Origin of the sequence: Rhodococcus sp. NPDC127527, assembly GCF_042672245.1 — a bacterium.
Classification (GTDB): Bacteria; Actinomycetota; Actinomycetes; order Mycobacteriales; family Mycobacteriaceae; genus Rhodococcus_G.
In genome coordinates, this window is the sequence record NZ_JBHXVP010000023.1 from 1 (window position 1) to 49,746 (window position 49,746).

Consider the following 49,746-nt stretch of genomic DNA (forward strand, 5'->3'; position numbering starts at 1 on the left):
GATCACGTACTGCACCTGCTCCGGCGCGACACCCGCCTTGTCGAGGGCACCCCTGATCGCGATGCCGCCGAGATCGGACCCGGAGAAGTCCTTCAACGATCCGAGGAGCCTGCCCACGGGGGTGCGGGCTCCGGCGACGATGACAGAACTGGTGGACTCAGACATTGATCTCCCTCGATTCGTTCACGATGACGGCGGTATCGACGACCAGTTCGGTCGCCGTCGCGGCCCTGACGTCCTCGGCGGTCACCCCGGGAGCGAGCTCGCGAAGGATCAACTTCTCGCCGTCGACGTCGATGACGGCCAAGTTCGTGATGATGCGGTGCACCACCGCACGCCCAGTCAGCGGCAACGTGCATCGATCGACGATCTTCGCGTCGCCGTCACGGTCGGTGTGTTCCATGACCACGATGACCCGCCGGGCACCGTGTACCAGATCCATGGCGCCACCCATGCCCTTGACCATCTTGCCGGGCACCATCCAGTTGGCGAGGTCCCCACTGCGGGAGACCTGCATGCCACCGAGAACCGCGGTGTCGATGTGTCCACCGCGAATCATCCCGAACGACAACGCCGAATCGAAGAACGCCGCACCAGGATTGACGGTCACCGTTTCCTTTCCCGCGTTGATCAGGTCCGGATCGACCCGGTCCTCGGTGGGGTACGGTCCGGTGCCGAGGATGCCGTTCTCCGAGTGCAGGACCACCTTGACCCCGTCGGACAGGTAGTTCGGGATCAGGGTCGGCAGACCGATTCCCAGGTTGACGTACTCGCCGTCGACCATCTCCGCGGCGGCGCGCTGCGCCATCTGCTCACGTGACCAACTCATGCCGACACCGTCCGCTTCTCGATTCGCTTGTCCTGCTGCCCCGTGTGCACGATGCGCTGGACGAACACCCCGGGCACGTGCACCTGTGCGGGATCGATCTCGCCCGGCTCGACCAGCTTCTCGACCTGCGCGACGGTGACCCGGCCCGCCATCGCGGCCAGCGGGTTGAAGTTCATCGCGGTCTTGCTGAACACCAGATTGCCCTCGGTGTCGCCGATCTCGGCGTGCACCAGCGCGTAGTCGGCGACGATCGACTCCTCGAGCACGTATGTCTTGCCGCGGATCACACGGGTCTCCTTCGGCGGGGAGGCGATGGCGACGGAACCGTCTACGTTGTAGCGCCAGGGCAGTCCGCCCTCGCTGATCGGCGTGCCCACTCCGGCGGGAGTGAAGAAGGCCGGGATCCCGGCCCCACCGGCACGCAGCCGCTCGGCGAGGGTCCCCTGCGGGGTCAGCTCCACCTCGAGCTCCCCCGACAAGTACTGGCGCGCGAACTCCTTGTTCTCCCCGACATAGGACGCGGTGACCCGCCGAATCCGTCCTGCGGAGAGCAGGATTCCGAGACCGAAGTCATCGACCCCGCAGTTGTTGGAGTACACCTCGAGGCCGCCGACACCGCGCTCGGCGAGTGCGCCGATCAGGTCGGAGGGGATGCCGCACAGGCCGAATCCGCCCACGGCGAGGGTGGACCCGTCGGCGACGTCGGAGACCGCGTCGGCCGCGCTCGCCCAGACCTTGCTCATCGATTCCCTCCGTTCTCGGTGGCGGTCCCGGCGGCGCCGGACCGCCGCACGATTGCCTCGGCGTGCCGGAGGACCGGGGCGTCCACCATCTTTCCCTCGAACGCGAAGACTCCACGCTGGTCCGACACCGCAGCGAGAACCCTTTGCGCCCAATTGATCTCGTCCTCGCTCGGCTCGTACGCCGCCCCGATCACCGCGACCTGGCTCGGATGGATCGCCACCTTCGCGTCGAACCCGACCGCTACCGCGTCGTCGGCCTCGGCCCGCAGCCCGTCCAGGTCCCCGATGTCCAGGTACACCGAATCCAGCGCGAAGAGTCCGTGCGCCTTGGCCGCGAGCAGCGACACGGACCGGACGTGCCGGGCGACGTCGCGGTACGAACCGTCCTCGTGCCGGCTGGAGTTGCCGCCCAGCGCCGCGACGAGGTCCTCCGCTCCCCACATCACCCCGATCGCGTTGGCGACCTCGGCCGATTCGGCCACACTGAGCGCACCTGCCGGCGACTCGATCAGCGCGATCACCTCACGGGGCGCCAGGGAGCGCACCTGCTCGGCCGATTCGCACTTGGGCAGCATCACTCGCGGGTACCGCGTCCGCGACAGCGCGGCCAGGTCGAGGGCCTGGTCCTCGGTCCCCGCCGCGTTGATCCGCACCACCGTGCGTTCCGGGTCCAGCGGGTTGTCCACCAGTGCGCGTCGCGCCGCATCCTTGTCCGCTGGACCGACACCGTCCTCGAGGTCGAGGATGACGACGTCCGCCACCGCCGCCGCCTTCGCGTAACGCTCCGGCCGATCCGCCGGGCAGAACAGCCAGGCAGGCCCGGGCGGTGTCCACAGAGCGGGGCCTGCGGAACGGTCGGGAGATGAGGTCTCCACGTCATTCCTCCGTCGGGTCGGGGCGCTTGCGCACCAACGTCTTCCGGACTGCGGTCGCGACGACGTCGCCGTGCTGGTTGCGTCCGGTGTGAGCGAAGGTCACGATGCCCTCACCCGGACGGCTCTTCGACTCGCGCTTGTCGGTGATCACGGTCTCCGCGTACAGCGTGTCCCCGTGGAAGAGCGGCTTCGGAAAGGCGATCTCGGAGAATCCGAGATTGCCCACGATCGTGCCCTGGGTGAGCTGTGTGACCGAGAGCCCGACCAGGGTGGAGAGCGTGAACATCGAGTTCACCAGCCGCGCGTTGAACGGCGGCAGCGCGTCGCTGAACGCGGCGTCGAGGTGCAACGCCTGGGTGTTCATCGTCAGCGTGGTGAACAGAACGTTGTCGGCCTCGGTGACGGTGCGGCCGGGGCGGTGTTCGTAGACGACGCCGGTCTCGAACTCCTCGAACCAGAGTCCCCGTTGGACAACCCTTCTGGCGGGTTCGGTCCTATCCCCCGTCGCTTCGCTCGCCCCGCCGGTGGTCACAGCCCCGCCTCACGAGCGATGAGCATCAGCTGCACCTCGGTGGTGCCCTCGCCGATCTCGAGGATCTTGCTGTCCCGGTAGTGGCGGGCCACCGGGTACTCGTTCATGAAGCCGTAGCCGCCGAAGATCTGCGTGGCGTCGCGCGCGTTGTCCATCGCCGCCTCGCTGGCGACCAGCTTGGCGATGGAGGCCTGCTTCTTGAAGGGCTTGCCCGCCAACATGAGCGCGGCGGCGTCGTAATAGGCGGTGCGGGCGACGTGCGCACGCACCTCCATCCGGGCAATCTTGAAAGCGATGGCCTGGTTGGCGCCGATCGGCTTGCCGAACGCCTCGCGCTCCTTGGCGTACTTCACCGATTCGTCGACGCAGCCCTGGGCGGCGCCCACGCTCAGTGCGGCGATGGCGATCCGTCCCTCGTCGAGGATGCGCAGGAAGTTGGCGTAGCCGCGGCCGCGCTCGCCCAGCAGGTTCTCCCGGGGCACGCGCACGTCCTGGAACGTCAGCGGGTGCGTGTCCGAGGCGTTCCAGCCGACCTTGTTGTAGGCGGGTTCGGCCGTGAATCCCGGTGTGCTGGTGGGCACCAGGATGGTGGAGATCTCCTTCTTGCCACCCTCCTTCACCCCGGTGACGGCGGTGACGGTGACCAGCTTGGTGATGTCGGTGCCGGAGTTGGTGATGAACTGCTTGTTGCCGTTGATCACCCAGTCCTCGCCGTCCTCACGGGCGGTGGTCCGGGTGCCGCCGGCGTCGCTGCCCGCGCCGGGTTCGGTCAAGCCGAAGGCCGCCAACGACTTTCCGCTCGTCAGCTGCGGCAGCCACTCCTGCTTCTGCGCCTCGTTGCCGAAGCGGTAGATCGGCATCGCACCGAGTGAGACGCCCGCCTCGAGGGTGATGGCCACCGACTGGTCGACCTTGCCCAGTTCCTCGAGCGCCAGGCAGAGCGCGAAGTAGTCGCCGCCCTGCCCGCCGTACTCCTCGGGGAACGGCAATCCGAACAGGCCGAGGTCGGCCATGCCTGCGACGACCTCGTACGGGAAGGTGTGGTTCGCGTCGTGCTCGGCGGCGACCGGCGCGACGACGCTCTGCGCGAAGTCCCGAACGGCCTTCGCCAGCTGCTGGTACTCGTCGGGCAGCTCTCCGGTGGACAGGTACTCGGTCATGACGCGGCGTCCTTCGTCTCGGTCTCGATGGTGGTTTCGGTGGGTACGACTCGGGCCAGCAGTTGGTCGACCTTCACCTGGTCGCCCGCTGCGACCAGGAGTTCGACGGTGCCGTCGATCGGCGAGGTCAGGGAGTGCTCCATCTTCATCGCCTCGACGACCACGACGGTCGCGCCCGCGGTGACGGTCGCGCCGGACTCGACACCGACGGCGATGACGGCTCCGGGCATCGGACTGGTCAGTTCGGCCTCACCGGCGTGCGCGTCACCGACACGGACGTTGACCTCGGCGACCTCCCGGACCATCGCGATGCCCGACGGGGACGCCAGCCACAGGTGCCCGTCGTGCTCGGCGACCCGGTACGTCTCGTGCCGGCCGTCCAGGGTCATGCGCAGTTCGTCGCCGGTCAACGAGGCGGTCAGGCAGCGAGATTCGCCGTCCTCGAGCGCCACTGTCGCCGACTCCGGCCGTCCGGTGATCCGAACGTGCTCGGCACGCGTCGCGGTCGCGAGCCGGAGGCTCGTCGGCACGGCGCCACCGACCCGCCATCCGTTCGGCACGGCCCACGGGTCCGCCGCGGCTCGCGGCCACCCCGTCAGCCAGCGGTAGGTGCCTGCCGCGACCACCTGGGCGTCGGTCGGCTCGGGCGCCACGAAGTGCTCGAGGCGGCGATCGAGCAGTCCCGTGTCGAGATTGCCCGCCATCACGTCCGGATCGGCGAGCAGGAACCGCACGAAGTCGATGTTCGTGACGACACCGAGCACCGCGGTGTCGGCGAGCGCCCGGTCCAGGCCGCGTAGTGCCGCGTCGCGAGTGGCTGCGTGCACGATCACCTTGGACAGCATCGGGTCGTAGTCGCTGCCGACGACCGTTCCGATGCGCAGGCCGGAGTCGACGCGCACACCGGGACCGGTCGGCTCGGCGAGGTCCACCACGGTGCCGCCGGTCGGCAGGAACCCGCGGGCGGGGTCCTCCGCATATACCCGGGCCTCGATCGCGTGCCCGGTCATCGTGATGTCGTCCTGGGCGAGGGTGAGCTTCTCTCCCGCCGCGACCCGGACCTGCCACTCGACCAGGTCGACACCGGTGACCATCTCGGTGACCGGGTGCTCGACCTGCAGGCGGGTGTTCATCTCCATGAAGAAGAACTCGTCGGGTCGGTCCGCGGAGACGATGAACTCCACGGTGCCGGCGCCGGAGTAGTCGACGCTGCGGGCGGTGTTGCAGGCCGCCTCACCGATCCGGGCCCGGGTCTGCGCGTCGAGCAGCGGCGAGGGCGCTTCCTCGATCACCTTCTGGTGGCGGCGCTGCAGGCTGCACTCGCGCTCACCGAGGTGGACCACGTTGCCGTGATTGTCGGCGAGAATCTGCACCTCGATGTGCCTGGGCCGCAACACGAACCGCTCCAGGAACAGGGTGTCGTCGCCGAACGCCGACGCCGCCTCGCGGCGCGCACTGAGGAGCGCGTCGGCCAGCTTGCCGGGTTCCTCGACCAGGCGCATGCCCTTGCCCCCGCCGCCTGCGGACGGCTTCACCAGCACCGGGTAGCCGATGTCCTCGGCGGCGGCGATCAGTTCGTCGTCGGTCAGCCCGGGCCGGGCGATCCCGGGTACCACCGGCACCTCGAACGCCGCGACCGCGTTCTTGGCGGTGATCTTGTCGCCCATCACCTCGATGGCGCGGGCGGACGGTCCGAGGAAGGCGATGCCTGCGGCCTCGAGCGCGGCCGCGAACTCCGCGTTCTCGGACAGGAATCCGTAGCCGGGATGCACTGCCTGGGCGCCGGTGCGCCGCGCCGCGTCGACGACCTTGCCGATGTCGAGATAGCTCTCGCGCGCGGCGGCGGGACCGAGCAGCACCGCGGCGTCGGCCTCACGAACGTGCCGGGCACCGGCATCCGCCTCGCTGTAGACGGCGACCGAGCGGATGCCCATCGCGCGCAGGGTGCGGATGACGCGGACCGCGATCTCACCGCGGTTCGCGACCAGGACCGTGTCGAACAGTGTCGAAGTCATCTCACTCACATCCGGAAGACGCCGTAGGAGACCGGCTCGATCGGCGCCTGCGCGCACACCGAAAGTGCCAGTCCGAGAACAGTTCTGGTATCGGCGGGATCGATGATTCCATCGTCCCACAGTCGGGCGGTCGAATAGTAGGGGTTGCCCTGGGTCTCGTACTGGGCACGAATCTCGTCCGGGTCGTTGCCGGAACCGACGGCGCCGAGCACCTGGGCGGCCTGCTCACCGCCCATCACCGAGATGCGGGCGTTGGGCCACATCCACAGGAAGCGGGGCGAGTACGCACGGCCGCACATCGAGTAGTTGCCCGCGCCGTACGAACCGCCGATCACGACCGTCAGCTTCGGCACCCGCGCACAGGCCACCGCGGTCACCATCTTCGCGCCGTGCTTGGCGATGCCGCCGGCCTCGTAGTCGCGGCCGACCATGAAGCCGGCGATGTTCTGCAGGAACACCAGCGGGACGCTGCGCTTGTCGCACAACTCGATGAAGTGCGCCCCCTTCATCGCGGACTCGGCGAACAGCACGCCGTTGTTGGCGACGATGCCGACGGGATGCCCGTGAATGTGCGCGAAACCGGTGACCAGGGTCTTGCCGTACTCGGCCTTGAACTCCTGGAACTCGCCACCGTCGACGAGCCGGGTGATCACCTCGTGCACGTCGTACGGGGTGCGCGGGTCCGTGGGGACGACGTCGTACAGCTCGGCCTGGTCGGCGACCGGATCCACCGTCTCCCGCACGTCCCACGGTCGCTCGGTGCGCGGGCCGAGGGTGGCGACGATGTTCCGCACGATCCGGAGCGCGTCCTGGTCGTCCTCGGCCAGGTGGTCGGTGACGCCGGAGACCTTCGAGTGCAGGTCGCCGCCGCCCAACTCCTCGGCCGTGACGACCTCACCGGTCGCCGCCTTCACCAGGGGCGGACCGCCCAGGAAGATGGTGCCCTGGTTGCGCACGATCACGGCCTCGTCGCTCATCGCGGGCACGTACGCGCCGCCTGCGGTACACGAACCCATCACCGATGCGATCTGCGCAATTCCCTTGGCGCTCATGGTCGCCTGGTTGTAGAAGATCCTGCCGAAGTGCTCGCGGTCCGGGAACACCTCGTCCTGCCGGGGCAGGAAGGCGCCACCGGAGTCGACGAGGTAGACGCATGGCAGGTTGTTCTGCAGCGCGATCTCCTGCGCCCGCAGGTGCTTCTTGACGGTCATCGGGTAGTAGGTGCCACCCTTGACCGTCGCGTCGTTGGCGACGATCACGCATTCGCGGCCGGAGACGCGTCCGATGCCGGCGATCATGCCCGCCCCCGGGCACTCGTCGTCGTAGAGACCGTTCGCCGCGAGCGGGGAGAATTCGAGGAACGGGCTGCCCGGGTCGAGCAGCGTGTCCACCCGGTCCCGCGGGAGCAACTTGCCGCGGTCGACGTGCCGTTGCCGCGACTTCTCGCTGCCGCCGAGCGCGGCCGTGGCCAGCCGCTCGCGCAGCTCGCCGACCAGGCGCGTGTGCTCGGCCCTGTTGCGATCCCCGTCGAAGGTCATACCGCCGCTCCGTCTGCTAGGTCGATGCCATTCGGTTAATCACCGATAACCGAATCTAAGATAACTATGATTAACTGAGTTGTCCAGATCCTTTGACGGAGGGAGGTGTCGACGTGGCATCCGAGAACCAGACCGCACGCAGCCGCGCGAAGGCCGACCGGCGCAGGCAACTGCTGCAGGCCGCGGCGCGACTGATCGCCGAACGCGGGTTCGTCGGGGTCCGACTCGAGGACCTGGGGTCCGCGGTCGGGATCAGTGGGCCCGCCGTCTACCGGTACTTCCCCAACAAGGAGGCACTGCTCGTCGAACTGCTCGTCGACATCAGTCGCCGCCTGCTCGACGGGGGCACGGCGGTGGCCGAGGCGGCGCAGTCACCGGAGGACGCGCTCGCCGGCCTCGTCGAGTTCCACCTCGACTTCGCCCTCGGCGAGCCCGACCTCATCCGGGTCCAGGACCGCGACCTCGAGTCCCTGCCACCCGCGGAGCGTCGTCAGGTACGCCAGTTCCAGCGGCGGTACGTCGAGGTCTGGGTGCAGGTCCTGCAGAAGGTCGACCCGGTACTCGAGGAAGCGGACGCCCGGATCAAGGCGCACGCGACGTTCGGACTGATCAACTCGACACCGCACTCCGCGAGCCGCACCTCGGCCACCCGCACGCGCACGATCCTGCGACAGATGACGGTCGCAGCGTTGGCCCCGGGGGCGGCATGACTGTCGCGAAGTCCGTTGCCCTGTTCGCCGTCGCGGCGGTGTTCGAGATCGGCGGTGCCTGGCTCGTGTGGCAGGGCGTCCGCGAGCACCGCGGCTGGCTCTGGGTCGGCCTGGGGATCGTGGCCCTCGGCGCCTACGGCTTCGTCGCCACCCTCCAGCCAGACGCGAACTTCGGCCGGATCCTCGCCGCGTATGGCGGGGTCTTCGTCGCCGGCTCGCTGGTCTGGGGCATGGCCCTCGACGGCTTCCGCCCGGACCGTTGGGACGTCGCGGGCGCGCTGCTCTGCCTTGTCGGGGTCGCGGTCATCATGTACGCGCCGCGCTGACGATCGCGCTCACGTCCGGGGCTCGACCCGCGCCGACGCGATTGCGAGCCCCAGTGCCGTGGCCGCGGCGAGCCACAGCCCGGTCAGCCCGATCCACCGGTGCACGGCGGCGCCCGCGACCACACCGAGCACCAACCCGAGCCACAGCACCGCGAATCGCACCCACGCCCAGCGGGGACCGCCCGTCAACGCCCCGCCGATGCCCTGGCCCAGTTTCACCAGCGTCCCGGTCATGTACGTCAGACTGATCGAGGCCTGCGCGCTCCCCTCGAAGACCGTGTTCTCCACCCCCATCGCGAGCACCAGCGCGGTGACGATCACCTGCGTCGGCGCGAACGGATGCACCACCGCCGCGAACGCCAGCAGCACCGCAACCAGTCCCAGGACCGTGGGCCCGCGACGACTCGCCGCCCGGTGCCCGAGCAGGGACCCGAGCACGACACCCAGAACGAACAGCGCGATCACCGCGGCGCCCACCTCGGCCGGATGCCATCCGCCGCCGACGGCCGCGACCGCGGCTCGGGTCGAGTTGCCGCTCATGAAGGAGACGAAGAATCCGCCGAGGACGATGAACCCCATCGCGTCCACGTATCCGGCGAGCGCGGCGAGCAGGACGGCCATCGTGGCGGTGGCTCGACCGGCGTTGGCGATCACCATGGCCTCCTCGCGTCGACCTCATTCCAACACATGAGGTCCGCGCCCGGCGGGTCCTGCTGGACCGGCCGGTGTGGTCGGCGTTCGACCGAAAAACGACCCTCCCGGTGGGATACTTCCCCTGTGTCCGCGGCAAGGGAGCATTCGGGTTCTCGACTCGTGCTGCTGGTGCTCGCCTCCGGGCAGTTCCTCATGACGCTCGACAGTTCGGTGATGAACGTGTCCATGGCCACCGTCGCCGCGGACGTGGGTACCACCATCACCGGAATCCAGACGGCGATCACGTTGTACACCCTGGTGATGGCCACCTTGATGATCACCGGCGGCAAGGTGGGCGCCATCCTGGGCCGCCGACGCGCCTTCGGATTGGGTCTGGTCGTCTACGGAGCGGGCTCGCTGACGACGGCGCTGGCACCCGATCTCACGGTGCTGCTGCTCGGTTGGTCTCTGCTCGAGGGAATCGGGGCGGCCCTGATCATGCCGGCGATCGTGTCGCTGGTCGCAGCGAACTTCCCGCCCGAGCGCCGGACCGCCGCGTACGGTCTGGTGGCCGCGGCAGGTGCGATGGCCGTAGCCGTCGGCCCGCTCCTCGGCGGTGCGGTCACCACCTTCGCGTCCTGGCGGTATGTCTTCGCCGGCGAGGTCGTGATCGTCGCGGCCATCCTGGCGGTGCTGCGCAAGGTGCAGGACGTTCCGCCGTCACGAGTGCGACTCGACCTGGTGGGGTCGGGCCTGTCGGTGTTGGGGCTGGGCGCACTGGTGTACGGGGTGCTGCGCTCGAGCGAGTGGGGGTGGGTGCTGCCCAAGCCCGAAGGGCCGCAACTGATGGGACTGTCGCCCGTCATCTGGCTGCTGCTGGCCGGGCTGATCGTGATGTACGGGTTCCTGCGCTGGGAGACGTACCTGGCGAACGCGGACCGGCAACCGCTGCTCGACCCCGCGCTCCTGCGCAACCGCCAGCTCTCGGGCGGACTCTCGATGTTCTTCGCACAGTTCCTCGTTCAGGCCGGCGTCTTCTTCTCGGTTCCGCTCTTCCTGTCCGTGGTACTCGAACTCAGTGCCGTAGAGACCGGCCTGCGGATCCTGCCGCTGTCGATCGCCCTCGTCCTGGCCGCCGCGGGTATCCCCAAGTTCCTGCCGCACGCGAATCCGCGCCGCGTGGTCCGGCTCGGACTCGGGTCGATGATCGTCGGGATCCTGATCCTGGTCGCAGGCATGTCCCCCGGCAGCGACGCCGCGGTCGTCATGGTCCCCATGCTGTTCATGGGTCTCGGGCTGGGCGCGCTGTCCTCGCAGCTCGGCGCCGTCACGGTGTCCGCCGTGCCGGACTCGCAGAGCGCCGAGGTGGGCGGGCTGCAGAACACCGCAACCAATCTCGGTGCGTCACTCGGCACGGCGCTGATCGGCTCGGTGATGATCGCCACCCTGACCACGTCGGTCATCGCCGGTATCGAGAACAACCCGGCCGTGCCCGTCTCGGTGCAGCAGCAGGCCTCCACCGAACTGGCCGGCGGGGTTCCGTTCCTGTCGACCACCCAGTTGCAGGACGCGCTGGAGTCCGCGGGCGTGACCGGCACTGCCGCCGACGCCGTGGTCGACGTCAACGCAGATGCGCGGCTCGACGCGCTCCGGGTAGCACTCGCGCTGACCGCCCTACTCGCCGTCGCGGCGCTGTTCGCCACCGGCCGGGTGCCCGCCAGGGCGGTGGGTTCGCCGGTACGAGAAGATCATTCGCTGACCGAGGACACTGCCGCGGGCTGAGATCCCGTCGCCAGGGCGCGCAAGCGCACCCAGTCGAGAGTCGGTTTCGGAGTCCGCACCCCCGGCCGATGAAGAGGCACACGCACCCGCAGGGCTCCCGGCCTGATCGCACAGTGCACGGGCGTCCGGATCATCAGCGACTCGCCGTCGACCCCGACAGATATCTCGTCCGCGTCGGCGTCCACGACCACCGCACGGACGGACTGCTGGGTGAGACCGCGTTGCCGCGAGCGGTTGAGCAGTCCCACTGCCTGGCGTGTGCTGTCCACCGAGATCGTCACCACACCCAGGTTTCCGGCATCCAGGCTCGTCCGTCTGCCCAGCCCGGCCAAATCGTTGGTGCGGTACGGGCCGTTGCTCACGAGCACGGCCTGCGGTCCCGCCACGGTGATCCCGGCGGCTCGCACGACCAGTCGAGCGCCCCGGTGGCCCTTGATCAGGTCGGGCAGCATGCGCAGCACCGTCCGGGTCTTGTCGTTCCGGTATGCCGGACTCTGCACCACCTCGGCGTAGACACCGAAGGACGCGTTGTTGACGAATGTGCGCCCGTTCAACGAGCCGAGGTCCACCCGAAGTTCGACCCCCTCGCGCAACGCGTCCAGGCACGTCGCGGGGTCGTCACGGTCGAGGCCGAGATCCAGCGCGAAATGGTTGCGGGTCCCCGCGCTGATCACCAGGAATGGGAGATCGTGCTCGGCCGCCACCGCGGCCACCAGCGCCTGGGTTCCGTCGCCGCCTGCGACACCGAGCAGGTCGGCGCCGCGGTCCACCGCCGCACGCGCGAGCGCCGTGACGTCGACCTCGCCCGGCCCTTCCAGCAGTGCGACCTCCGCGCCCAGCGCTCGAGCCTTGCGCTCGAGATCGAACTTCTCCACCTTGCCGCCACCCGAGTGCGGGTTCATCACCAGGAACGGGTGTCGTGGCTGCGGGGCGGACCGCTCGGGTGTCCCTTCGAGTCGACTGTCCGCGAGCGCGATACGAGCACACATGACGGCGAGCGCGAAGACCCCCAGCGAGACCAGGACGACCCACAGCAGCTGTGCCCGCACGAACAGGACCACCACGACGATCGGGCTGAGGACCGCCACCGCGAGTGCGATCCAGCGGAGCGCGCCGCGGCTGGTCAGGAACAGGTACAGCGCGGCAACGGTCACCGCCGCGCCGCCGACCCCAGCCACGAGCAGTGCGATCGCGGCGAGTACTCCCGCCACCACCACCGGAAGCGCGGCCGCGCAGAACGCGGCCGCGAAAGCGGACCGGGCCCACCACCGGCGAGCCGCGCTGCCGGGTATCGGCGGTGAGCCCGGGTCGTTGTTCATGTGCTGCCCCCAAGGCGTACATGTGGTGGACGGGGATTCTCCGGTGCCGTGTCACAAGCCGAGACGTGCCTCGACCCTGCCTGCGGCTATGGCCTCGAGCAACACCGCGTGGTCTCGGGCATTCTGGTCGGCATAGGTCTCCGCGAACTCTGCGATGGCGTGGTCGAATTCGGTGTCCGAGCCGAGGTATGCGGCGATCGCCACCCGGTCACCGGAACGAGCGTGCGCGTAGGCCAGTGCCCGCCCGCACAGGCGTCCGTACAACGCCATCGCGGTCGGTGCCATCGTGTCGATCACCGCGGAGCCCTTGCCGTCACGCAACTGGCGCAGGTAGAAGTCGCGCCGAACACCGTCGGCACCTGGTCCCTGCTGCCAGCCGAGGAAGATGTCGCTGGCCGCCTGCATCAGGCGCTGCCCCTCCACGACGCGTTCGCCCTCGTTCGAGAACGACGGACCCTCCAGATGTCCGGCCAGCACCGACGGCTGGGCCTCCTTCGCCTGGAGGAAGAGCGGGTCGTCCTGGTCGACACCTCGAAACAGGAGGATCCAGGCCCTGGTGCCGACGCTACCCACCCCGACCACCTTGCGCGCGGCCTGCACGAGTTCGAAACGATCGAACAGGACCCGCCGATTGGCCTGTAGCGTCTGCCGGTACTCCGCGAGCCGGTGTCGGAGCTCCGCGTAGAGCAGCTTGACGTCGGCGTCCGGGAAGACCTCCTCGATGGGCATGACCAACGGAGGGAAGCTGTTGATTCGCCGCCTGCCCTCCACGACCGCGGTCAGTTTGGCCAACGCCTGGACGCTGTCGCGGTGCGACGACTTCTCGAGCGCCTTCCGGATCCGCTTGCTCGTCGAGGTGTCGAGTTCGTCCCGTAGCTCGGCGAGTTCCGCCGTGGGCTCGATGTGCGAATACCAGACCGCGAGGGTTCCCCGCTCCGCCTGTCGCGCCATGATCTCGCGGTACTCGGCGATGCACGCGAGGGTGACCCGTGCGCGTTGCTTGTCGGCGAACCCGTTTTCCCGCCCGGCAACCGCGAGGCTGCCGGCCAGGCGCTTGACGTCCCATTCGAACGGACCCGGGTAGGTCTCGTCGAAATCGTTGATGTCGAACGCCACCTTGCGCTCCGGCGTGGCGTAGAGGCCGAAATTGCCCATGTGCGCATCCCCGCACAGGTGCGTGCGCAGACCCGTACCGGGTGCGTGGGACAGATCGTCGGCCATGATCCGCGCGCCACCCCGATAGAACGCGAACGCGGTGCTGGCCATCCGCCCGTACCGCACGGGAACGAGCTGCGGGACACGGGTCGCTGCCTGCAGCTCGAGCAGGTCGAGCACCGCCCGCTGGCGCGCGCCGTCGTGCTCCGCCAGTGCCGCGAAGGGCACCGCGCGTCGCGCAGCGCGGCCGCGTTCGGCGCGGTCGACCCGGGTGAGCGGATCGGTCATGTCACTCGACGGGTCGTCAGCCGACCTCGTCGGGCTTCCAGGTCGACACCGCCCAGATGACGACGATGTCGAGCGCGATGATCAGCACAGACCACCACGGGTAGTACGGGAGCCAGAGGAAGTTGGCGATCAGCGACAGCGCCGCGAGACCGATCGCACAGATTCGGGCCCAGCTCGCCCCCGTGAAGAGCGCAAGTCCGACGAGCACGATCAGCGCGCCGAGCACGATGTGAATCCAGCCCCAGGACGTGAGGTCGAACTTGTAGGTGTACGAGACACCGACGACGAACACGTCGTCCTTCGCCACCGCGGCTATTCCCTGCAACACCTGGAGCACGCCGACGGTCACCAGCAGTATCGCCGCGCCGATCGAGGTGCCGGCCGCGACCTGACTCTTGACGGACGAATTGTTTTCCGACATCTCCGGTCTCCCTTCGTGGAACACCATGACGATTCACTTCGATTCTCCGCCTGTCGGGGCGATTTGGTGGGCGAACGCGTGCACGGAATTGCCGGGTGTTGCGCGAAGAAAGCCCAGTGAGACGGGGCCGGACCGAACTATGCTCGACAATGATCGACGGAACCTCGTCGGCTCCACGGGACCGCGGAACCGCCGGACTCGAGCCGGATGCGTCGCCACTGGAATCGGTTGCCCGCGCCCGCGCTGCAGTGGTGCCGCCGACCGCGCAGCCTGCGCCAGGCACTCCCACCGGCCCCAGAGAGGTTCCCCATGACCGACGACATCGCATTCGAAGACATCGGGCCGATCGACTATCTCGTCATCGAGTTTCCCGCCGACCGGAGCCCGGACGGTTCCGCGCTGCCACTGCTGCTCGACCTGGTGGATCGAGGCGTGGTGCGGGTTCTGGACCTGGCGTTCGTCCGCAAGCTGGCCGACGGCTCGGTCGTCGGGGTCGACATCTCCGACCTCGGATTCGAGGGTGACATCGAGGTGTCCGTGTTCGCCGAGGCCTCCTCGGGCCTGCTCGACAGCGCAGACCTCGACGAGGCGGCCGCCATCCTCGAGCCGGGTTGCTCGGCAGCCGTTCTCGTCTACGAGAACCACTGGGCGGCGCCGTTCGCCGCGGCGCTCCGACACAGTGGCGCCCAGCTCGTGGCCTCGGGCCGTATCCCCGTCCAGGGCATCCTCGCATCGCTCGATGCGCTCGAAACCCAACCGTGAACCAAGGAGGCCATCATGCCCGGACTTCTCCGCGGGGTTGCCCGCACCGCCGCGATCGCCGGAACCGCGACCGCCGTCTCCAACCGGGTGTCCCGCCGCCAGGGGCAGCGGTGGGCGTCGCAGGAGCAGGCGGCACAACCTGCGCCGCAGTCCCCACCACCTCAGCCCCAGCCCGTGAACGCGGCACCGGAGCCCGGCACCTCGGGGATGGACCGCATCACCGCCTTGAAAGAACTCGGCGAGCTCCACGCCAGCGGCGTGCTCGACGACGACGAATTCAGGGCGGAGAAGGCCCGGATTCTGGAGCAGTGAGTCCACGCTGACGCGCGCACCCCGCGCCCTCGAGCGAGGGTCGCGGGGTGCGCTCGGCACTCAGTCGCCGGACAGTCAGGCGTGAACGATCACGCCGCGAATGTTCTTGCCGTCCCGCAGGTCCTGGTATCCCTGGTTGACGTCCTCGAGTCGGTACTGCGTGGTGACCAGTTCGTCGAGCTTCAGCTGACCCGCATCGTAGAGCCGCAGCAGCTTGACGATGTCGTACTGCGGGTTCATCGAGCCGAAGAGCGAGCCCTTGATGGTCTTCTGGTTGAGCGTCAGGTCGCAGCCCGACACGTGCACGGTGAGCTTCGCCGGATCGGCGAGGCCGGTGATGACGACCGTGCCGCCCTTGCCGATCACCGCGGTGGCGGCGGAGACGACCTCCTCGTCGACGGTGCCGACCAGGATCAGTGCGGCGTCCGCGCCCTGCCCCCAGGTGAGCTCGTTGACCTTCTCCGCGGCGCTCGCCGCATCCGCGAAGGCGTGCGTGGCGCCGAACTTCAGCGCCTGCTCCCGCTTCATCGCGACCGGGTCGACGACGACGACGTACTTGCAGCCCGCGCTGACGGCGCCCTGCACGGCATTGATGCCGAGGCCGCCGACCCCGTAGACGACGGCGGTGTCACCCGCGCGCAGGTTGCCCGCGTTGACCGCGGTTCCCCAACCCGACGGAACCCCGCAGCCGACCAGCACCGCGGTCTCGAGCGGCAGCCAGTCGTCGACCTTGACCACCGAGTGCTGCGAGATCGTCGCGCGCTCGGCGAAGGTGCCGAGCATGCACATCGCACCGAAATCGTTTCCCTTGGAATGGAATCGGAAGGTCCCGTCAGGCATGGAGCCCTCCAGGATGGTGGCTCCCATGTCGCACAGGTTCTGCCGACCGGTCGAGCAGTACCGGCAGGTTCCGCAGTTCGGGATGAAGCTGCACACCACGTGGTCACCGGGCTTGACCTTCGTGACACCCGGGCCGACCTCCTCGATGACCCCGGAGCCCTCGTGCCCGCCGACGATCGGGTAGCGCGGCGGGAGGTCCCCGTCGGTCAGGTGCAGGTCCGAATGGCACAGGCCGGCTGCGGTGTACTTGATCAGCACCTCACCCGGGCCCGGCCCGTCGAGTTCGAGTTCCATGATCTCGAAGGGCTTTCCGGCCTCGAGCAGGACTGCGGCGGTGGTCTTCATGTAATTCTCCTTCTGCGAACGGGCCGGTCAGAGTGCGACGTTGACGGACTTGGTGATGGTGTAGGCGTCGAGGCCGGCCGCACCGAGTTCGCGGCCCCAGCCGGACTGCTTGTAGCCGCCGAACGGCATGGCCGTGTCGAAGCCGTTGTACTGGTTGATCCAGACCGAGCCGGCCTTGAGCCGGCGCGCGGTCCGGTGCGCCTTGGAGACGTCTTTGGTCCAGATGCCGGCGGCGAGGCCGTAGATCGAGTCGTTCGCGGCCGCGGCGACGCCGGATTCGGCGTTGAACGGCATCGCGGCCACGACCGGACCGAAGATCTCCTCGCGCACGATGGAGAACTCCGGTTTGACGTCCACGAACACGGTCGGCTCGACGAAGTACCCGCTTTCGCCCCAGCGCTTGCCTCCGGTCAGTGCCCGCGCACCGTCGGCCAGGCCGGCGGCGAGGTAACCGGTCACCTTGTCGAACTGTTCCTGGGACACCAGCGGGCCGAGCTGGGTCGTCGGGTCGAGACCGGGCCCGATCTTCACCTGGCTCGCCGCATCCGCAACCGCCTGGGTGAAATCGTCGAAGATCGTGTCCTCCACGAACAGTCGGGTGCCGGCGACACAGCACTGACCGTGGTTGAACAGCCATGCATTGAGCGAACCCTCCACCGCGGCATCGAAGTCGGCGTCCGCGAAGACGATGTTCGGGCTCTTGCCGCCGAGTTCGAGCGAGACCTTCTTCAGGTTGCCCTTGGCCGCGTCGACAATCTTCTTGCCGACCTCGGTGGAGCCGGTGAACGCGATCTTGTCGACGTCCTCGTGCGCGGACAGCGCGGCGCCGGCATCACCGAATCCACTGACGATGTTCACGACGCCGGGCGGGAACCCGGCCTCCTGGAAGACCTCCCCGAGCAGCAGCGCCGTGAGCGGGGTCTGCTCGGCGGGCTTGAGGATCACGGTGTTGCCGGCGGCCAGCGCGGGCGCCAGCTTCCATGCGGCCATCAGCAGCGGGAAGTTCCACGGCACGATCAGACCGCAGACGCCGACCGGTTCGCGCAGCGTGTACGCGTGGAACTGGGCACCCGGCGCGAACGGCATCGACACGTTGACGGTGCTGCCCTCGATCTTGGTGGCCCAGCCCGCGTAGTAGCGGAATACGTCTGCGGCCCAGGCCACGTCGACGGCGGAGGCGATGCCGGCGGACTTGCCGTTGTCCAGGGCCTCGAGCTGACCGAACTCCTCGGCGCGCTCCGACAGGATGTCGCCGACCCGCCAGATCAGCCGCTCTCGTTCGTTGGGCTTCATCGACGCCCACGGTCCGTCGTCGAACGCCACCCGAGCCGCGCGCACCGCGCGGTCGACGTCCTCGGCCTGCCCGTGCGCAACCTCGGTGAGCGGATTACCGGTGGCCGGGTCGTAGGTCGGGAAGGTCCGTCCGGAGGCGGCCGCGGTCCACTCGCCTCCGATCAGAAGCTTCTTCGGACCCCCACTGAGAAAGGCCTGAACCCCTGCGGTGAGCGGAAAGTCGGCTATCGCTGTCATCGGAACTCCTTACGAGCTGACGGTGTGATGCACGCCATACTTCGCCCGTTTCGGATCCGCTAACTGTGCAAGGTTCGGACAGTGCCCGAACACCGTGTGACTCAGCATCCGCCGGACCGAACGACGGTTCGCCCGACCCGGTACGACGAGGCTCAGGTGGTGATCTCGAGTGCCCGGATACGGGCGTACAAGGTGCTGCGACTGATCCCGAGCTGCTCCGCGGCATGCACCTTGTTGCCGCCACATTCGGTGAGCGCGTCCACGATCGCCTGCCGTTCGGCGCGCTCCCGTCCGGCGAGTCTGGCGACTCGCCCGGGCGTCCGATACCGGTCGGGCAAGTCCGTCAACGTAATTCGCTTTCCTGCACACGATCGGGCCGCCTGGGTCAGTACCACCCGGAGCTCGGTGAGGTTCCCCGGCCACTGCGCCGCGGTCAGCGCGGTGAGCGCGGTCGCGGTGAGCCTCACCCCTGGCGCGATCTCGTCGAGCAGGGCCCCGGAAATCTCCGGGAACTCGGCACACCGCTGACGCAGCGGCGGCACGACCAGTTGTTCGGGGCACCGTGCAACCAACGCGGCGACGGGAGCGGCCAGGTCCGCCTCCGGCGAGCAGACGAGCACGATCCGGGAGTCGGCGACCGCGATCGCCTCCGACACCAGGGGATGCACGGATTCCGGCAGCAACTGGACGTGGTCGACGACGACGATCTCACCCGATCGCTGCAGACTCCTGGCCAGCTCGTGGGTCCAGGACTCGATGCCCTGCACAGCAATTCGGCTGGCGTCGTGGCGATACACGAACCGGGTCGCCGCGATGTCCTGCACGGCGGTGCTGCGTCCCGACCCGGGTTCACCGTAGACCACCAGGGCGTCGCAAGTATCGCGGAGCCGCTCGAGTTCCGCTCGGACTCGTTCAGCGGCAGGAGGATTCGTACGAGAGCCGCGGCGGCGAATCGGCGCGCCCTGCCGCTGCACCGGCTGCACGAGGAACAGCGTCCCTCCGTCGGTGCCCGCGATCCGATCGGCGCGCACCCGAGCGACTTCACCCGAGGCGAGTTCGAGTTGCACGGTGCGGGACTGGTCGGCCTTCAGGTCAGTCGCGAGTCCGCGCAGCGTCGCGTGGTCGGCCACGTCCAACAGGTCCAGTGCGGCCCTGTTGCTGAGCAGGATGTCCTCCCCGATCGCGGTGACCGCAACCTGCCGCTGGGGTGACACCCGCTGGAACGCGTCGACCAACCGCTGCTCCGAGGCCCTCGCACCCTCGAGCAGTCGCCGTTCGATGTCGGCGGCGGCCCGTTGCAGGAACGGCGCGAACAGCGAGTTCACCTGCGGAGCAATACATGTCATGTCGAGGATCCCCTCGACTCGATGGGTGACAGGGTGAATGATCGGATGCCCGTAGCAGCTCAGATCCTTGAACTGCTCGAGGTAGTGCTCCTCGCCGTTGATCACGATGCCTCGGCGCACCTCGAGCGGAGTCCCGATCGCGTTCGTCCCGGCCCGGTCCTCGCCGAACCGGGATCCGAGCAGCACCCCGAGGCGCTCCATCCGCCGTTCGACGGCACCGGTGTCGAAGACGCGCGCGACGATGCGGCAGTCCGGATCGGCGAGCAGCACGCACAGCTCGGTCCCCGCGATCTGCACACCGACCTCGTCCAGGACCGGTCTGGCGGCCCGCAGCAGTCGGCCGGACAGGTCGAGGTCCGCAGCCGGGGACGCGTCGAAGCCACGACCGGGATCGACACCGCTGAGCAGCGACCGCTTCCACGACATCGCGATCTCGGGGCGGACCGCCGCCCGCCCGTCTGCATCCCCGGTCGTCATCGCGCCTTCCGCCTATGCCCGACCGATCAGCTCGACCGACCTCTCGCGCATCTCGATCTTGCGGATCTTGCCGGTGACGGTCATCGGGAACTCGTCGACGACGTGGACGTATCGGGGGATCTTGTAGTGGGCGAGTTTCCCGGTGCAGAACGCGCGCACCGCTTCCGCGTCGAGGTCGACTGCGCCCTCACGCATCCGGATCCACACCATCAGTTCCTCGCCGTACTTGTCATCGGGGACACCGATCACCTGCGCGTCGAGGATGTCGGGGTGGGTGTAGAGGAACTCCTCGATCTCCCGGGGGTAGACGTTCTCCCCACCCCGGATCACCATGTCCTTGATCCGGCCGGTGATCGCGACATAGCCGTCTTCGTCCATCACCCCGATGTCTCCGGTGTGCATCCACCGCGCGGCGTCGATCGCCTCGGCAGTCTTGCCGGGATCGTTCCAGTACCCGAGCATCACCGAGTAGCCGCGCGTGCACAGCTCGCCGGATTGCCCGCGCGGCACGGTCAGTCCTGTCGCGGGGTCGACGATCTTGACCTCGAGGTGCGGTCCGACCCGCCCGACGGTGGAGACCCGCTGGTCGATGGTGTCGCCGGAGCGGGTCTGCAGCGACACCGGGGAGGTCTCGGTCATGCCGTAGCAGATCGACACCTCCGTCATCCCCATCCGCTCGATCACCTGCTTCATCACCTCGACCGGGCACGGCGAGCCGGCCATGATCCCGGTCCGCAGGCTGGACAGGTCGTAGCTGTCGAACTCCGGGTCCGCCAGCTCGGCGATGAACATCGTCGGCACCCCGTACAGGGACGTACACCGCTCCGCCTGCACCGCCTCGAGCGTGGCCGTCGGATCGAAGGCGGGCCCGGGGATCACCATGGTGGCGCCGTGGCTGGTGCACGCGAGGTTGCCCATCACCATGCCGAAGCAGTGATAGAACGGCACCGGGATGCACACCCGGTCCGCCTCGGTGTAGTGGCAGAGTTCGCCCACGAAGTACCCGTTGTTGAGGATGTTGTGGTGACTCAGGGTGGCACCCTTCGGAAATCCCGTTGTGCCCGATGTGTACTGGATGTTGATCGGCTCGTCCGCGGACAATCCCGCCTGCGCGGCGACGAGCGCGGCAGGATCGGCCGTCCGGGCGGCGACACCGTCGGCGGCCAGGGCCCGCCAGTCGTCGCTGCCGAGCAGGATGACCGATTCGAGGTCGGGGCACTGCGGCCGCACCGTCTCGATCATCGCCGCGTAGTCGGAGGTCTTGAAGCTCGCCGCGGAGACCAGCATCCGGATCCCGGCCTGCTCGAGCACGTACTGCAGCTCGTGCGAGCGATAGGCCGGGTTGATGTTGACCAGGATCGCGCCGATCTTGGCGGTGGCGTACTGGATCATCGTCCATTCCGGGCAGTTCGGCGCCCAGATACCCACCCGGTCCCCCTTGACCAGCCCCCTCGCCAGCAGCCCGGCGGCGAGCGCGTCGATCTCGGCCCGCAGCTCGGCGTAGGTCCATCGGCGACCGGACGCGTGGTCGACGAGCGCCTCTCGGTCGGCGTGCGCGGCCGCGGTCCGGTCGAAGTTGTCACCGATGGTGTCGCCCAACATCGGGGCATCCCAGACGCCGGAGGTGTAACTCGGCAGCGGCGTGGTCATAGCGCAATTCCTCTCCCGCGCCGGGTGCGGCGCCTGGCCCACGGGCGGGGCCCTGTGTGATTCGAACCTACCGAATGGCTGTGATGTACGACATAGTCCGCGGTGCGGGGCGTCCGTAACTGTGCAATGTCCGGACAGCCCCGCCCCGCGGCGCCTCAGAGCGCGTGATCCTTGGTCTCGACCAGCGCCTTCGTGCAGAAGAAGCTCAGCACGGCGAGCCCCGCGAGCATGAACCCGATGGCGATACTGCCGAACGAGGCCGCGAGCGGCGCGGCGATCAACGGCGGGACCGCCCCACCGAGCACGCCTGCCAGGTTGTAGCCCAGTCCGGCACCGGTGTAGCGGTACCTGGTCGCGAACATCTCGGGCAGCAACGCGCCGCACGGTCCGTACGCCACACCGAAGATGGCCAGGGTGCCGAACATGCCCAGCGCGAACGCCACCGGCGAGCCGGTGTCCAGGATCGGGAACAGCGCCAGCGCCCAGACCAGGGCCGCCACGCAGGACGCCATGATCACCTTGCGGCGGCCGATCCGGTCGGAGTACAGCGCGGAGGCGATGATCGCGATGCCGAAGACCACCGCCGACGCGATGCCGATCGCGAGCACGAACGGGCGGCTGAAGCCGAGTGTCTTGGTCCCGTAGCTGGTGAGGAACGCGGTGCCGAGGTAGAAGAAGGCGAACAGGGTGGCCAGCGCGCCGGCCGAGAGCAGGATCTCCTTGCTCTGGTACCGCCAGGCGTCGAGGAACGGCAGTCCCCGCGAGGTCTCGCCCGCCTGCTTCGCTTGGTTGGCGCGGAACACCGGTGTCTCCTCGATTGCGAGGCGCATGTACAGACCGATGCCCACCAGCACGGCGGAGAACAGGAACGGCACTCGCCAGCCCCAGTCGAGGAAGGTCTCGTTCGAGTCGCCGAGCACGGCACCGGTCACGAGGAAGGTGCCGCTGGAGAGGATGAATGCGATGGCGGGGCCGAGCTGCGGGAACATGGCATACAGGCCGCGCTTGCCCGGCGGCGCGTACTCGGCGGTCAACAGTGTCGCGCCCGCCCACTCGCCGCCGACCGCGAAGCCCTGCCCGAATCGCAGCAGTACCAGGATGATCGGGGCCGCGACGCCGATCGCGGTCGCGCTCGGCAGCAGTCCGATGAGCATGGTGGAGATGCCCATCAGCAGCAGCGTGGAGATCAGGGTCTTCTTGCGTCCGATCCGGTCGCCGTAGTGCCCGAAGAGCATCGCGCCGACCGGGCGCGCGATGAAGGCGACCGCGAAGGTCGCGAACGAAGCCACCGTGCCGGCGGTGGATCCGAGTGCCGGAAAGAACACCTTGGGAAAGACCAGCGCCGCGGCCGTCCCGTAGATGAAGAAGTCGTAGAACTCGATGGTGGTGCCGATACAACTCGCCACAGCCACTCGGCGAACGCTTGTCCGTGTCTGCGGAGTAGCGATCGCCGCGGCCTCGGCTGGCGACACTGTCGTCATCTGTCCCTCTCCTCGCGCCATGTGCGACGCCCGGACGGGCATCACCGACTACGAGGGAAGGTAGTGATGTGGCTCACTCCGCAACCACCCCCGAAAGGGGGGAGGAGTGACCCGGATCACCCAAACCTGTGCAGCAGGGCCATCGCGTCGAACGGGGCGTACCCCTTCACGTCGTTGTCGAAGTACACGAACACGTCCAGCCCCCTCGCGGTCCAGCCGCGGATCTTCGTGGCCCAGTTGTCCAGTGCCGCATCGGTGTAACCGCTCGCGTACAACTCGCGGTCACCGTGCAACCGGACGTAGACGAAGTCGGCAGTGGGGGTCTCGATCCGGGGGTATCTGCCGGCGGTGTCCGCCACGACGAGGGCGATGCCGTGCTCGCGGGCGAGCGCGGTCACCTCCGGCACGGCGAAGCTGGGGTGCCGGACCTCGATGGCGTGGCGCAGCGGCCGCTCGACATCGGTGGTGGTGAGAACCCGGTCGTCGGCAAGCTTGTCGTCGCGCCGCTGCGCGAGCAGGCCCGCCTCCGTCGTCGTCCTCGGCAACAGTGCGACGAAGGCGGCCAGGCGTTCCGCGTCGAACTGCAGGTTCGGCGGGAGCTGCCACAGGATCGGCCCGAGCTTCTCGCCCAACGCGAGCACGCCCGAGGCGAAGAAGTTCGCGAGCGCGGTGTCGACGTCGACCAGCCGCCTGACATGGGTGATGTAGCGACCGCCCTTGACCGCGAACAGGAAGCCGTCCGGTGTCTCGTCCCGCCACTTCGCGAAGCTGGACGGTCGTTGCAGTGCGTAGAACGACCCATTGATCTCGATCGACGTCAGATGGTCGGCGGCGTACGCCAATTCCTTCCGGTGCACCAGTCCCTCGGGGTAGAAGCCGCCGCGCCACGCCGGGTACACCCACCCGGAGATGCCCACGCGGACGTCCGCCATGTGCCGAAGTGTAGGTGGCCGCCGCCGCGGAGAGGCCCCGCACCTTGAACTCCAAGGGAGCCGGACCGACGATCACCCGTGACGGTCGGTCCGGCGTCGCGGCAGACCTAGCGGCCCGCGGCGCTGAGGATCTCCGTGCGCAGCTCCGACCACACCACCGCGTAGGCGTCGGCGTCCTCGACCGAGCCGGCGAGCAGTTCCTGGTAGCGCGCCAGGCGCGGCACGTAGGCGGAGACGTCGTCGAAGACGTCCGCCGCACGACGATCCAGCTCGGCGAGCTTGCCCGCATCGCCCGCCGCCTCGGCGAACTCGACGTCGAGGGGCTCGAACCGCTCGACCACCTCGGCGAAGAGGCCCTCGTCGATGGACACCCGCTCGGCGTCGAGCTGGTCCTCCAGCTCCTTCAGGCCCGGCTCGGTCAGCGCCACCGCGCCGTCGGCGCCTGCCTCGGCCCGGCCCGCCGCGATCAGGGCGTCGAGCGCGGCCTGCGCGGAGGCCTCCGCGACCCCGAGCTGCGCGGCCAGCACTGCCGCCGTCACGGCGCCCTTCAATCGCACCGTCTGCAGCAGGGCGAGCTCGTCGACGTTGCCGGCGAATGCCATGGGAGATCTCCTCGAAGAGTCGGATGCCGCCGGCCGGTCGCCGGGACGAGCTCAATCCAACTACACGAGCGTGTCCAGGAAGCCGCCGACCTCCGCCACGAACACCGCGTTGTCGTCGCCGGCCACCATGTGCCCGGCCGCCGAGACGTTGACCGCAGCGGCGTGCGGGATCAGGCCCAGCAGCTCGTCGACACCGTCCGTGCTCACGATGTCCGACCGCCCGCCGTGCACCAGCAGGGTGGGCACGGTGATGGCCCGGGCCGCGTCCACCATCCGGCCGTGTGAGGCGGTCGGGCTGTCCGCGAGGCTGCCGGGCCGGGTGAACGCCGGATCCCAGTGCCAGTACAACCGGCCGTTCGCGCGCTCGCGGACATTGCGGCGCAGCCCCTCGATGTTCGCCGGCCGCTCCCGGTGCGGCTGATACGCGGCCACCGCGTCCGCAACCTCCTCGAGGCTGGCGAACCCGTCGGGGTTGCCGCGCATGAACTCCGCGATCCGCGCGACCCCCTCCGGCTCCACCTTCGGGGTGATGTCGACGAGCACCAGGCCGCGGGTCAGCCCGGGCCCCTCCCCCTCGCCGATCAGTCCGGTCATCCCGCCGAGCGAGGCCCCGAACACCACCGGTTGGACACCGATCTGCTCGATCACCCCGCGCAGGTCACCGACCAGCGCGTCGATCCGGTAGTCGCCGTCGGGCGCCCAGTCGCTGTCGCCGTGACCGCGGGCGTCGAGCGTGTAGACGGTCCAGCCGGACCGCGCCAGATTCGACGCGGCCCGGGACCAGGAGTGCCTGGTCTGCCCGCCGCCGTGCAGCATCAGCACGGTGCCGCGCGCCTCCACGTCCGCGGCGCCGCGCCAGCGGTCTGCGGCGATCGTCCCGATGCCGCCGCGGAATTCGATGCTCTGCCGGTTCTGCGTCACGGATGACAACATAGGAAACCCGCTCCGCCCGCCGGCCGGGCACCCTCAGAAGACCGCGTCGACCTGGTCGGCGATCACCGTGCCGTCCGCGCGGTGGACCGGCGCCTTCGCCCCGTCCGCTGCGGTGAACGCGGTCGCCGAACATGGGTACGGCGCGTCGGCCCGGCCCTTCGGATCGAGGAACATCGGGTTCACCAACCACCGGCCGTCCGCGTTGTCGTAGGCGTTGCACATCAGCTCGGCGTTGTTGCGGTTGATCACCAACCGCCCGCCGGTGGCGTCGGACAGGAAGGTGACATCGGTGACGGAGTCGCCGGCCGCGAACACCTGCCGGCGCTCGGTGGGCAGCGGGTCGAACGCGGCGGGACCGCGCACCCCGAACACCACCTCGTTGACCTGACACCGCTTGCCGTCGATGTAGGGGATCACCGAGTCCTCGCCGTCCGGTACACCGCCGCACCCGACCAGGTGGCCGCTGAGCACGCCGTCCGCGACCACCGGCCGCACCCCCATCACCCGGTCGGGGGCGAGGCCGAGCTCGCGGGCCCACACCCGGACCACCGGCTCCGCGGAAGCCGAGATGATCCGAACGTCGAAACCGTTGGCGCGCAACGTCTTCACGAGGTCCGCGATCTGCGGATAGTAGCGCACATAGCCGTCCACCCGGGTGCTTCCGACGGTCTGTTCGGCCCCCTCGGGCGCGGCCAGGTTCTCCGCCCGAGCCGCCTCCGCGAAGGCAGCCACCTCCTGCTCGGAGTGCCCGGCCATCAGTTGCACTGCCCAGGCGTAGGCCGCCTTGGTCCGGCGGTGGTCGTAGCCCTGGAACGCCGGCCGGCCGGTGCGGGTCCGCTCGTCGAGCACCGCGACAATCTCGTCGGCGCAGCCCGTGTCGGTGCTCGTGGGCAGCGCCCGGCCCGGCGCGGTCTCGGTCCCGCAGGCGGCCGACAGGGCATCCGCTGCGGCCGGGGTCAGGAACCGGCTGGTGCTCGACCAGTTCGCGCCCGCCGGCTGGAGGATCTTGTCGTTCTTGATCATCCAGTAGGCGGTCGCGCTGCCGATGTCGTTCTTGACGACGGTGTTGTCCCAGTCGAACAGGGCGAGCGGGGCACCGGCAGCGACATCGCCGCCGCCCGAGCAGTCGCCCCGCTCCGCGATCAGCCGGTCGAGGGCTGCGCGATTGTCGCCGTACCACTGCAGCGCGGGATCCAGGCCGCCGCACTCACTCGCGGCCGCGGTGGGCGCGGCATCGTCGGTGGGGGTGTTCGCACCGCACCCGGTGACCAGCACGAGAGCGGCCGCGGCGGTACCGGCCCACATCGTGGCGCGGGCATGCGTCATCACCATGAATCACTCCTTGTTTCGCAGATGTGAGGCGCGCCCGGAGGCGCGGGCAACTCACTCGATGGTCAGGACCTCGCCCGAGGCCAGTGCGTCCGAACGCGAGGTGTCCTTCAGGTCCACCCCGGAGCGCCCCAGCCTGCGGGCCCCCGCGAGCAGCCCCGACACCACGTGCGCGGCCTGCTGGTACCCGAGCCCCTCGGGCGGGTGGATGTTGGAGATGCAGTTTCGGTCGGCGTCGGTACGGCCCGGCCTCGGCAGGTGGGTGAGGTAGATGCCGAGACTGTCGGCCACCGACAGTCCGGGACGCTCACCGATCAGGACGACGACCGTCGCGACTCCCAGCGCTTCTGCGATGTGGTCGCCGAGCGCCACCCTGGCCTCGGTCGCGATCACCGGCGGCGCCAGTGAGTACCGGTCCGCGAGCTCGCTCGTCAGCGCCGACAGCAGTGCGGCACCGTGGTCCGCCAGTGCCCGGGGCGAAAGGCCGTCCGCTAGGACGAATCCCACCTCGGCCCCGCTGTGGGGCACACCGGAGAGGTCGGCGGGCAGGCGCCCGAGATCGGGCCGGCGAAGGTACTCGGCACGGCTGGTGGCCCGGCTCGCCACCCGCGCGGCGACACCCAACCCGACCGCCTCGACCTGCCCGGCGAGCAGGTCGACGTCCAGCGGCTGGTGCACCGCATCGCGGGCCGCGGCATGCGCGGACCGGAACTCGAGGATCTGCTCGGTCGGCAGGGCGTCACCGGCCCGGCCGAGACCGATCCGAGACTGGGTGCTTCTCCTCAGCTCCGCCCAGAAGTCCTGCGGCGTCTCGTGATTCGGCTCGATGCTCACAGCGCCCCCGTCAGTGCACGCAGCGGCGAGGCCGCCGCATCCAGCGGCAGCACCCGGCCCCTCCCGTCGACCATGCCCAGTTTCTGCAGCCAGGCCTCGAACTCCGGAGCGGGCCGCAGCCCCAGCACCTGCCGCACGTACAGCGCGTCGTGGAAGCTCAGGCTCTGGTAGCCGAGCATCACGTCGTCGGCGCCGGGCACCGCGATCACGAACGCTGCCCCGGCCACCCCGAGGAGGGTCAGCAGGGTGTCCATGTCGTCCTGGTCCGCCTCGGCGTGGTTCGTGTAGCAGACGTCGACGCCCATCGGCAGGCCGAGCAGTTTGCCGCAGAAGTGGTCCTCGAGCCCGGCCCGGAGGATCTGCTTGCCGTCGTAGAGGTACTCGGGCCCGATGAAGCCGACCACCGTGTTCACCAGCAGCGGCTCGAGATCCCGCGCGACCGCGTACGCCCGCGTCTCGAGGGTCTGCTGGTCGACGGGTCTGCCGCCGGTCCCCAGGTGCGCGCCCGCGCTGAGCGCCGAACCCTGCCCGGTCTCGAGGTACATCACGTTGTCGCCGACGGTGCCGCGGCCCAGCGATCGTCCCGCGGCGTTGCCCTCGCGCAGCAGCGAGATGTCGACGCCGAAGCCGGCATTCGCGCCCTCGGTCCCCGCAACGGACTGGAACACCAGGTCCACCGGCGCGCCGGCGCCGATCAGGTCGATCGTGGTGGTCACGTGCGAGAGCACACAGGACTGGGTGGGGATCTCGAAGCGCTGCCGGATCTCGTCGAGCAAGTGCAGCAGGTCCGAGGTGGCGTGCGGCGAGTCGGTCGCCGGGTTGATCCCGATCACCGCGTCCCCGCATCCGAGCAGCAGGCCGTCCAGGGTCGCGGCGGCGATCCCCCGAGGGTCGTCGGTGGGGTGGTTCGGCTGCAGTCGGGTGCTGAGTCTGCCCGGCACCCCGACGGTGGTCCGGAATCCCGCGGTGACGACGGCCGCGCGGGCCACCGCGATCAGGTCCTGGTTGCGCATGATCTTGCTGACCGCGGCGACCATCTCCGGAGTGAGGCCCGGCGCGACCGCCCGCAACGCCTGCGCGGCGCCCTCACCGGCCGCCGTCGCCAGCAGCCAGTCCCGCAGGCCGCCGACGGTGAGATGCGAGATCTGTCGATAGGCCACGCGATCGTGCGAGTCGATGATCAGCCGGGTGACCTCGTCGTCCTCGTACGGCACCAGCAAGTCCTGGAGGAACACGTCGAGTGGGATGTCGGCCAGAACCCACTGCGCCGCGGCCCGCTCCGCATCCGAGCCGGCCGCGCAACCGGCCAGTTCGTCTCCGCTGCGGAGCGGGGTGGCCTTCGCCATCACGTCGACGAGTCCGTCGAATGTGTAGCTGCGTCCGCCGATGGTCTTCGTGTACAAGGTCATTCGAGCTCTTCCTCCGCCTTGGCAAGGACGGCGAACTCCTCGTCCGGCGAGTTCGCGACCAGGTGGTGCCTGCTGTAGAAGGTGAAGTAGGCCATGAAGACCGCGAACGCACCGACCGTCCACATCGCCGCGGTGGGGTCGACCAGGAAGGTGGCGATCACCGCGGCGCACGCGACCACCAACGCGAAGGACGTCGTCACGACGCCGCCCGGGGTGCGGTACGGCCTCGGCATGTCCGGCTCGCGGCGTCGCAGCACGATGTGGCTGATCATCATCAGCACGTAGCTCACCGCCGCGCCGAGCACCGCCATGTTGAGCAGCATCGCACCCTCGCCGGTCAGCGACAGCACGAACCCGACGATGCCCGGCACGATCAGGGCGAGCATCGGCGCCTTGCGGGAGTTGGTCACCGAAAGGCTGGTGGGCAGGTAGCCGGCCCGCGAGAGGGCGAAGGTCTGCCGGGAGTAGGCGTACATGATCGAGAAGAAGCTGGCGACCAGGCCGGCGAGTCCGATGTAGTTGACGACCTTCGCGGCGCTGCCGTCACCGAGCGCCTGCACCAGCGGGTTCCCCGACGTGGACAGCGCGTTCGCGCCGAGCGCACCGGTGGCAAGGAACAGCACGGTCGCCCCGGTGAAGATCAGCAACAGCATGCTGATGATGATGCCCTTGGGCACGTTCTTCTCCGGCTCGCGCGCCTCCTCGGCGGCCAGCGGAACTCCCTCGACCGCAAGGAAGAACCAGATGGCGAACGGAATCGCGGCCCAGATGCCGAACGCTCCGAACGGCAGGAACGACGAGCTGCCCAAGGCTCCGGCATCCACCGGGATGTCGGTGAGATTGCTCGGTTCGAACAGCCCCCACGCCGACACCGCGAACACGACCAGTCCGACCAGCGCGATCGCGGTGATCACGAACATCGCTTTCAGCGCCTCACCGGCACCGGTGAGGTGGATGCCGATGAAGATTGCGTACACGGCCAGGTACACCCACCAGCCGTCGGTGATCCCGAACAGGTTCAGCGACTCCACGTAGCCGCCGATGAACGTGGCAATGGCCGCCGGTGCGATCGAGTACTCGATGAGAATCGCTGTGCCGGTGGCGAATCCGCCGAACGGACCGAGTGCGCGCCGGGCGAAGGTGTACCCACCTCCCGCCGCGGGCAGCGCCGAGGACATCTCCGCCATGCCGAGCACCATGGCCAGGTACATGCCGGCGATGATGACGGCGGCGATCAACAGACCACCGAATCCACCCTGGGCCAGACCGTTGTTCCAGCCCGCGTAGTCCCCCGAGATCACGTAGCTGACGCCGAGTCCCGCGAGCAGCAGCCAGCCCGCCGAACCCGATTTCAGGGTTCGTTTCGCGAGGTACTCACTGTCCTCGTTGTGGAACTCTTCGTGCTGGGACTTGTTGACGGTGATCGCCATGGCGACCTCCTTCTCCTGAAATGATCACACGACGGCACGCGACCACACCAGGGCGCGGCGCCGAGAGTCAGTTTGGAATGTTCACGTCATGGACCGATGTCGGTCGCGTTACGACCGGCCACCGGTTGTCGGTACCGGGCAGGCGTCCGCGGCCTCGGCGACGACCTGAGGTTCGACGGGCGGGGCGGGGCGGCGCCCCGACTCCCACTGCTCGCCGGTGACGGGGTCGTCCGCGGCGAGGCCACGGACCTCGTCGGCGGTGAAGGCCCTCGCCCGGCTGAGGAAGCGCATGCCCTCCGGCGCCTCGAGGCTGAACCCCGAGCCACGGCCGGGGACGACGTCGAGCACCAGCTGGGTGTGCTTCCACACCTCGAACTGCGGGCCCGAGATCCACACGGGCACGGCATCGTCGCCGTGCGGCAGTTCTGCGGGCAGCTGCCCGACCGCCAGCCGCAGGTCGAGCACTCCCACCAGGACGTCGCGGTCACCGACGATGAATTCACCTGCGGGATAACACATCGGGGCCGAGCCGTCGCAGCAGCCACCGGACTGGTGCATCATCAGCGGGCCGTGCACGTCGCGAAGGCGGCGAAGCAGATCGACCGCTCCGACGGTGGCGACGATGCGGCCGGGCGCCATCGTGTCGGTCATCTGGTCCTCCTGCGCCGCTGATGGGAAACCGGGGCGTCCGCCGAGGGGCGGAGGGTGCGACGGACGCCCCGGCCGTTCACGTTGCCGTGTGACTCAGAAGAAGCCCTGAGCCTTCGACGCATAGCTGACCAGGAGGTTCTTGGTCTGCTGGTAGTGGTCGAGCATCATGTGGTGGTTCTCGCGCCCGATGCCGGACTGCTTGTAGCCGCCGAACGCCGCGTGCGCCGGGTACTGGTGGTACGTGTTGGTCCACACCCGGCCTGCCTGGATGTCGCGGCCGGCCCGGTAGGCGACGCCGCCGTCGCGCGACCACACGCCCGCACCGAGGCCGTACAGGGTGTCGTTGGCGATCTCGATGGCCTCGTCGTAGTCCTTGAAGGAGGTCACCGACACCACCGGACCGAAGATCTCCTCCTGGAAGATCCGCATCTTGTTGTGGCCGGTGAAGACCGTCGGCTGAATGTAGAAGCCGCCGGACAGGTCGCCACCGAGATCGGCCCGCTCGCCGCCGGTGATCAGCTGCGCGCCCTCGGCCTTGCCGATCTCGATGTACGACAGGATCTTCTCGAACTGGTCGTTGCTGGCCTGCGCACCGATCATCGTGTCGGTGTCGAGCGGATCACCCTGCCGGACGGCCTTGGTGCGGATCGCGGCCATCGCCAGGAACTCGTCGAAGATGTCGGCCTGGATCAGCGAACGCGACGGACAGGTGCAGACCTCGCCCTGGTTGAGGGCGAACATCGTGAAGCCCTCGAGCGCCTTGTCCTGGTAGTCGTCGTTGGCGGCGAGCACGTCGGAGAAGAAGATGTTCGGGCTCTTGCCGCCTAGCTCGAGGGTGACCGGGATCAGGTTCTGCGAGGCGTACTGCATGATCAGCCGGCCGGTCGTGGTCTCACCGGTGAACGCGATCTTCTTGATACGGGGGCTCGACGCGAGCGGCTTGCCCGCCTCGGTGCCGAAGCCGTTGACGATGTTCACGACACCGGGCGGCAGCAGATCGCCGATGATGCCGAACAGGTACAGGATCGACGCCGGGGTCTGCTCGGCCGGCTTGAGGACCACCGCATTGCCCGCCGCCAGCGCGGGCGCGAGCTTCCACACCGCCATGAGAATGGGGAAGTTCCACGGAATGATCTGACCGACCACGCCGAGCGGCTCGTGGAAGTGGTAGGCGACGGTCTCGGAGTTGATCTCCGACAGCGAACCCTCCTGCGCACGAATGGCTCCCGCGAAGTAGCGGAAGTGGTCCACGGCGAGGGGGATGTCCGCGTTGAGCGTCTCGCGGATCGGCTTGCCGTTGTCCCAGGACTCGGCGAGCGCGATCGACTCGAGGTTCTCCTCGATCCGGTCGGCGATCTTGTTGAGGATCACCGCGCGTTCGGCGACGGACGTCTTGCCCCAGCTCGGCGCGGCGGCATGCGCGGCGTCGAGGGCCAGGTCGATGTCCTCCGCGGTGCTGCGCGGGATCTCGCAGAAGACCTGGCCGGTGACCGGGGTCGCGTTCTCGAAGTACTGCCCCTTGATCGGCGCGATCCACTCGCCGCCGATGTAGTTGCCGTAACGCGGCTGGAAGGACATGAGTGCCTCGGGTGTACCCGGGCGGGCGTAGACGGTCATCGGGACTCCTTACCGTGTAGTCGCTGGTGTGATCCGGAACACTACGAGCCCGACGGTTGCAACTACGTTGCGTGCGCCGAACTCATCGGCTCAGCTGTCCGTCGAGCAGGGCAATCCGCGCCCCGACCTGGGCATACATCGGGGAATCGGGGTCGAGCGAGGAGAGGTACGCGGCCCAGGCCGACGCATCCTCACGGCCCTCCACGGTGGACGTCCACCGCGCGAGCAGGGTCCGGTCGCCCGCGCGCAGCAGGGCCGCCTGCATCCGGCCACGCAGCTGAGCCCGGATGTCTTCGATGCCGGGCGCCACCGATCCCGGCAGCACCGGACCCCGATAGACGGTGAGCGCTCCGGCGGCATCCCCCTGTTCGAGCGAGCGGCGGACCTCGTCGACGTCGGAACTCAGTTCGGTGAGCAGTCGGTACGGCCGGGACCCCAAACCCTCCGCACCGAAAACCTTACGCAAACGGGACATTTCGACACGGATCGTGACCGCGTCGAGCTCGGACTCGTCGAGCAGGATTGCGAGCTGGTCCGAGCTCAGACCCTCGGGGTGGTCGGCGAGCAGCAGCAGGATCTCCGCGTGCCGCCGCGACAGTGGTATCCGATCGCCGTCCCGGATCAGGGTGGGTCGCTCCGAGCCGAGCACCGCCAGCCGAGGCGGGGCCGAGCCCAACAGCCTGGGCGAATTGAGCAGGTGCAACCGCAACTCGGACTCCGCGGCCGCGACCGTGGCACGCACCAGCGCGAGCACCTCCGGCACCGCGACCCGGGGACCGCCGGTGATGTCGATGGCGCCGAGGATCTGCCCGCTCATCGGGTCGTGCACAGGCGCCGCCGAACAACTCCAGTCGTGCACGTTGCGACTGAAGTGCTCGGCCCCGAAGATCTGCACGCAGTGATCGACGGCGAGCGCGGTGCCGGGTGCGTTGGTACCGACGCGCTCCTCGCTCCAGTCCGCGCCCTCGACGAAGTTCATCGCGAGCGCGCGATCCTTCGCCGTGGAGTCGCCCTCCACCCACAACAGCCGGCCCGCGGCATCGCTGATCGCCACGAGCAGCCCGGTGTCCGCGGCATCCTCGACCAGGAGCTTGCGCACCACCGGCCGGATCAGCGCCATCGGATGCGAGTCGCGGTACTCGTCGAGTTCCCGGGCGCCCATGTCGCCCGACTCGTCGATACCGTCGGGATCGATGCCGCGGCTGCGACTGCGCAGCCAGGAGTCGAACACCACCGGTCGCACCGGGGACGCGCCCGGCCGCTCGACGACGGACGACCGCCCGCTGTCGACGAACGAGCGGTGCGCGGTCGACACCGTGCGGGCGAGGACAGCGATGTCCTCATCTGGTCGGACGGCCACCCACGGGTTGCCGTTCGGAGTTGTGGTCAATCGATTCCCTCCGTGACGTCCCCCCTACTGTAACGCCGGTCACAGCCCGGCTGGGCGCAGGTCTGCTGGTCAGGCGTCCAGGAAGGCCGCCACCCGCTCGGCGATCATCACCGCGGTGGCGTGCGGGCCGCGCGAGGTCAGAACGGGCATCACGGAGGTGTCCGCCACCGACAACCCGTCGACACCGATCACCCGGCAGCGGTCGTCGACCACCGCGTCCGCGTCGTCGACGGCGCCCATCCGGCAGCTGCCGGACAGGTGCATCGAGGTCCCCAGGTTCTCGAACATCCCGTCCGCGGTCGTGCTCGCCGGGAGCGGGTCGGCGAGTCCCGCGTACCCCGGCGAGGCCAGCAACTCCCGCGCGAGCTCGAGCCCGGATCGCATGGCCGCACGGTCCTTCGCCGACCGCAGGTAGTGGTATCGCACGAGCGGCGGATCGGCCGGGTCGGCGGACCGCAGCACCACCTCGCCGCGACTGTCCGGTGCGGTCAACGCCACCCCGATCCGCGCGACCGGATCGTCCACACCGGCGATGATGTCACCGAAAGGTGCCGTGTACGGACGCAATTCGATTCCGTCGGCCTCGAGCACGACCTCGAGGATCGCCCGGCCGGACTCGTGCCGCGACGGTCGCACGCGCCGGTACCCGAGAGCGACCTCCGGATGATCCTCGAATCCCTGCCCGACGCCGCGCCGATCCACGACCACCGGCAGACCGAGACGCGAAAGCTCCTGCACCGGACCAATTCCCGAGTGCATGAGCAGGTGCGGCGTACCCACCGCCCCCGCGCACAGCACCACCGTGCGGGCGCGCAGGACCCTGGAGCGCGCGCCGGATCCGACCTCCACCCCGACCGCCCGGCCCCCCTCGACCACCACTCGCCGGGCCACCTCGCCGGTGCGCACCCGCAGGTTCGGGCGGCCGGTTGCGGCGCCGAGATACGCCGCGGCGGTGCTCACCCGGGCACCGGACGAGGCATTGAGCGGCACCGGTCCGGCCCCCACTGCGTGCGGCTCGTTGAGGTCGGCGCGGTAGCCGAAGCCCGTCGCCGTGGCAGCGTCGAGGAAGGCCGCGCTGATGGGGTGCAGCGCCGCGCGTGCGGTCCTGGTGATCGGCATCGGTCCGCTGTCGCCGTGCCATCGCCGGTCGCCGAACGGGTCCGTCTCGAGCTTGCGGAAGTAGGGCAGCACCTCGGCGTACGACCAGTTCGCCGGCCAGGACTCGAAATCCGCGGCGGTACCCCGCACGAAGTAGCCACCGTTGACGGCGCCGGACCCGCCCAGGGTCCGGCCACGCGCGATGGTGACTCCCCGGCCCGGTTGCAGTTCGCCGGGATAGCGCCAGACCAACCGACTGCCGGGGCCCACCGGGAGGGTCCCGATCGGCCCGGACCGCGCCCCGTCCGGGCCTGCTTCCACGAGAACGACTGTGCGGTCGGGATCCTCGCTCAGCCGCGCCGCGACCACGCACCCTCCGGAACCGCCGCCGACCACGACCACGTCGGCCACCGGTTCCGAAGCCGGCACGACCGTCAGCCGTTCAGGCGCGGGGTCAGCGCCGCGGCGCTGCGTTCGCCGACCGCGCCCCGCCACAGTCCGGCGCCGTAGGCGAGGTCGTCGAGTCGTTTGAACACCACGTGCCGGACCGGTCCGAGCCCGCCGGGCTCGCGGTGCGTCCACCAGTCGGCCGCACCCTCGGCGACCGCCACCGCGATCACCGCGCGGCGCACTCTCGGGGAGAGCACAGCCGCGACCACGGTGACCGGCCAGTAGTGTCTGCACATCGCGGACGCGAGTTGCCAGGCCCCGCCGGCAAGCCCCTGGACCGCCAGCACGACCGCGATGCGGGTCGGTTTGTCCAGTTCCCCGAACGTGCGGCGCAGCCGGATCACGGTGACCACCTGCGTACCGATCGCCGCCAGCAGCCCGATCCGCGTGCAGGTCGCCGCGAGCAGCCACGCCACCAGGGTCCAGGCGGACATCGCGACCGGCGGCACCTGACCCTCGTGCCGGGCGGCGAGCGGGGCGGCACCGGTGCCGTAGAACATCTTGCGACCGAACCAGGTGCGGAACGAGACCCGATGGTCGTGGGCGACATGGGCGATCGGCTCGTACCGGAGCCGCCAGCCCGCGGCGTGCAGACGCCAGCACAGGTCGACGTCCTCGGCCACGTGCATGGCATCGTCGAAGCCGCCGCACTCCTCGAGCGCGCGCCGCCGCACCAGCATCGCCGCGCTGGGCACGTACGACACCGCACTGCCGGCGCGCACCGGACCTTCCTTGCGACCGAGGTCCAGCGAGGATCGCGCGTGCTCGTACCGGGCGATCGCCCCGCCCTCGGGTGTGAGCGCGATGATGCGTGGTGCAACCATGGCAACGGCGGGATCACTGAAGTGACCGAGCATGGATTCGAGCCAGCCGACCCGGGGCACCACGTCCGAGTCCAGAAACGCCACGAATTCTGTTGTTGCGGAGGAAAGTCCGGTGTTCCGAGCCGCCGCGGGACCCTGCGAGGCATCGTGCCGGAGCACCCGTACGCTGCCGCGACCGTCGTCGACCGGCGGCGGGGTGACGGGGTGATCCGACCCGTCGTCCACCACGATGACCGACAGTCCGCGCAGCGCGGGCAGCAGACGGTTCAGGCCCGCGGTGTTGTTCCGGACGGGGATGACGACGGTGACGTCCTGGCTCGGCGGCGAGCTCATCGGCCGCGGGTTCGCCACCCCGGAGTCGAGCAGGTGGCGCGCGACGGCGGCGGACTGCGGGTCCACCACCTTCAGGTAGCCGTCACCGATCATCGCGGCGGCGGTCGGCGCGAGCTTGAGCATTCGGGTCGGCGATCCGCCGATGAGCACGCGCCCGTCGGAAAAGGTGCGCACCTTCGGGTCGATTCTCACCCCGAACCCGTCGGGCAGTCGAGCTTGGCGCATCAGGTGATCGTATTCGGATCTGCTCTCACCGCAACATGCCACGATCGTCCGGTTGCCACCGCGCGAGGGCAGCCGCACCTCGCGCCACCATCTGCTCGAACATGCGTGCGCCCGCGTTCGCGTCCGCTGCCGTCGGGTCGCCGAGCACCCCGTTGTCGCTGACCGCCCCGACGCCGCCGCGGCGCATCGCGGGCATGATCTCGCCTATCGGCCGCAGGTCCCCCGGTTCGGCCAAGTCAAGACGCACCACCTCCGGTGAAATATGCAGCAGTAGAGACGTTTCCGTATGACCGGCATGGGCGTCCGCCCCGGGAACCGCGCACGGCAGCCAGGCCACGTCCCGACCCTCGTACCGCAACAGCGCGACCGCCGCGGCGAGTGCCGGGGCGTTGCCGCCGTGTCCGTTCACCAGCAACACGCGCGGGGACCAGCGACACGCCGACCGCCCGTACTCGACGACGACCGACTGGAGCACCGCACTGCCGATCGACACGGTTCCCGCGAATCCCTCGTGTTCCCCGCTGGCCCCGTAGGCGATGGCCGGCGCCAGGGTCAGTCCGGGCAGCGCGGCGGCAACGGCGACGGCGATCCGGGTGTCGGTGTCGAGCGGCAGGTGGGGACCGTGCTGTTCGAGCGAACCCACCGGGACCGCGAGGGCCGGGACCGCCTCGGCGATCTCGGGCGACGTGGCGACGGCGAGGGGCTCGGGCATGTCCGAAATGCTATGCCTCCTGGTCGCGCGACTGCGCCAGCGCCGCCTCGAGCCCTGCCATCACGCACTGCCAGTACGTGCGCTGCGACGCACGCTCGGCGGCACTGCTCAGGCGCTCCTGATGGAACCGAACCGTCGTCCCCGTCGCCGCCGACCGCACCGTCACCTGGACGGTGCTGTCGTGAGTCCAGGACGGCGGGCGCCAGGTGAGCCGGATCCGGTCGTGGTCTCGGCGGCTGCGCAGTTCGCCGCGGGTGCCGTCGTCCGCGGTCCACGACCCGCCCGGCCGGTCCGGCAGCCGCGCGCCCTCCCCCAGCCAGGCGGCGGGATTTCCGGCGACCGTCCGCCAGACCTCCTCGAGCTGGTACGGCAACGTCTTCGACACGCCGATCTCCCAGCCCACGTCCTTGCTCAGGCCCACCTCACGCACTCCGGTCATCGCGCGTCTCCATCCGTCGTCTCGTTCGTGCCTTGTCCCGGTTTCCGCAGCGCGCCATGGCGCACCAACGCCTGGTACCCGGCCGCGACGTGTCGACGAACGGCAGCGGGCAGTCGGGCGCGGCGCAGCGTCGGACACGCGCGCGCAGCGGCCCACCCGCCAGCGCGATGGCGTCCCTGGCCAAGGTGGAGAGGAGCTGGGACGCCGCGATCGGCGTCGCGACGGTGAGCCCGCCGTCGCCGAGCCGGGGCGCGAGGTCGGGCCGGCTCGCGTACGCGTTCAGAGCCGTGACGTCGGTGCGGTCGACGGGCGCGCCGTCGGCAAGCCTGTTGATGCTGCGCCACAACACTTCCCGCAACTCGATCGCGGCCTCGAGATCCGCATCCGTGACCACCATCTCGGACAGCGGGACAGCGTCGCGCACGAGCCGCGATGCGACGGCCCACGCTGCCAGGTCTTCGGGGCGATGCAGGGACTCCCACCGGGCGCGGTCGCCGAGGCCACCGGTGTAGACGAAGTCGATGCAGGCCGCACCGGTGACCACCGAGAACTCGACGCCCTCGCGTGACCTCAGGGGTACCGCCCAGGTCGACCCACTCTCCATGTCACCACTTTAACCGGTTACCCGGCCTGTTGTTACCCTTCCGTCGAACCGAGGAGGTCCGATGACCCTCGACCGAATGCCGCTCACGGGGTTTGGCGTCGTCAACTTCGAGCTGATGCTGCTGCGGCGGATGAACGACTACCAGCCCGCCCTCGTCACGGCCGCGATGAAGACCCTCGGCAAGAGCGGGACCGACCTTCGCGCGGCGCATGCCCAGTGGCAGCGCGGTCTGCGCGGGCACTTTCCCGGTGGGGCCACCCGGTACCGCCTCGCGCTGGGGTCGCCCGCGGTCGTGACCACTCGCAGGGTGCCGCTCGTCGGCGAGCTGACCGTCGAGGCCTGGCCGATGCCGTTGTGGCCCGGCCTGCAGTTCCAGGTCACTTCGGGCCCCGGTGGCGCCGTGGTCGACGAGCGGCTCGCCCGGATCGCCGGCTCCCCTGCGCCGGCGATCGCCACACCGGAGGATCTGCGGCCGTGGATCGTCACCGTCGACGACCTCGAAATCGCCTGCGCACCAGTCCGCTATCGCGCGGCCGCGGGCCCCGTCGCGAGCCACGTCACGGCCGAGTTCGCGGCGCTGGACGGCACGGCGTGCCGGGCGCAGTTCTCCTGGGGACTCCTGCAGACCGCCCTCCCCACGAGCGACGGGAACCATCATGCGGCCTGACCGACGGCTGGTTCCCATCACCCCGGGGTGAGATCGGCGAGAATGGCCGGCATGGCCGGGGACCTGGACTCGCACGCGTCGACGATCATGCTCATCCGGCACGCCGAACGACCCGACGGCGACCACCCTCCGTTCGGCGTGGACGAGGCGGGTGCCCGCTGCGACGAATCGCTCACGCCCACCGGCTGGCAGCGGGCCCACGCCCTGGTCGGCCTGTTCGCACCGGGCGCCGCCGGTTCTGCCTCCGGACTGGCGCGGCCGGTCGCGTTGTTCGCATCGACCCCGAGGAAGAAGAACGGCAGCAGGCGGCCGGTGCAAACGGTGATCCCGCTCGCCGCTGCGCTCGGCGTCACCGTGGACACCGGCTTCGGCAGGTCCGACATCAAGGCACTCGCCAAGACCCTGGTGCGCACGCCCGGCCCGGTGCTGGTTTCCTGGCAACGCGAGTACCTGCCCGAGATCGTCGCTGCCATCGGCAGCGTGGACACCGACGTCCCCGGCCCGTGGCCGGAGGATCGCTACGACGTGGTGTGGGTGCTGACCCGAACCGGCTCGAAGAGATGGACGTTGCGCCAGGCACCGCAGAACCTGCTGCCGGGCGACCTCCCGACCGGCATCTGAGCGCTTACACCGACATGCCCGCCCGGTGGCCCTCGACCACCGCCGCGTCGGCGCGCCGGGGCGAGAGCGCGTCACCGATCCGGTGAACCTCGAATGCACTCCCGGACAGTTCTTTCCAGAGCGCGTCGACCGGTCGCTGGTGCACGCAGCACACCACCGAGTCGAACTCGGGTTCGCTGACGACGCCGGTCGGGTGGTGCAGCAGCGTGACCCGCACCGCTGTGCCGGTCTCGGTCACCGACATGGGCACCAGATCCGTGCACTGCGCGATGCGCTTGTCGTGTGCGCGCCGCTGCCAGCCCTCCATGTCGAGGGTCAGCCCGAGGTCCTGTCCGACGATCATGGCGCTGGTCGCGACGGTCACCTCGCAGCCACGCTCGGCCAGCGTCTCCGCGACCGAGGTGGCCTGGTGGAAGCCGAGTTCGTCGAACACGAGCACCCGCCCGGTCGGCGCCGCCCGACCCTCGAGCACATCCCGCACGTCGACCACCCGAGCGCTGTCACCGGCCCAGCCGGGTCGCTGCGGCCGCGCGCCGGTCGCCACGATCACGACCTCCGGTTCGAGCGCCCGCACGAAGGCCTGGTCGACGCTCACACCGGTGCGCACGCGTACGCCGCGCCGCACGCACTCGTGCTCGAGATTGCGTACCAGGGTCCCGAATTCGACGCGCCCGGACGCGGATGCCGCCACGACGACCTGTCCACCGGTCCGTGGTGCCCGCTCGTAGAGCGTCACCTCGTGACCGCGCCGCGCCGCCGTTGCCGCCGCCTGCAGTCCGGCCGGCCCACCGCCCACCACGACCACGCGCCTCGGTCGACGTGTCGGGGACGGCAGCGGCGCCGACTCCCGTCCCGCCTCGGGGTTCTCGACACACCCGAGCCAGCGGTTCATCCCGACCCGCCCGATGCACTCCTGATTGCAGGACAGGCAGGTCCTGATGTCCTGCGGCTGCCCGGCCTCGGCCTTGGCCGCGAAGTCCGGGTCGGCGATCTGGCCCCGCACCACTCCGACCAGATCACAGTGTCCCTCGGCGAGCGCACGATCGGCCTGCTCGGGTTCGGTGAACCTGCCGACGCCGACAACCGGCAACGAGACGCGCTTCCGGATCGCACTGGGAACGAACAGCGAGTACCCACGCGGCACGGCCATCGACGCCTCGATCAGGTGCAGGGTCTCGGTGGCCATCCCGATCGAGGTGTTGACGTAGTCGACCCGGCCGCTCGCCTCGACCATCGCGGCGACCTCGACCGCCTCGTCGAGGTGAATGCCCCGGGCGATCGACTCCTCACCCGTCAGGCGGACACCGAGCACCAGATCCGGTCCGATCTCGCCGCGAACCGCCTCGACCACCTCGAGCAGGAAGCGGGCACGATTGCCGAGAGTGCCACCGTAGCGGTCGGTTCGCAGATTCGACTCGGGCGAGAGGAACGCCCGGATGATCGAGGACTGCGAGCACTGCAGTTCGACGCCGTCGAAGCCACCGAGCCGGCAGTGCCGGGCGACGGTCGCGTAGCCCGCGAGCAACTCGGCGATGTCGGCGTCGTCGACGGCCCGGGGTACCTCACGGAACAGGGGATCCGGCACCGGACTCGGCGCCAGCAGCGGCAGTTCGGAGTACATGCCGGAACCCTGACCGCCGTTATGGTTGAGCTGCGCCACGATCACCGTGCCGTGGGCGTGCACCGCGTCGGTGATCCGGCGGTAGCCGGCGACAACCTCGGGCCGATAGCCGCGAATCACCTTCTCGTACGGCCAGTCCGTCGGGTGGACGCAGTGCTCCTCGGTGACGATCAGTCCTGCTCCGCCCTTGGCGCGGGCCTCGTAGTAGGCCACGTGCTGGTCGGAGGGCAGGCCGTCCACGGCGGCATTGGTCAGGTGCGCGGTGAACACCACCCGGTTCCGGACCGTGCGCGGGCCGATCCGCAACGGTGTGAGCAGATGCGGGTACCGGGTCACGAATGCTCCCGCCGCAGCAGCATTCTCGCCGCCGCGCGACCCTCGCGGACGGCCTCGAGAACCGTGCGGGGCGCGACGACGTCGCCGGCTCGCACCGCCTCCCGCGACACCCCGGCGAGTGCGGTCCCGGGTACCCGATGAGAGCAGTCGACCAGCGTGGCGGCCGGCACGGTCTCGAGCTCTCCGGTGTACACGTGCTCGACTTCGACGCCATCGGCGGCCAGCCCGACGACCCGGGTGCGCAGTCGACGCGTGACCCCGGCACGCGCGAGCCGGGCGTTCGCGTCCGCCAGGTCGCCGGTGCGACCGAGCAGGGTGCCGGCGACCGGGTCGGGTGTCACGAAGGTGACGTCGTACCCGGCGGCGGCGAGCCACTCGGTGACACCCACCGCGACGGGACCACCGACCGGGTCGTACACCGCTACCGGTCCGGCGGGCATCGGTTCCCCCGACAGCACAGCCGGCGCGCTCAGCACCGCGACGGCGGACGGTCCGGGCCACCGCGTCGGCGCCGCGACCCCGCCCGTGGCGAGGACGACCGCGGTCCCGGCGGCGAGGGTGCGTTCGACCTCGCCCGCGGTCACCGCGCGCCCGGTCTCGATACGAACCCCGAGCCGGCGACACTGGCCCTCGATCCAGCCCGGCAACGCGGACAACCCTTCTCGGCCCGGGCCGATCGCCGCTGCTGCGAGCGCGCCACCGGGCCGCTCCGAGCGCTCGGCCAGCGTCACCCGGGCGCCGCCTGCCGCCAGGACCCGAGCCGCCTCGAGCCCCGCGGGCCCGCCCCCGACCACCAGCGCCTGGAATGCCTTCGCGGACAAGGGTTCTTCGATCGACTCGTGGCCGGCCTCGGGATTGCCGATGCAGGTGACGATCGGGTTCCTCGGATCACGCACGAGGCATGCCTGGTTGCACAGCACGCACGGCCGCGGTGCCCGCCCCGACCGGGCCGAGGCGACCAGGTCCGGATCGGCGATCTGCGCCCGCGTCATCTCCACCAGGTCGGCGACCCCGTCGTCGACGGATCGCTGGGCGTCGCCGAGGTCGATCACGCTGCCCTGCAACACGATCGACACGGATCCGCCCGCCGCCGCACGAATGTCCCGACAGAGTTTCACGTTGAACATCGGCGGGGTGTGCGCGTCCGGACGGTACGCCGTCGCGGACATCGGCCCGCCGCGCACGACCACGAGCAGGTCGAGCAGGGGCGCCAGCTCGCGCGCGGTCTGCGCCGCGGACTCGGGAGTGATGCCCGCCCACGGGGCGAGCTCGTCGCAGCTGAGCCGCACCGAGAGGATCCGGTCGACGCCGATCTCGGCGCGAACCGCGGCGACCACCTCCCGCAGCAGCCGCGAGCGGTCGACGCCGTAGCCGTCGGTGCGGGTGTTCGTCAGTCCCGACAGGAACTGTCGCAACAGCGCCGTCGGACCGGCGTCGAGTTCCACCCCGTCCACGTCGGCGGCCGCGGCCAGCGCGGCAGCCGACGCGAAACTCTGGACGACCGAGTCGATCTCGGCGGTGCCCATCTCCGCGGGCAGCTCGCGCGTGACCACGTCCGCGACCGGCGACGGCCCCCAGAGCACCGACTGCGAGTACGCGCTCGAACCCTGCAGGCCGCGGTGGCTCAGCCCGGCGAGCACCAGCGTCCCGTGCGGTCGACATGCGGCGACGATGTCGCGCCAACCGGATTCGCAGTCCGTCGCGAGCGGGGCCCGCTCGTACGGCCAGTCGTCCGCGCACACGGACGCGTGCTCGGTGACGACGATGCCGCAGCCGCCGACGGCCCGGCGACGGTAGTAGTCGGCGTGGCGCCGGGACAACGCGCGGCCGTCACCGAGATTCGTCTCGTGAGCGCCGAAGACCACCCTGGACTGGGCGCTGCGCCCGGCCAGGGTGGCCTTCGAGGTGATCGCGACAGGCAGTGGTCAGATCCCGAGGTCGCGACGGAAGCCGTCGGGGATGACCAGGTCCTTCGGCGACAGGTCGGCGATGTTCGAGTGTCCGAGGCCGAGCACCGCGGAGTCGACACCGCCGCGCAGGATGTCGAGGACGTTCTCGACTCCGGCCTGGCCGTTGGCCGCCAGACCCCACAGGTACGCGCGACCGATCATCACGGCGCGGGCGCCGAGCGCGAGGGCCTTGACGACGTCGGAGCCGCGGCGGATGCCGCCGTCGAGGACCACCTCGAGCTGGTCACCGACGGCCTCGGCGATCGCGGGCAGCGCCCGGATCGGGGCGGGGGTGCCGTCGAGGTTGTTGCCGCCGTGGTTGGAGACCGAGATGGCGGTGCAGCCGGCGTCGACCGCGCGCTTGGCGTCGTCGACCCGCATGACACCCTTGAGCATGAACGGCCCGTCCCACTGCTCACGCAGCCAGGCGACGTCCTCCCAGGTAGGCAGGGGGGTGCCCATCCACTGACCGTAGGCGCCGAAGAAGGTCGGAGCCGGGCCGCCGTCGGCCGGAGCGAGGTTCGGGGTGGTCAGGTCCGGGATGGCGCCCGATCGCACGAACTGCGACAGCCACTTCGGGTGCAGCAGACCCTGCAGGGCGTTGGCACGCATCGCGGCGAAGTCCATCTTCTCCGGGATCGCGGGGCTGCCCCAGTCCCGGCCCATCGAGAACGACCAGTCGAGCGTCATGATCAGGCCGGTGGCGCCGGCCTTGCGGGCCCGCTCCATCCGGTGCAGCAGCTCGTCCCGGGTACCGACCCAGTACATCTGGAAGAACGTCTGCGGATTCGCCTGCGTGACTTCCTCGACGGACTTGCTGGCGAACGAGCTCAGTCCCATCGCGATGCCGCGCGCGGCGGCGGCCCGGGCGACGGCGACCTCGCCGTCGGGGTGCACGGCCTGCACACCGGTCGGCGAGATCATCACCGGGAAGGACAACGGCTGCCCCATCACGGTGGTCGACAGCTCACGCTTGTCCGACAGCCCGGCGACGTGTGGGGCGAATCCGAGCTCGCCGAACGCGTCGATGTTGTCGGTGGTCGTCAAGCCCTTCTCGGAGCCGGCCACCAGCGCCATGTACACCGGCTTCGGGAGCCGCTTCTCGGCCCGCCGCTGCGCCTCGGCAACGGTCTCGAACCACGTGTTCTTTGCCATCGAAATCCTCTACTTCATTCCCGCAAGCGGGTTTTCGTCACAGATCTTGGCCGGAGGCCGGGTTGTCAGCAGGGTCAGCGGCACCGGCGCCTGTGGGGCGCGACGCTCGGCTCGCTTGCCGGTCCGCGAGTGATCCTGGCTGGACTTGGGGACGCTGCGGTCGGCGGCGAGTGCCGACTCCCCGTATCCCTGCACGCATTCGGGGTCCGGCCCGTCCATGGGAAGGCCGGTGAAGAACTTCGCCGCCATGCAGCCACCGCGGCAGGCGTCGTAGTGATCGCACTTGCTGCAGGCGCCACCGGTCTGCGGCGACCGCAGGTCCGCGAACAGCTCCGAGTGCTGCCACACGTGCTGGAACCCGCCGTCCGACACGATGTTCCCGGCCAGGAACTGCTCGTGGATCGCGAACGGGCAGGCGTACACGTCACCGATCGGGTCGATCAGACACACCACCCGGCCCGCGCCGCACAGGTTCAGGCCCGGCAGCGCGTCTCCGTAGGCGGACAGGTGGAAGAACGAGTCACCGGTGAGGACGCCGTCGCCGTTGGCGACCAGCCAGTTGTAGAGCTCCCGCTGCTGGTCCTGCGTCGGGTGCAGTTCGTCCCACACGTCGGCACCGCGACCGCTCGGGCGCAGCCGGGTGATCCGGAGCGTGGCACCGTACTTGTCGGCCAGGGCCTTGAACTCGTCGAGCTGGCTCACGTTCTGCCGCGTCACGACCACCGAGATCTTCGCGTCCTTGAAACCGGCCTCGGCGAGGTTCTCGAGTGCCCGCACCGCCATCGCGAACGAGCCGGGTCCGCGGACCGCGTCGTTGACCTCCGCGGTCGCACCGTCGATGGAGATCTGCACGTCGACGTAGTCGCTGGCGGCGAGCCGGGCGGCGACCTTCTTGTCGATCTTGACGCCGTTGGTGGAGAACTTCACGCCCACCTGGTGCGCGGTGGCGTAGTCGACCAGTTCCCAGAAGTCCGACCGGACCGTCGGTTCACCGCCGCCGATGTTGACGTAGAACACCTGCATCCGCTGCAGCTCGTCGATGATCGACTTGCACTGTTCGGTGCTCAGCTCGCGCGGGTCGCGTCGGCCGGAGGAGGACAGGCAGTGCACGCACGAGAGGTTGCACGCGTAGGTGAGCTCCCACGTGAGGCAGATCGGGGCATCGAGGCCGAGCTCGAACTGATCGACCAACCGGCCGACCGGGGCAGGAGCAGGGGGTTCCAGAACGGAGGTCATGGGTGTGTCCTCGTCAGACGAAGTAGGGGTGTGGGCGTCGCGATGTCGCGAGCAGGGCCGGTGGGCGGCGGTCAGGCAGCCGTACTCGCGGCCATCGGCACGATCATCTTCGACTCGGCCAGGGTGCCGAGGGCACGGGCGTAGAGGTCGATGCGGGCGTCCTCGATGCCGGCGGCACGGATCGCGCTACGGGCGTCGGGATGGTCGGCCAACGACTTCACGATGCCGACGATGGTCACGTTCTTGAGGAACGACAGTTTGCGGGTGCCGAAGTGGTAGAGCAACGCCCCGAACGGCTCGGGGCGAAGCGCCACCTGCGGGTGCAGCTTCCACCCGGTGTCGAGATCCACGGTCAGTACACGCCGCACATGCCGTCGATCGAGACCTCTTCCACGAGCGACTCCTGGACGAGCTCGGTCTCGGCGATGACAGTTTCGCGATGGTCGGACATCGACTTGCCTCCTGTGTCAGGGTTGGTGCCGGCCACACGCGACACGCGATGTGACCCGGTTCACGACAATAATGGCATCGAGTGCAGAATGAAAGACCGGAGGAGAAACTGGTGCGGAGCGCGAGCAAAACAACCGGTCGGATCGGTCGCAGGCCGTCCACGACGCGCGACCGGATCAGCAACATCGGCATTGCACTGTTTGCCGAGCACGGCTTCGAGGAGACCAGCGTCGACCAGATTGCCGAGGCCGCCGGTATCGCCAGGCGCACGTTCTTCCGCTACTTCCCGTCCAAGAACGCCGTCCCGTGGGGCGACTTCGACCTGCACCTGGCCAACATGCGCGCCCAGCTCGCCGAACTGCCCGTCGACATCCCGTTGGCCGAGGGCCTCACCGAGGCGCTGCTCGAGTTCAACAGCTTCCCCGCCGACGTCGCCGCCCTGCACCGACAGCGGATGGAGATCATCCTGAAAGCGCCTGCGCTACAGGCTTATTCGATGTTCATGTACAACGGCTGGCGCGAGGTCATCGCCGAGTACGTGGCCGCACGGCTCGGCCGAAGCCCGTCGGACCACCTGCCTCGGACGGTCGGATGGATCGTGCTCGGCGTCGCCCTGTCCGCCTACGAGCAGTGGCTCGACGACGAATCGCTCGAGCTTCCGGCACTGCTGCGAGCGGGCAGCGACACCCTCTCGCGCGGGCTGGCCTCACTCTCGACCAGCCGCCCTCCGAATTCCGTTGCCGATCAAGATCTTTCCGTGGGCGGGTAACGGCACCACCCACCGGCCTGCCTCCGAGCACACCTGACACTTTTCTCCAGACCGGCTCCCCTCGCGGCCGATTCGCCCTAAAATGAAGTCGGGAACGGCGCCTGCCGTCCCGATTTCAGGCCATGAAGGACACGATGACGGACAAGTCCGTGATCTTGGGACGACCGGCTGGCCGCAACTCCACCGGCGACTCACGGACGCCCAGCACCGCACACGGCAACCTGTCCGAGCAGGAGATCGTGGAGGCGGCGCTGCGCGTCGTACACGACGACGGACTCGACAAACTGTCGATGCGACGCCTCTCACGCGAACTCGGCGTCTCCGCCATGGCGCCGTACTACTACGTGTCCGACAAGAACGAACTCCTCGACCTGGTCGCCACCGCGGCCCTGTCCGGCGTCACCGCCCCGGACCCCACCCTCTCCTGGACGGAGCGCCTGCGCATCCTGATCGACCAGATCGACGCGCGCCTCGCCTCGTACCCCGGGCTCGGCGAGATCCTGCTCGAACAGATGCTGCGCAAGCAGCGTCGACTGATCGCGCTCGTGATGGAGATCCTGTTCGACGCCGGTTTCTCCGAGCGCAACGTGCTCGCCGCGTACGCCACGATCCACACCTACCTGTTCGGCCGCAGCGGCGCCTCGACACAGGATCCGACCATGCCGGACCGGACCGGGCTGCCGGAGGTCGTCGCGCGTGCGACCAGCCACCTCGACGAGGTGCACGGCTGCGACATCTACCGCTTCGGCGTCGAGACCCTGATTGCCGGGCTGCGGGTTCAACTCGACCGCCAGCTCGCCCAGGAAACCTGACTTCGCGTATCCCGACTATCGGGATGCGGGGGTCCAGTTCTACGATCCAGCTGCTTCCATGGTTTCTGCTACATTTGAAACTAGAACACGTTTCAGATTTGACCCGAACACCGAGAGGACCCATCCCGATGACCACTGTTGACGTGCCGCACAGCTCCAGGTCGGTTGTGCTCACAGTGTCGGGCGTCGTAGAGGAGACCTCCGACGCGCGGTCGCTCGTGTTCGCCGTCCCCGCCGATCTGCGCAGCAGGTTCGACTACAAGCCCGGCCAGTTCCTGACCCTGCGCATCCCCAGCGACCTGACCGGTTCCGTCGCGCGCTGCTACTCGCTGGCGAGTTCGCCGTTCAGCGACGCCGAGCCGAAGGTCACCGTCAAGCGCACCGTCGACGGCTACGGCTCGAACTGGCTCTGCGACAACGTCAAGGTCGGCGACACCATCGAGATGCTGCCGCCCTCCGGCGTGTTCACCCCGAAGTCGCTCGACCACGACTTCCTGCTGTGGGGCGCAGGCAGCGGCATCACCCCCGTCATCTCGATCCTCAAGTCCGCCCTCAGCGAGGGTTCGGGCAAGGTCGTGCTGGTCTACGCCAACCGCGACGAGAACTCCGTGATCTTCCGCGACGAACTGCGCAGCCTCGCCGCCCAGTACCCGACGCGGCTGACCGTGGTGCACTGGCTCGAGAGCCTGCAGGGCCTGCCGACCCCGGATCAGTTCGCGACCCTGGCCGCGCCGTTCGCCGGTTTCGAGTCGTTCATGTGCGGCCCCGGCCCGTTCATGGACACCGTGCACAAGGCCCTCGCCGAGGCAGGCGTCCCGCGTACGTCCGTGCACGCCGAGGTGTTCAACTCGCTCGCCGGCGACCCGTTCCAGGACGTCGAGCTCGAGGAGGTCACCGAGGAGGAGGCCGCCGATGCCGCGAGCGCCTCGGTCACCCTGGACGGCGAGACCCACGAGCTGAGCTGGCCGCGCAAGCAGACCCTGGTCGACATCATGCTGGCCAAGGGGCTGGACGTGCCCTACTCCTGCCAGGAGGGCGAGTGCGGCTCCTGCGCGTGCACGGTCCTCGAGGGCAAGGTCGAGATGGACAACAGCGAGATCCTCGATCCCGAGGACATCGCCGCCGGCTACATCCTCGGCTGCCAGGCCCGTCCCGTCACCGATCGGCTCGAGATCGAGTTCTGAGATGCGCTTCGCGCAGTGGTGCGGTTGCGGAGGGTCTGCCCACCCAAAGCGCCCCACAGCGCGAA

The 49,746-nt window shown here is 69.4% G+C and carries 47 protein-coding genes and 1 pseudogene; 10 read left to right on the forward strand and 38 right to left on the reverse strand.

Annotated elements, in window-relative coordinates; all coding sequences use genetic code 11:
* The 8 genes and pseudogenes from ACFVH2_RS24065 to ACFVH2_RS24100 all read right to left on the reverse strand — a co-directional run.
* Nucleotides 1-165: pseudogene (locus tag ACFVH2_RS24065) on the reverse strand (acetyl-CoA C-acyltransferase); the annotation flags it as partial.
* Nucleotides 158-829 (reverse strand): CoA transferase subunit B, encoded by a 672-nt coding sequence (locus tag ACFVH2_RS24070; protein WP_378421421.1) that lies wholly within the window; start codon nt 827-829, stop codon nt 158-160. The gene ACFVH2_RS24070 and the pseudogene ACFVH2_RS24065, both read right to left, overlap by 8 nt.
* Complete coding sequence (locus ACFVH2_RS24075) at nt 826-1,572, reverse strand: CoA transferase subunit A (RefSeq protein WP_378421423.1); 747 nt, start codon at nt 1,570-1,572, stop codon at nt 826-828. Before ACFVH2_RS24075 ends, ACFVH2_RS24070 begins: the two co-directional genes overlap by 4 nt.
* A complete protein-coding gene (locus tag ACFVH2_RS24080; RefSeq protein ID WP_378421425.1) occupies nt 1,569-2,447 on the reverse strand; it encodes an HpcH/HpaI aldolase/citrate lyase family protein in 879 nt (292 codons plus the stop codon). The genes ACFVH2_RS24075 and ACFVH2_RS24080 overlap by 4 nt, the downstream gene beginning before the upstream one ends.
* A 1-nt stretch (nt 2,448) precedes the next feature.
* Nucleotides 2,449-2,979: a MaoC family dehydratase gene (locus ACFVH2_RS24085; RefSeq protein WP_378421427.1), complete on the reverse strand. Its 531-nt coding sequence runs from the start codon at nt 2,977-2,979 to the stop codon at nt 2,449-2,451.
* The gene (locus ACFVH2_RS24090; protein WP_378421429.1) at nt 2,976-4,139 is read right to left on the reverse strand and encodes an acyl-CoA dehydrogenase family protein; all 1,164 of its coding nucleotides are present in this window, start codon (nt 4,137-4,139) and stop codon (nt 2,976-2,978) included. The genes ACFVH2_RS24085 and ACFVH2_RS24090 overlap by 4 nt, the downstream gene beginning before the upstream one ends.
* On the reverse strand, nt 4,136-6,154 hold the full coding sequence (locus ACFVH2_RS24095) for an acetyl/propionyl/methylcrotonyl-CoA carboxylase subunit alpha (RefSeq protein WP_378421431.1): 2,019 nt from the start codon (nt 6,152-6,154) through the stop codon (nt 4,136-4,138). The genes ACFVH2_RS24090 and ACFVH2_RS24095 overlap by 4 nt, the downstream gene beginning before the upstream one ends.
* Before the next feature lie 5 nt (nt 6,155-6,159).
* Nucleotides 6,160-7,692: a carboxyl transferase domain-containing protein gene (locus ACFVH2_RS24100; RefSeq protein ID WP_378421433.1), complete on the reverse strand. Its 1,533-nt coding sequence runs from the start codon at nt 7,690-7,692 to the stop codon at nt 6,160-6,162.
* A gap of 92 nt (nt 7,693-7,784) precedes the next feature.
* On the opposite strand from ACFVH2_RS24100, the gene ACFVH2_RS24105 reads away from it, so the two are divergent.
* Nucleotides 7,785-8,402, forward strand: coding sequence for a TetR/AcrR family transcriptional regulator (locus ACFVH2_RS24105; protein WP_378421435.1), 618 nt, complete (start codon nt 7,785-7,787; stop codon nt 8,400-8,402).
* The gene (locus ACFVH2_RS24110; protein ID WP_378421437.1) at nt 8,399-8,728 is read left to right on the forward strand and encodes a YnfA family protein; all 330 of its coding nucleotides are present in this window, start codon (nt 8,399-8,401) and stop codon (nt 8,726-8,728) included. The genes ACFVH2_RS24105 and ACFVH2_RS24110 overlap by 4 nt, the downstream gene beginning before the upstream one ends.
* A gap of 9 nt (nt 8,729-8,737) precedes the next feature.
* Here ACFVH2_RS24110 and ACFVH2_RS24115 read toward each other — a convergent pair whose 3' ends face one another.
* Nucleotides 8,738-9,385: a YoaK family protein gene (locus ACFVH2_RS24115; protein ID WP_378421439.1), complete on the reverse strand. Its 648-nt coding sequence runs from the start codon at nt 9,383-9,385 to the stop codon at nt 8,738-8,740.
* A gap of 120 nt (nt 9,386-9,505) precedes the next feature.
* Here ACFVH2_RS24115 and ACFVH2_RS24120 point away from each other — a divergent pair, with 120 nt between their 5' ends.
* Entirely contained in the window at nt 9,506-11,143 is a 1,638-nt protein-coding gene (locus ACFVH2_RS24120; RefSeq protein WP_378421441.1) for an MFS transporter, read from the forward strand.
* Here ACFVH2_RS24120 and ACFVH2_RS24125 read toward each other — a convergent pair.
* The 3 genes from ACFVH2_RS24125 to ACFVH2_RS24135 are packed head-to-tail and all read right to left on the reverse strand — an operon-like array spanning nt 11,110 to nt 14,326.
* Nucleotides 11,110-12,462, reverse strand: coding sequence for a diacylglycerol/lipid kinase family protein (locus ACFVH2_RS24125; RefSeq protein ID WP_378421444.1), 1,353 nt, complete (start codon nt 12,460-12,462; stop codon nt 11,110-11,112). The genes ACFVH2_RS24120 and ACFVH2_RS24125 overlap by 34 nt on opposite strands.
* A gap of 51 nt (nt 12,463-12,513) precedes the next feature.
* Nucleotides 12,514-13,905 (reverse strand): DUF2252 domain-containing protein, encoded by a 1,392-nt coding sequence (locus ACFVH2_RS24130; RefSeq protein ID WP_378421446.1) that lies wholly within the window; start codon nt 13,903-13,905, stop codon nt 12,514-12,516.
* Between the two features lie 16 nt (nt 13,906-13,921).
* A complete protein-coding gene (locus tag ACFVH2_RS24135; RefSeq protein ID WP_378421448.1) occupies nt 13,922-14,326 on the reverse strand; it encodes a hypothetical protein in 405 nt (134 codons plus the stop codon).
* 309 nt (nt 14,327-14,635) lie between these two features.
* Between ACFVH2_RS24135 and ACFVH2_RS24140 the strand changes: the two genes are divergently transcribed.
* Together ACFVH2_RS24140 and ACFVH2_RS24145 are read left to right on the forward strand one after the other, a co-directional pair.
* The gene (locus ACFVH2_RS24140; RefSeq protein WP_378421450.1) at nt 14,636-15,088 is read left to right on the forward strand and encodes a DUF6325 family protein; all 453 of its coding nucleotides are present in this window, start codon (nt 14,636-14,638) and stop codon (nt 15,086-15,088) included.
* A gap of 15 nt (nt 15,089-15,103) precedes the next feature.
* On the forward strand, nt 15,104-15,400 hold the full coding sequence (locus tag ACFVH2_RS24145) for an SHOCT domain-containing protein (RefSeq protein ID WP_378421452.1): 297 nt from the start codon (nt 15,104-15,106) through the stop codon (nt 15,398-15,400).
* Nucleotides 15,401-15,475: 75 nt separating this feature from the next.
* On the opposite strand, the gene ACFVH2_RS24150 is transcribed toward ACFVH2_RS24145, so the two are convergent.
* The 20 genes from ACFVH2_RS24150 to ACFVH2_RS24245 form a co-directional block, all read right to left on the reverse strand.
* A complete protein-coding gene (locus ACFVH2_RS24150) occupies nt 15,476-16,585 on the reverse strand; it encodes an NDMA-dependent alcohol dehydrogenase (protein ID WP_378421454.1) in 1,110 nt (369 codons plus the stop codon).
* 27 nt (nt 16,586-16,612) lie between these two features.
* Nucleotides 16,613-18,115: an aldehyde dehydrogenase family protein gene (locus ACFVH2_RS24155; protein WP_378421456.1), complete on the reverse strand. Its 1,503-nt coding sequence runs from the start codon at nt 18,113-18,115 to the stop codon at nt 16,613-16,615.
* A 152-nt stretch (nt 18,116-18,267) separates the two neighbouring features.
* Entirely contained in the window at nt 18,268-19,938 is a 1,671-nt protein-coding gene (locus tag ACFVH2_RS24160; RefSeq protein ID WP_378421458.1) for a sigma-54-dependent Fis family transcriptional regulator, read from the reverse strand.
* Nucleotides 19,939-19,950: 12 nt separating this feature from the next.
* Nucleotides 19,951-21,588 (reverse strand): AMP-binding protein, encoded by a 1,638-nt coding sequence (locus tag ACFVH2_RS24165; RefSeq protein ID WP_378421460.1) that lies wholly within the window; start codon nt 21,586-21,588, stop codon nt 19,951-19,953.
* Nucleotides 21,589-21,743: 155 nt separating this feature from the next.
* The gene (locus ACFVH2_RS24170; RefSeq protein ID WP_378421462.1) at nt 21,744-23,069 is read right to left on the reverse strand and encodes an MFS transporter; all 1,326 of its coding nucleotides are present in this window, start codon (nt 23,067-23,069) and stop codon (nt 21,744-21,746) included.
* A 116-nt stretch (nt 23,070-23,185) separates the two neighbouring features.
* Nucleotides 23,186-24,001, reverse strand: a complete 816-nt coding sequence (locus ACFVH2_RS24175; RefSeq protein WP_378421464.1) for a DUF72 domain-containing protein — start codon at nt 23,999-24,001, stop codon at nt 23,186-23,188.
* 107 nt (nt 24,002-24,108) lie between these two features.
* Nucleotides 24,109-24,603: a hypothetical protein gene (locus tag ACFVH2_RS24180; protein ID WP_378421466.1), complete on the reverse strand. Its 495-nt coding sequence runs from the start codon at nt 24,601-24,603 to the stop codon at nt 24,109-24,111.
* Between the two features lie 60 nt (nt 24,604-24,663).
* A complete protein-coding gene (locus tag ACFVH2_RS24185; protein ID WP_378421468.1) occupies nt 24,664-25,536 on the reverse strand; it encodes an alpha/beta fold hydrolase in 873 nt (290 codons plus the stop codon).
* A 33-nt stretch (nt 25,537-25,569) separates the two neighbouring features.
* The gene (locus ACFVH2_RS24190; RefSeq protein ID WP_378421470.1) at nt 25,570-26,868 is read right to left on the reverse strand and encodes a haloacid dehalogenase-like hydrolase; all 1,299 of its coding nucleotides are present in this window, start codon (nt 26,866-26,868) and stop codon (nt 25,570-25,572) included.
* Nucleotides 26,869-26,919: 51 nt separating this feature from the next.
* Nucleotides 26,920-27,693 carry an ethanolamine ammonia-lyase subunit EutC gene (gene eutC / locus ACFVH2_RS24195; protein ID WP_378422163.1) on the reverse strand — a complete coding sequence of 258 codons (774 nt, stop codon included), beginning with the start codon at nt 27,691-27,693 and terminating at the stop codon, nt 26,920-26,922.
* Nucleotides 27,694-27,695: 2 nt separating this feature from the next.
* Complete coding sequence (locus tag ACFVH2_RS24200; protein ID WP_378421471.1) at nt 27,696-29,108, reverse strand: ethanolamine ammonia-lyase subunit EutB; 1,413 nt, start codon at nt 29,106-29,108, stop codon at nt 27,696-27,698.
* Entirely contained in the window at nt 29,105-30,538 is a 1,434-nt protein-coding gene (eat, locus tag ACFVH2_RS24205; protein ID WP_378421473.1) for an ethanolamine permease, read from the reverse strand. The genes ACFVH2_RS24200 and eat overlap by 4 nt, the downstream gene beginning before the upstream one ends.
* 108 nt (nt 30,539-30,646) lie before the next feature.
* Nucleotides 30,647-31,189 carry a DUF779 domain-containing protein gene (locus ACFVH2_RS24210; protein WP_378421474.1) on the reverse strand — a complete coding sequence of 181 codons (543 nt, stop codon included), beginning with the start codon at nt 31,187-31,189 and terminating at the stop codon, nt 30,647-30,649.
* Nucleotides 31,190-31,282: 93 nt separating this feature from the next.
* Entirely contained in the window at nt 31,283-32,806 is a 1,524-nt protein-coding gene (locus tag ACFVH2_RS24215; protein ID WP_378421476.1) for an aldehyde dehydrogenase family protein, read from the reverse strand.
* An 82-nt stretch (nt 32,807-32,888) separates the two neighbouring features.
* Nucleotides 32,889-34,196, reverse strand: coding sequence for a transcriptional regulator (locus ACFVH2_RS24220; protein ID WP_378421478.1), 1,308 nt, complete (start codon nt 34,194-34,196; stop codon nt 32,889-32,891).
* A gap of 69 nt (nt 34,197-34,265) precedes the next feature.
* Nucleotides 34,266-35,723 carry a mycofactocin system GMC family oxidoreductase MftG gene (gene mftG / locus ACFVH2_RS24225; RefSeq protein WP_378421479.1) on the reverse strand — a complete coding sequence of 486 codons (1,458 nt, stop codon included), beginning with the start codon at nt 35,721-35,723 and terminating at the stop codon, nt 34,266-34,268.
* A 5-nt stretch (nt 35,724-35,728) separates the two neighbouring features.
* Complete coding sequence (gene mftF / locus ACFVH2_RS24230; protein WP_378421481.1) at nt 35,729-37,126, reverse strand: mycofactocin biosynthesis glycosyltransferase MftF; 1,398 nt, start codon at nt 37,124-37,126, stop codon at nt 35,729-35,731.
* Between the two features lie 25 nt (nt 37,127-37,151).
* Complete coding sequence (mftE, locus tag ACFVH2_RS24235) at nt 37,152-37,838, reverse strand: mycofactocin biosynthesis peptidyl-dipeptidase MftE (RefSeq protein WP_378421483.1); 687 nt, start codon at nt 37,836-37,838, stop codon at nt 37,152-37,154.
* Nucleotides 37,839-37,848: 10 nt separating this feature from the next.
* Nucleotides 37,849-38,277, reverse strand: coding sequence for an SRPBCC domain-containing protein (locus tag ACFVH2_RS24240; RefSeq protein WP_378421485.1), 429 nt, complete (start codon nt 38,275-38,277; stop codon nt 37,849-37,851).
* Nucleotides 38,261-38,881 carry a CGNR zinc finger domain-containing protein gene (locus ACFVH2_RS24245; protein ID WP_378421487.1) on the reverse strand — a complete coding sequence of 207 codons (621 nt, stop codon included), beginning with the start codon at nt 38,879-38,881 and terminating at the stop codon, nt 38,261-38,263. The genes ACFVH2_RS24240 and ACFVH2_RS24245 overlap by 17 nt, the downstream gene beginning before the upstream one ends.
* 61 nt (nt 38,882-38,942) lie before the next feature.
* On the opposite strand from ACFVH2_RS24245, the gene ACFVH2_RS24250 reads away from it, so the two are divergent.
* Entirely contained in the window at nt 38,943-39,548 is a 606-nt protein-coding gene (locus ACFVH2_RS24250) for a hypothetical protein (protein ID WP_378421489.1), read from the forward strand.
* 51 nt (nt 39,549-39,599) lie between these two features.
* Nucleotides 39,600-40,169 (forward strand): hypothetical protein, encoded by a 570-nt coding sequence (locus tag ACFVH2_RS24255; protein WP_378421491.1) that lies wholly within the window; start codon nt 39,600-39,602, stop codon nt 40,167-40,169.
* A gap of 4 nt (nt 40,170-40,173) precedes the next feature.
* Here the strand turns inward: ACFVH2_RS24255 and ACFVH2_RS24260 are convergent, their stop codons facing one another.
* The 6 genes from ACFVH2_RS24260 to mftA all read right to left on the reverse strand — a co-directional run bounded on the left by ACFVH2_RS24260 (nt 40,174) and on the right by mftA (nt 46,917).
* Nucleotides 40,174-42,126: a mycofactocin system FadH/OYE family oxidoreductase 2 gene (locus ACFVH2_RS24260; RefSeq protein ID WP_378421493.1), complete on the reverse strand. Its 1,953-nt coding sequence runs from the start codon at nt 42,124-42,126 to the stop codon at nt 40,174-40,176.
* A complete protein-coding gene (locus tag ACFVH2_RS24265; RefSeq protein ID WP_378422165.1) occupies nt 42,123-44,048 on the reverse strand; it encodes a mycofactocin system FadH/OYE family oxidoreductase 1 in 1,926 nt (641 codons plus the stop codon). Before ACFVH2_RS24265 ends, ACFVH2_RS24260 begins: the two co-directional genes overlap by 4 nt.
* Nucleotides 44,049-44,051: 3 nt before the next feature.
* The gene (mftD, locus tag ACFVH2_RS24270; protein ID WP_378421495.1) at nt 44,052-45,230 is read right to left on the reverse strand and encodes a pre-mycofactocin synthase MftD; all 1,179 of its coding nucleotides are present in this window, start codon (nt 45,228-45,230) and stop codon (nt 44,052-44,054) included.
* Nucleotides 45,231-45,239: 9 nt separating this feature from the next.
* On the reverse strand, nt 45,240-46,466 hold the full coding sequence (mftC, locus tag ACFVH2_RS24275; RefSeq protein ID WP_378421497.1) for a mycofactocin radical SAM maturase: 1,227 nt from the start codon (nt 46,464-46,466) through the stop codon (nt 45,240-45,242).
* A 71-nt stretch (nt 46,467-46,537) separates the two neighbouring features.
* On the reverse strand, nt 46,538-46,834 hold the full coding sequence (gene mftB, locus ACFVH2_RS24280) for a mycofactocin biosynthesis chaperone MftB (RefSeq protein WP_378421499.1): 297 nt from the start codon (nt 46,832-46,834) through the stop codon (nt 46,538-46,540).
* Complete coding sequence (gene mftA, locus ACFVH2_RS24285) at nt 46,819-46,917, reverse strand: mycofactocin precursor MftA (RefSeq protein WP_142100268.1); 99 nt, start codon at nt 46,915-46,917, stop codon at nt 46,819-46,821. Before mftA ends, mftB begins: the two co-directional genes overlap by 16 nt.
* A 111-nt stretch (nt 46,918-47,028) precedes the next feature.
* On the opposite strand from mftA, the gene mftR reads away from it, so the two are divergent.
* The 3 genes from mftR to ACFVH2_RS24300 all read left to right on the forward strand — a co-directional run bounded on the left by mftR (nt 47,029) and on the right by ACFVH2_RS24300 (nt 49,681).
* On the forward strand, nt 47,029-47,685 hold the full coding sequence (gene mftR / locus ACFVH2_RS24290; protein WP_378421501.1) for a mycofactocin system transcriptional regulator: 657 nt from the start codon (nt 47,029-47,031) through the stop codon (nt 47,683-47,685).
* A gap of 134 nt (nt 47,686-47,819) precedes the next feature.
* Nucleotides 47,820-48,497 (forward strand): mycofactocin system transcriptional regulator MftR2, encoded by a 678-nt coding sequence (gene mftR2, locus ACFVH2_RS24295; RefSeq protein ID WP_378421502.1) that lies wholly within the window; start codon nt 47,820-47,822, stop codon nt 48,495-48,497.
* Nucleotides 48,498-48,625: 128 nt separating this feature from the next.
* Nucleotides 48,626-49,681, forward strand: a complete 1,056-nt coding sequence (locus ACFVH2_RS24300) for a 2Fe-2S iron-sulfur cluster-binding protein (RefSeq protein WP_378421504.1) — start codon at nt 48,626-48,628, stop codon at nt 49,679-49,681.
* Nucleotides 49,682-49,746 lie beyond the last annotated feature (65 nt).

What these genes read in the sequence shown, in the direction of transcription:
- ACFVH2_RS24185 (WP_378421468.1), bottom strand. Translation starts at nt 25,536, where the DNA reads ATGTTGTCATCCGTGACGCAGAACCGGCAGAGCATCGAATTCCGCGGC.
- ACFVH2_RS24130 (WP_378421446.1), bottom strand. Translation starts at nt 13,905, where the DNA reads ATGACCGATCCGCTCACCCGGGTCGACCGCGCCGAACGCGGCCGCGCT.
- ACFVH2_RS24145 (WP_378421452.1), top strand. Translation starts at nt 15,104, where the DNA reads ATGCCCGGACTTCTCCGCGGGGTTGCCCGCACCGCCGCGATCGCCGGA.
- mftC (WP_378421497.1), bottom strand. Translation starts at nt 46,466, where the DNA reads ATGACCTCCGTTCTGGAACCCCCTGCTCCTGCCCCGGTCGGCCGGTTG.
- ACFVH2_RS24215 (WP_378421476.1), bottom strand. Translation starts at nt 32,806, where the DNA reads ATGACCGTCTACGCCCGCCCGGGTACACCCGAGGCACTCATGTCCTTC.
- ACFVH2_RS24210 (WP_378421474.1), bottom strand. Translation starts at nt 31,189, where the DNA reads ATGACCGACACGATGGCGCCCGGCCGCATCGTCGCCACCGTCGGAGCG.
- ACFVH2_RS24075 (WP_378421423.1), bottom strand. Translation starts at nt 1,572, where the DNA reads ATGAGCAAGGTCTGGGCGAGCGCGGCCGACGCGGTCTCCGACGTCGCC.
- ACFVH2_RS24180 (WP_378421466.1), bottom strand. Translation starts at nt 24,603, where the DNA reads ATGGCATTCGCCGGCAACGTCGACGAGCTCGCCCTGCTGCAGACGGTG.
- ACFVH2_RS24170 (WP_378421462.1), bottom strand. Translation starts at nt 23,069, where the DNA reads ATGACGACAGTGTCGCCAGCCGAGGCCGCGGCGATCGCTACTCCGCAG.
- ACFVH2_RS24255 (WP_378421491.1), top strand. Translation starts at nt 39,600, where the DNA reads ATGGCCGGGGACCTGGACTCGCACGCGTCGACGATCATGCTCATCCGG.
- ACFVH2_RS24110 (WP_378421437.1), top strand. Translation starts at nt 8,399, where the DNA reads ATGACTGTCGCGAAGTCCGTTGCCCTGTTCGCCGTCGCGGCGGTGTTC.
- ACFVH2_RS24090 (WP_378421429.1), bottom strand. Translation starts at nt 4,139, where the DNA reads ATGACCGAGTACCTGTCCACCGGAGAGCTGCCCGACGAGTACCAGCAG.
- ACFVH2_RS24095 (WP_378421431.1), bottom strand. Translation starts at nt 6,154, where the DNA reads ATGACTTCGACACTGTTCGACACGGTCCTGGTCGCGAACCGCGGTGAG.
- ACFVH2_RS24165 (WP_378421460.1), bottom strand. Translation starts at nt 21,588, where the DNA reads ATGACCACGCCGCTGCCGAGTTACACCTCCGGCGTCTGGGATGCCCCG.
- ACFVH2_RS24160 (WP_378421458.1), bottom strand. Translation starts at nt 19,938, where the DNA reads ATGACGACCGGGGATGCAGACGGGCGGGCGGCGGTCCGCCCCGAGATC.
- mftA (WP_142100268.1), bottom strand. Translation starts at nt 46,917, where the DNA reads ATGTCCGACCATCGCGAAACTGTCATCGCCGAGACCGAGCTCGTCCAG.
- ACFVH2_RS24300 (WP_378421504.1), top strand. Translation starts at nt 48,626, where the DNA reads ATGACCACTGTTGACGTGCCGCACAGCTCCAGGTCGGTTGTGCTCACA.
- ACFVH2_RS24140 (WP_378421450.1), top strand. Translation starts at nt 14,636, where the DNA reads ATGACCGACGACATCGCATTCGAAGACATCGGGCCGATCGACTATCTC.
- mftD (WP_378421495.1), bottom strand. Translation starts at nt 45,230, where the DNA reads ATGGCAAAGAACACGTGGTTCGAGACCGTTGCCGAGGCGCAGCGGCGG.
- mftE (WP_378421483.1), bottom strand. Translation starts at nt 37,838, where the DNA reads ATGCCCGAGCCCCTCGCCGTCGCCACGTCGCCCGAGATCGCCGAGGCG.
- ACFVH2_RS24115 (WP_378421439.1), bottom strand. Translation starts at nt 9,385, where the DNA reads ATGGTGATCGCCAACGCCGGTCGAGCCACCGCCACGATGGCCGTCCTG.
- ACFVH2_RS24135 (WP_378421448.1), bottom strand. Translation starts at nt 14,326, where the DNA reads ATGTCGGAAAACAATTCGTCCGTCAAGAGTCAGGTCGCGGCCGGCACC.
- mftF (WP_378421481.1), bottom strand. Translation starts at nt 37,126, where the DNA reads ATGCGCCAAGCTCGACTGCCCGACGGGTTCGGGGTGAGAATCGACCCG.
- ACFVH2_RS24190 (WP_378421470.1), bottom strand. Translation starts at nt 26,868, where the DNA reads ATGGTGATGACGCATGCCCGCGCCACGATGTGGGCCGGTACCGCCGCG.
- ACFVH2_RS24250 (WP_378421489.1), top strand. Translation starts at nt 38,943, where the DNA reads ATGACCCTCGACCGAATGCCGCTCACGGGGTTTGGCGTCGTCAACTTC.
- ACFVH2_RS24150 (WP_378421454.1), bottom strand. Translation starts at nt 16,585, where the DNA reads ATGAAGACCACCGCCGCAGTCCTGCTCGAGGCCGGAAAGCCCTTCGAG.
- ACFVH2_RS24070 (WP_378421421.1), bottom strand. Translation starts at nt 829, where the DNA reads ATGAGTTGGTCACGTGAGCAGATGGCGCAGCGCGCCGCCGCGGAGATG.
- eat (WP_378421473.1), bottom strand. Translation starts at nt 30,538, where the DNA reads ATGGCGATCACCGTCAACAAGTCCCAGCACGAAGAGTTCCACAACGAG.
- ACFVH2_RS24200 (WP_378421471.1), bottom strand. Translation starts at nt 29,108, where the DNA reads ATGACCTTGTACACGAAGACCATCGGCGGACGCAGCTACACATTCGAC.
- ACFVH2_RS24155 (WP_378421456.1), bottom strand. Translation starts at nt 18,115, where the DNA reads ATGACAGCGATAGCCGACTTTCCGCTCACCGCAGGGGTTCAGGCCTTT.
- ACFVH2_RS24240 (WP_378421485.1), bottom strand. Translation starts at nt 38,277, where the DNA reads ATGACCGGAGTGCGTGAGGTGGGCCTGAGCAAGGACGTGGGCTGGGAG.
- mftR2 (WP_378421502.1), top strand. Translation starts at nt 47,820, where the DNA reads ATGACGGACAAGTCCGTGATCTTGGGACGACCGGCTGGCCGCAACTCC.
- ACFVH2_RS24125 (WP_378421444.1), bottom strand. Translation starts at nt 12,462, where the DNA reads ATGAACAACGACCCGGGCTCACCGCCGATACCCGGCAGCGCGGCTCGC.
- ACFVH2_RS24100 (WP_378421433.1), bottom strand. Translation starts at nt 7,692, where the DNA reads ATGACCTTCGACGGGGATCGCAACAGGGCCGAGCACACGCGCCTGGTC.
- ACFVH2_RS24245 (WP_378421487.1), bottom strand. Translation starts at nt 38,881, where the DNA reads ATGGAGAGTGGGTCGACCTGGGCGGTACCCCTGAGGTCACGCGAGGGC.
- ACFVH2_RS24175 (WP_378421464.1), bottom strand. Translation starts at nt 24,001, where the DNA reads ATGGCGGACGTCCGCGTGGGCATCTCCGGGTGGGTGTACCCGGCGTGG.